Origin of the sequence: Pseudomonas sp. AS2.8 (assembly GCF_014190935.1) — a bacterium.
Lineage (GTDB): Bacteria > Pseudomonadota > Gammaproteobacteria > Pseudomonadales > Pseudomonadaceae > Chryseomonas.
Genome location: NZ_JACHVV010000003.1, coordinates 1 through 57,203 on the forward strand (window position 1 = coordinate 1; position 57,203 = coordinate 57,203).

Genomic DNA, 57,203 nt, shown 5'->3' on the forward strand with positions numbered 1-57,203 from the left:
CCGCCCCAGGTATCGGCACAGACTTTGGTCAGCGCAGCGGTCAGAGTGGTCTTGCCATGGTCGACGTGACCAATGGTGCCCACGTTCAGGTGCGGCTTGTTACGTTCAAACTTTTCTTTAGCCATCGACACTCTCTCCCTTCACGAATTGAGCAAAGCAATGCCGCCATTAAAACAAAGGCAGATATTTTCATATCTGCCTTTTTAAGATGGAGCTCATGAGCGGATTCGAACCGCTGACCTCACCCTTACCAAGGGTGTGCTCTACCAACTGAGCTACATGAGCAAAACATTTGCCAGTCAAACTGGAGCGGGTAGCGGGAATCGAACCCGCATCATCAGCTTGGAAGGCTGAGGTTCTACCACTGAACTATACCCGCAGAGCCTAAGCGCTCTAGCAATCTGGTGGAGGGGGAAGGATTCGAACCTTCGAAGTCTGCGACGTCAGATTTACAGTCTGATCCCTTTGGCCACTCGGGAACCCCTCCAAAGTGAGGCGGCATTTTCTTCATCTGCCCTCCTCTTGTCAAGGATCTTTTTAAAATCTCCTTAACAATCAATGCTTTCGCCTCGCTCACTAGCGTTATCAGCGAAAGCGGGCGCAGTTTATGCAATCGCAGCGAACCACGCAACCCCAAGACGCAAAAAAAGCTTAAAAAACAAAGGCCGCCCTGGTGGCGGCCTTTGCTTGCAGACAACCGCCCCGCTTACAGCTGGGGACCGGCGGCCAGGATGCCTTCGGATACGCCGGAGAACTTCTTGAAGTTCTCGACGAACTTGCCGGCCAGCTCGCGCGCCGCCGCATCATAGGCAGCACCATCCTGCCAGGTGTCGCGCGGATTGAGCAGGACGCTATCCACGCCGGGAACGGCGACCGGGACGTCGAGATTGATGACCGGCACATGGCGGGTCTCGGTACCGATGAGGGCACCGCTCTGGATGGCCGCGATGACCGCACGGGTAGTCGGGATGTTGAAGCGCTTGCCGACACCGTAACCGCCACCGGTCCAGCCGGTGTTGACCAGGTACACCTTGGAGCCGAAGCCCTGGATGCGTTTGATCAGCAGATCGGCGTACTCGGCCGCCGGACGCGGGAAGAAGGGTGCGCCGAAGCAGGTGGAGAAGGTCGACTTGATACCGGGACCAGACCCCATCTCGGTCGAGCCGACCAGGGCGGTGTAGCCGGACAGGAAGTGGTAGGCCGCCTGCTCGTTATTAAGGATGGATACCGGGGGCAGCACGCCGGTGAGGTCGCAGGTCAGGAAGATGACCGCGTTGGGCTCGCCACCCAGGTTGTGCTCGGCGCGCTTGTCGATCAGTTCGCGCGGATAGGCCGCACGGCTGTTCTGGGTCAGGCTGTCGTTGGCATAGTCGGGATGACGGGTCTGGGGATCCAGGACCACGTTCTCCAGGACGGCGCCGAACTGGATAGCCTTCCAGATGACCGGCTCGTTCTTCTCAGACAGGTCGATGCACTTGGCGTAGCAGCCACCTTCCATGTTGAAGACGGTGCCCACGCCCCAGCCGTGCTCGTCGTCACCGATGAGGTAGCGGCTCTGGTCGGCGGACAGGGTGGTCTTGCCGGTACCGGACAGACCGAAGAACAGGGTGACATCGCCCTCCTCGCCCACGTTGGCCGCGCAGTGCATCGGCAGCACGTCCTTTTCCGGCAGCAGGAAGTTCTGCACCGAGAACATGGCCTTCTTCATCTCGCCGGCGTAGCGCATGCCGGCGATCAGCACCTTGCGGGCGGCAAAGTTGATGATGACGGTGCCGTCGGAGTTGGTGCCGTCACGCGCGGGCTCGCAGACGAACTCGGGCGCGTTGATGATCTCCCAGGCCGGCTTGGACTGGGGATTGTATTCGGCCGGATTGATGAACAGGCAGCGGCCGAACAGGTTGTGCCAGGCGGTCTCGGTACGCATGACGACGGGCAGGTAGTGCTCTACGTCAGCGCCTACATGCACGTGGGAGACGAATTGATCACGCTCGTCCAGGTAGGCGCTAACGCGCTCCCACAGCGGCGCGAACTTCTCCTCCGGGAAGGCACGGTTGATCGGCCCCCAGTGGATGGCATCGCGCGTGGAGGCTTCCTCGACGATAAAGCGATCTACCGGCGAACGCCCCGTGCGATGCCCCGTCTTGACGACCAGCGAGCCATTGGCGGCCAGCTCTCCTTCGCCACGTCGCAGGGACTCTTCCACTAACTGCGCGACGCTGATATCGGTATACACGTTGGCTTTCGTCATTTCGTTCCCCATGGCCCTGGGCCGTTCCTCATGCTTGTAGCTCTTACACGGCAGAACTACACGTTGCGGGATTATGCCAGAAAGCCTTCGGGCTTTTGCAACGGCTAGTGCCGGGTATTTCCCGGGGTTTGCGTGCCGCCGCCCGCAAAAATCTGCGCGATATCGGCAGCGTCGAATACCTGCTGTTCATTGCAAAACTGACAATCGACCCGAATTTGTCCGTCCTGTTCATCGAGCAGACTCTCGACGTCCGGCTGGCCCATGCTGATCAGGGCATTGGCCGCGCGGTCACGGGAACAGCTGCAGCTGAAGGCCACCGGTTGCTCGTCGAACAGGCGTACCTTTTCCTCGTGGAACAGGCGATGCAGGATCACCTCGTTGTCGAGGCCCAGCAGTTCTTCGGCGGTGAGGGTATCGGCCAGGGTGACCACGTGCTCCCAGCTATCCTGCCGGGCCTGCGCATCCTTGATCCGCGACGGCGGCAGCTGCTGGAGCAGCAGACCGCGGGCGCGGCGGCCATCGGCGTTCAGCCAGAAGCGGGTGGGCAACTGTTCGGAGGTGGCGAAATAGCCGGACAGGCACTCAGCCAGATTCGCCCCCTCCAGCGGGACGATACCCTGGTAACGCTGACCATGGCGCGGGTCAATGGTGAGGGCCAGGACGCCGTCGGGCATGAGCTCGCTCAAGGAGGCGGATGCGGTGATCTCGGCCTCTTCGTAGCGCGCAATGCCGCGCACCTCGCGCTCACTGGAGCACTCGACCATGAGCAGCGGGATGGGACCGCTGGACCGCGCCTGCAGCACCAGCAATCCTTCGAACTTGAGGGTTCCGCACAGCAGCGCGGCCGCCGCGAGCATCTCGCCCAGCAGCTGGGCCACGGGCTCCGGATAGGCATGCTTGGCGAGGACCTCGACATAGCTGCGATCCAGGGTGGCCAGTTCGCCGCGGACATCGGTTTCGTCGAACAGGAAACGTTGGGTGAAATCGTGGGAAGTCATGAACTACCTATATAAGGAAGGAGGCCGCGAAGCGTGGCGTTCACGGCGCACGCCAGGACCGGCGAACGGACCTGGCCGTTGAGGGGCTCCGGCGAGCCGCGACGAACTCAGTCGTCGAACGGATGGACGTACTCGCGGAACTGATGGATCTGGCGCCGCTGCTTCTTGGTGGGACGGCCATCGGTCTGCATGCCGAGGTTGCCGGCCTTGCGAGCGGCCGCGGCCTGCTCGCGCGCCTTGAGGCTTTCCGGCGTCTCGGTATAGAGCTGCTGAGCTTCGGGCGCACCCCGGCGGTTCTGCGACAGGGCGACGATCACTACCGTCTTTTCTTCATAGCCCTGACGGATGGTGAGGACGTCACCGATGCGCGGCTCCTTGCTGGGCTTGCAGCGCTCGCCTCGGCACTGGATCTTGCCGCCTTCCAGAGCCGCCTTGGCCAGCGCGCGGGTCTTGAAAAAACGTGCCGCCCATAGCCATTTATCGAGGCGCATCCGTTCTTCAGTGTGATCTACTGCATACATCGAATAAAAGGTCCCCTGTTGGGTCTTAGACTCTTCTCAAGAACTCTAAACCATCGGACCGACGCTGCAAGCGCGCCCCTGGAGAGCCATGACCACATTCTTCCCTTCCGACCTGACCGGCCAGACCCGCTGCACGGGGTGCCAGCAGTCGGAACCCCTGGGCTTCGACTTCGACTTCGCCTATCAGCCCATCGTGGATCTGGGCAAAGGCGCGGTCTTCGCCCGGGAAGCGCTGGTGCGCGGACCGGGCGGCGAAGGCGCGCTGTCGGTGCTCAACCAGGTGACCGACAGCAACCGCTATCGTTTCGACCAGCTTTGCCGGACCAAGGCCATTGCCACCGCTGCGGCCCTAGGCATGCAGGAAAGTCTGTCGATCAACTTCCTGCCCAACGCGGTCTACCGCCCGGAACTGTGCATTCGCAGCACCCTGGCCGCTGCCCGCGAGCATCATTTTCCGCTGGAACGGCTGATCTTCGAGACCGTGGAAACCGAGCACGTGGCCAGCAACCACCTGACGCACATCCTGCGTGAGTATCAGCAATTCGGCTTCAAGACCGCCATCGACGACTTCGGTGCCGGTCATTCCGGCCTGACGCTGCTGGCCGAATTCCAGCCGGACCTGGTCAAGCTCGACATGGCGCTCATCCGCGACATCGACCGCGACCAGGTGCGACGGACCATCGTGCGCAACCTGATCGTCATGTGCCGCGAACTGGGCACCCAGGTGATCGCCGAAGGGGTGGAGACCGTGGCCGAGCGCGATTGCCTGCGTGACCTCGGCATCGAGCTGATGCAGGGGTATCTGTTCGCCAAACCCGCTTTCAAGCAGCTCGTTGATCCGCAACATTTAGGCGGAGGCCACTGATTTCAAGGAGCAGCGATGAGCAATTCCGCCGAACCGGTCATTATCGGCCTGAGTGAGTGGGTGGCCTTGCCCGATCTGGGCGTGGTGGGCCTGAGAGCCAAGATCGATACCGGCGCCAGCACCTCGGCGCTGCATGCGACGGAAGTCCAGCCGTTCATGCGCGGCAAGGAACGCTGGGTGAGGTTCACCGTGCACCTGGGGACGCTGGTTCAGTCCCGTCATCGCCATTGCGAAGCCCCTCTGGTAGCGAAAAAGACCATTCGCAGCTCCAACGGCATCGCCCAGACCCGTTATGTCATCCGTACCCTGCTGGCCCTGGGCGAATGCCAGTGGCCGGTGGAATTCACCCTGGCCTGCCGCAAGAGCATGCGCTATCGCATGCTGCTCGGGTCCAAGGCATTGATCGATGGTGGCCTGCTGGTGAATCCGGCCGTCTCCTATGCGCAAGACAAACCCCAGTTGTCCCTATCTCCGGCCTCCGGTGCCCCATGAAAATCGCCGTTCTCTCGCGTAACCCCAATCTGTATTCCACCCGGCGTCTGGTCGAAGCCGGCGTCAGCCGCGGCCATGAGGTGGTCGTGGTCGACACCCTGCGCGCGTACATGAACATCGCCAGCCACAAGCCGCAGATCCATTACCGTGGCAAACCGCTGGAAGGCTTCGATGCGGTCATCCCGCGCATCGGCGCCTCGGTGACCTTCTATGGCTGTGCGGTGCTGCGCCAATTCGAGATGCAGGGCGTCTTTCCGCTCAACGAGAGCGTGGCCATCAGCCGTTCGCGCGACAAGCTGCGCTCCCTGCAGTTGCTCTCGCGCAAGGGCATCGGCCTGCCGGTGACCGGCTTCGCCCACTCGCCGGACGACGTGCCGGACCTGATCCAGATGGTCAACGGCGCCCCGCTGGTGATCAAGGTGCTGGAAGGCACCCAGGGTATCGGCGTGGTGCTGTGCGAGACCGAGAAGGCGGCCGAATCGGTGATCGAGGCCTTCATGGGTCTCAAGCAGAACATCATGGTGCAGGAATACATCCGCGAGGCGGGCGGCGCGGACATCCGCTGCTTCGTGGTCGGCGACAAGGTGATCGCCGCGATGAAGCGCCAGGCGGCGCCCGGGGAATTCCGTTCGAACCTGCATCGCGGCGGCACCGCCAGCCTGATCAAGATCACTCCCGAGGAGCGCATGACCGCCTTGCGCGCGGCCCGGGCCATGGGCCTGAGCGTCGCGGGGGTGGACATCCTCAGATCCAACCACGGCCCGCTGGTGATGGAGGTCAATTCCTCGCCTGGTCTGGAAGGCATCGAGCAGACCACCGGCAAGGACGTGGCCGGGATCATCATCGAATACCTGGAAAAGAACGCTGAGCCGGGGCTGACGCGGACCAAGGGCAAGGGATGACGGAGTCTGGGCGTAGGTTGGGCTTCGCCAGCGCTCAGCCCAACCTACGCCGCGATAACGCTCCCTGTCAGCTGGCGCTACGCGGTAGCAGCAGGCCCAGGGGGAGCAGTACCCGGGCTTCCACCCCGCCACCTTCGCGATTGCGCAGCTCGGCGCTGCCGCCGTGCTGGGCGGCGATGCGCTTGACGATCGCCAGGCCCAGCCCCGAGCCGCTAACGGTGCGGGCGCGATTGCCGCGGGTGAAGGGATTGAAGATGTCCTGCAGGTCCTTGGGATCGATGCCGGGGCCGCGATCCATGACACTTAGGGCAACGTAGGGCGCCGTGGCTGAACCTGCGACCTGCCCGACCACTTCGATACCGCCACCGCCACCATGGCGCAGGGCGTTTTCCACCAGGTTGGTCAGCAGCCGCTTGAAGGAGATGCGTCGCACCGGCAGCGGCGGCAGGACGTCCAGCATCAGTCGTACCCGCTCCGTCTCCTGGTTGTAGGGCGCCACCACCTGGCGGGCCAGTTCGTTGATATTGGTGAGCTCCTGGGGTTCGTCGCGACCGTCACGGACGAAGGCGAGGAACTGATCGAGGATGGCGTTCATGTCCTCGATGTCGCGGATCATGTCCTCCGCCTCTTCGCGTTCGGCCGGCGGCATCAACTCCACCGCCAGACGCAGGCGGGTCAGCGGCGTGCGCAGGTCATGGGAGACCCCGGCCAGCATCAGTTCGCGTTCGCGACCGGCCTGCTCGACGTCTTCGGCCATCTGGTTGAAGGCGTGGTAGACATCCTGGATCTCGCTCGGGGCATCGGTCTCCGGCAGCCGCACACTGCGGCCCTTGCCCAGCTCGCGGGCGGCATTCACCAGACGCCGCAAGGGCTGGTTGAGTTGCCGGACGAAGACCCAGGCGGCGCCGGTGGACAACAGGCCGATGGCGAAAAACCAGCCAAGTACGCTCCAGATGTGCTGCCCGCGCAGGGGATGGGCCATCAGAGGGATCTTGATCCAGTCCGGTCCCAGGCTTGGCGCCAGGACCCACATAGCCGGTCCATGCTGGACCCGCACCCGCACCTCGGTTTCCTCGCCCAGCTCCTGCTTCATCTGGCGCTCGAAGATCTCGCTGTAGGGCCAGTGGTACTCCCCGGCCGGCACGGTCTCGGGTGATTCGTAGCGCAGACCGGCGGCCTGGGCGATGCGCGGGCGCTCGGATTCGGGAGTGGCCCAGTAGGCACGGAGCGTCAGGGCCGCGCCATGACTGTACTGGCGATCGACCAGGACATCCTCGTTGAGCAGCAGGTAGACCAGGGTCAGCGCCTTGGAAAACAGCACCGCGAGCAGGACCATCCACAGCGAGCGTGCGAAGAAACTCTGGGGAAACCAGCCGGGCGCCTTCATCGATCAGGATTTCCGCGCAAAACGGCGCGAAAGCCATCACAACCTCTGGGATTGCAGGGTCCAGATAGGCAACCCGACGCGGACACATTCGGATACATTTGCTCGTCCATTTCTTCCCTTCAACCTGGAGTTCTCTCGTGTCCGACATCTGCCAGACCGGCCTGGACATCGGCTTCGCCTCGCTCAACTACGCGCAGATCGCCTTTCTTGGCGTGGTGCAGGGTATCACCGAGCTGCTTCCCATTTCGTCCACGGCGCACATGCGGGTGGTTCCCGCCCTGCTCGGCTGGCGCGATCCCGGCTCGGCCTTTTCCGCCGCCATGCAGATGGCGGCCCTGGCCGCGGTGATCAGCTACTTCTGGCGCGATGTCAGCGGCGTGACCCGCGGCAGCCTCGCCGCGGTGCGCCAGCGTAACTTCGACAGCCCGGACTTCCTGCTGGCGATGATGATCGTGCTGGCGACCATTCCCATCTGCATCGCCGGCCTGCTGCTGGCGCCCCTGCTCAATGCCTGCGACTCGCCACTGCGGGGCCTCAGCGTCATCGGCTACGCCTGCCTGGCCATGGCCGCCCTGCTGGCCCTGGCGGAGCGGATCTGCCGGCACAACAGAGACATCTCGCAGATGCGTCTGCGCGATGCGCTGATCGTGGGGATCGCCCAGGTGGGTGCATTGATTCCGGGCGTGTCCCGTTCGGGCTCGACCCTGACCGCCGCCATGTTCCTCAATCTGCGGCGCGAGGAAGCCGCGCGCTTCTCCTTCCTGCTCGGCCTGCCGGCCATCGCCCTGGCCGGACTCAAGGAGCTGGTGGTGCTCTGGCACGCGCACATCCCGGCCGAAGCCTGGTCGCTGCTGCTGGTGGGATTGCTGGTGGCGAGCCTGTCGGCCTTCGCGGCGATCTGGGGCCTGATGCGCTTTCTGGAGCGTTTCTCGACCTGGCCCTTCATCATCTATCGCGCGCTGCTGGGGATCTTCCTGCTGGTCGGCGTGCATCAGGGGCTGTTTGCCTGAGCCACTGCCTAGCCGGGGCGCGATGCCCCGGCTACCTGCCCTATTTGCCGGCGCCGTCCGGCACGAAAACGTAGCCCACGCCCCAGACGGTCTGGATATAGCGCGGCTTGGACGGATCGGGTTCGATCATCCGGCGCAGGCGCGAGATCTGCACGTCGATGGAGCGTTCCAGGGCATCCCACTCGCGACCGCGGGCCAGGTTCATCAGCTTGTCGCGGGTCAGCGGCTCGCGGGCGTGGTCGACCAGTGCCTTGAGCACGGCGAATTCGCCGGTGGTGAGCATGTGGGTCTCTTCGCCACGCTTGAGTTCGCGGGTGGCCAGGTGCAGGGCGTAGTCGCCAAAGGTCACCACCTCGTCGGTACCGGCAGGGGCACCGGGTACCACCGGGGCCTGACGGCGCAGCACTGCCTTGATGCGGGCTACCAGCTCCAGCGGGTTGAAGGGCTTGGCCAGGTAGTCGTCGGCGCCCTGGTCGAGGCCCTGGATGCGACTGCCTTCGTCGCCCTTGGCGGTCAGCATGATGATGGGGATGCGGTTGCCGCTCTCGCGCAGTCGGCCGCAGGCGGACAGGCCGTCTTCGCCGGGCATCATCAGGTCCAGCACGACCAGGTTGAAGACCTCGCGGGCCAGCAGGCGGTCCATCTGCTCGGCACTTTCGACCGTGCGTACGCGATAACCCTGCTCGGCCAGAAAACGCTCCAAGAGGCGGCGCAGCCGGGCGTCGTCGTCGACGACCAGGATCTTTTCACCTTCCGGGGCAACGGGGGTGCTCATAATATCTCCTTGTGATCTAGCACTGGATTATGCCGTAGGCCATCCGACCGCGGCATTGGGCCATTGTTAGCAGATTTTGCCCGCGCTGGGGCGGCGGCGCTGGCACGGGAGGCGGGGCTCCGGCGGGCTCGGGTATACTGCGGCCCGCTTTTTCTCGTGCAAGCCAGGTAGCCCGATGGATATCAATAGCCGCATCGCCGAAGAGCTCGGCGCCCGCCCGCAACAGGTCGCCGCCGCCGTGGCCCTGCTCGACGAAGGGTCGACCGTGCCCTTCATCGCCCGTTACCGCAAGGAAGTCACCGGCAGCCTGGACGACACCCAGCTGCGTCATCTCGAAGAGCGGCTGCGCTATCTGCGCGAGCTGGAAGAGCGCCGCGGCGCGGTGCTGGCCGCCATCGAGGAGCAGGGCAAGCTGACCCCCGAGCTGGCCCGCGAGATCAATCTGGCCGACACCAAGACGCGCCTGGAAGACCTCTACCTGCCCTACAAGCAGAAGCGCCGCACTAAGGGCCAGATCGCCCTGGAAGCCGGTCTCGGCCCGCTGGCCGACGCCCTGCTGCAGGATCCGACCCTGACCCCGGAGACCGAGGCGGCCGCCTATGTCGATGCGGACAAGGGCGTGGCGGACACCAAGGCCGCCCTGGAAGGCGCCAAGTACATCCTCATGGAACGCTTCGCCGAGGACGCCAACCTGCTGGCGCGGCTGCGCGGCGTCCTGCAGCAGGACGCCATCCTCAGCGCGCGCCTGGTGCCGGGCAAGGAGACCGAAGGCGCCAAGTTCAGCGACTACTTCGAGCATGACGAAGCCTTCAAGGCGGTGCCGTCGCACCGCGCCCTGGCGATCTTCCGTGGCCGCAACGAAGGCATCCTCAGTGCCGCGCTCAAGCTGGGCGAAGAAGGCCCGGGCATCGCCCATCCCTGCGAAGGCCTGATCGCCGCGCACTTCGGCCTGAAGAACCAGGGCCGCGCCGCGGACAGGTGGCTGGCCGAGGTGGTGCGCTGGACCTGGAAGGTCAAGCTCTATACCTCCCTGGAAACCGACCTGCTCGGCGAGTTGCGCGAAAAGGCCGAGGAAGAGGCCATCGCGGTCTTCGCCCGCAACCTGCACGACCTGCTGCTCGCCGCGCCGGCCGGGCCGCGCACCACCCTGGCGCTGGACCCGGGTCTGCGCACCGGCTGCAAGGTCGCCGTGGTGGATGCCACCGGCAAGCTGCTGGCCACCGACACCGTCTATCCCCATGCGCCGCGCAATCAGTGGGACCAGACCCTGGCCACCCTTGGCGTGCTCTGCACCAAGCATGGCGTGGACCTGATCGCCATCGGCAACGGCACCGCCAGCCGCGAGAGCGACAAGCTGGCCGGCGAGCTGATCAGCAAGTACCCGGGCCTGGGCCTGACCAAGGTGATGGTCAGCGAAGCCGGCGCCTCGGTGTATTCCGCCTCGGAACTGGCCGCCCGGGAATTCCCCGACCTGGACGTCTCCCTGCGTGGCGCCGTGTCCATCGCGCGCCGCCTGCAGGATCCGCTGGCCGAGCTGGTGAAGATCGAGCCCAAGTCCATCGGGGTCGGCCAGTACCAGCACGACGTCTCCCAGCTCAAGCTGGCGCGCAGCCTGGACGCCGTGGTGGAAGACTGCGTGAACGCCGTGGGCGTGGACGTGAACACCGCTTCCGCTGCCCTGCTGGCGCGGATCTCCGGTCTCAACGCCACCCTGGCGCAGAACATCGTGCAGTTCCGCGACGCCAATGGCGCCTTCGCCACCCGCGAGGCACTGAAGAAGGTGCCGCGTCTGGGCGAGAAGACCTTCGAGCAGGCCGCCGGCTTCCTGCGCGTCATGAGCGGCGCCAATCCGCTGGACGCCTCGGCGGTGCACCCGGAGACCTATCCGCTGGTGCAGCGCATCGCCGCCGACACCGGCCGCGACATCCGCTCGCTGATCGGCGATTCGGCCTTTCTCAAACGCCTGGATCCGAAGAAATTCACCGACGAGAGCTTCGGCCTGCCGACGGTGACCGACATCCTCCAGGAACTGGACAAGCCTGGTCGCGACCCGCGTCCGGAATTCAAGACCGCGGTGTTCCAGGACGGCGTGGAGAAGCTCTCCGACCTCAAGCCCGGCATGGTGCTGGAGGGCGTCATCACCAACGTCACCAACTTCGGCGCCTTCGTCGACATCGGCGTGCACCAGGACGGCCTGGTGCACATCAGCGCCCTGTCGGAGAAATTCGTCAAGGACCCCTATGAGGTGGTCAAGGCGGGTGACATCGTCAAGGTCAAGGTGATGGAGGTGGACGTGCCGCGCAATCGCGTGGGCCTGTCCATGCGCATGGGCGACACCCCCGGCGAGAAGGTCGACGGCAAGCCCGGCGGCCAGGCCCGCGGAAACGGTGGCAAGCCCCGCGCCGACAAGGGCGCCCCGCGCCAGAATCAACCGGCTCCGGCCAACCAGGCCATGGCGTCCTTGTTCGCCAACGCCAAGCAACTGAGGAAATGAGCATGAGCGGTTCTCTCGCAGGCAAGGACAGCGCCTTCAGCACCCTGCTGGGCATGACCATCCACAAGGCCGAGGGTGGCGAGTCCGAGGTGCGCATGAGCGTGCAGGACAGCCTCATCAACCTGCACGGCAAGCTGCACGGCGGCGCCATCTTCTCGCTGATCGACACCGCCCTGGGCCAGGCCAGCCACAGCCTGTTCGACGGCCAGGCCGGCAGCGTGACCCTGGAGTGCAAGGTCAACTACGTGCGTGGCGTCAGCGACGGCGAACTGGTCTGCCGCGCCCGGGTGATCCACCCGGGTCGCAAGACCCATGTGCTGGAAGCCCAGGTGCATCAGGGCGACAAGCTGATCGCCCTGGCCCAGGCGACCTTCGCCTGCCTGTGACCGGCCCGGCCGGGTGACGGCGAAGCGGCGCATATCGCCCTTTGCCGTCGCCTGAGCTACGCTGGGAGCCAACTGAGCGGGTTGCGGTCTGAGGCTTGAACCCGGACCGCAGCAGTGACTGCTGCCCCCGCGTCGGCCCTGGCCGGCAACCCTCATTTCAGTCGGTTTCTTCTACCCTGCCCGGGGCGAGTACCGCCAAAGGAAGTCAACTTGAGCGATATCCTGTCCCGCCGCCTGGCCCTGCTCGGCGCTGATCCCTCCCTCCTGACCGAATGCCTGCACGGCATCGAGCGCGAGACCCTGCGGGTGGACGCCCGTGGCGAGTTGTCCCGGCGTCCCCATCCCCAGGCGCTGGGTTCGGCCCTGACCCATCCGCAGATCACCACGGACTACTCCGAGGCGCTGCTGGAATTCATCACCCCCACCGGCACCCGCACGCCCGAGGTGCTGGACGCCCTGGATCGGGTGCACCGCGCCGCGGTCGCCGAACTCGACGGCGAGCGCCTCTGGAGCGGCTCCATGCCCTGCGCGCTGCCGGCCGAGGACGAGATCCCCATCGCCGACTATGGCAGCTCCAACATCGGCCGGCTCAAGCACGTCTATCGCCGCGGCCTGGCCCTGCGCTACAGCCGCACCATGCAGTGCATCGCCGGCATCCACTACAACTTCTCGTTGCCGGAAGCGGCCTGGGAACGCCTGCGCCAGCAGGAAGGTGACGCCCGCGATGCCCGCGACTACCAGTCGGCGCGCTACATCGCCCTGATCCGCAATTTCCGTCGCTACAGCTGGCTGCTGATGTACCTGTTCGGCGCCTCGCCGGCGCTGGACGCGGGCTTTCTGCGGGGTCGGCCACATCGGTTGCAGACCCTCGACGAGCGGACCCTGTACCTGCCCCATGCCACCAGCCTGCGCATGAGCGACCTGGGTTACCAGAGCAACGCCCAGGCCAGCCTGACGCCGGACTACAACGACCTGACCACCTACACCGAGAGCCTGAGACGCGCGGTGGGCACGCCCTACCCGCCCTATGCGGAGATCGGCACGCACCAGAACGGCGAGTGGGTACAGCTCAACACCAACATCCTGCAGATCGAGAACGAGTACTACGCCACCATCCGCCCGAAGCGCGTCACCCGTAGCGGCGAGCGGCCGGTACAGGCACTGATGGCGCGTGGCGTGCAGTACATCGAGGTGCGCTGCCTGGACATCGACCCCTTCCTGCCGCTGGGCATCGATACCACCGCCGCGCTGTTCCTCGACGCCTTCCTGCTCTATTGCGCCCTGGAAGGCAGCCCGCCGCTCAATGGCGAGTGCAGCGAATGCACCGACAACTTCGCCAGCGTGGTGCGCGAAGGCCGCAAGCCGGGTCTGCGCCTGCAGCGCCATGGCGCCTCGGTGACCATGATCGACTGGGCGGCGGAGATGCTCGACCAGATCGAGCGCTGCGCCGAGACCCTGGACGCCAGCCTGGGCGGCGACGCCCATCGCCAGGCGGTGGCGGTGCAACGGCAGAAGGTCGCCGATGTCCGCCTCACCCCCTCGGCGCGGGTGCTGCAGGAGTTGCGCGAGCGTGGCGAGAGCTTCGCCGAATTCGGCCTGCGCCAGAGCGAGGCCCACGCGGCCTATTTCGCCAGCCACCCGCTGAACGATGGCGAGCGCGAAGGTTATGCGCAGATGGCGCGCCAGTCGCTGGACGAGCAGGCGGAGATCGAGGCGGCACCCCAGGGGGATTTCGATACCTTCGTGGCGGCGTATCAGGCAAGTATTCTGGCGACGATCGGGGTGTAGATGCGTAGGTTGGGTTGAGACGGCTCCATCGTCGAAGCCCAACGTTGTGATGCCAAAGAGCCAAAGAGCTTGTTGGTGCCCTAGCTGATTATCGTGTTCTGCTGGTGGATCTTGTTTCGCCCACCCGGGCGACTCACTTTTTTCAAACGCGAAAAAAGTAAGCAAAAACGCTTGCCTCACGTTTCGGCCCTCCGCTGCGCTGCGGGTCCCCTCGCTCCGGCGCCGCTCCGGGGGCACGGCACGAAGGGGCCTCCTGCCCCTCGCGCCTTGCTCGGCGTCCTGCCTCGCATCCCCCTCCGCGACACCTGCCCTCGGCCTCACTGACGGGCGGGGCGCCAGCCTGAGGCTTGGGTGTTCACAGGTTGTAGCGTGGAAAACCGCGCAGCGTTTTCCACTGGCAGGTACCGACGCTATCAGTGGACAAGGCTTCGCCGCTGTCCACGCTACGGACGGTTATGGCTTTTCAACCAACACTTTCAGGCTAGCGAATCGCCCCGTTCAGGAGGGCGAACGCCAGTGTCGTGGAGTGGTTCGAGCCGCATGGATGCGGCGAGAGGCCTAACGGGCCAGGGACGGCCCGTGTAGGCCGACCCCGAAGCGGCGCTGGCGTGAGCGGACCCGCAGCGAAGCGTAGGGCCGGATGGTCGCGGCAAGCGTTTTTGGTTACTTTTGTCCGGGGCGCGCAGCCGCGACTGGCAAAAGTGACTCGCCCGAGGGGGCGAAACAAAAACCATCCGAAAGCTCGGTAATCAGCCAGACGCCAGCCATAACGTTGGGCTTCGACGATAGAGCCGTCTCAGCCCAACCTACGTCAGTTGCCCCCTACAACCCCTTCTCGAAGATCTTCGAATTGCGCTGGAAGTTGTACAGCGACGCCCGTGCTGCCGGCAGTCGTTCCACGCCGCTCGGTTCGAAGCCGCGTTCGCGGAACCAGTGGGCGGTCTTGGTGGTGAGCACGAACAGGGTGCTCAGGCCGCGCTCGCGGGCACGTTGCTCGATGCGCGCCAGCAGGGCGTCGCCGCGGCCGCCGTGGCGGTAGTCGGGATTGACCGCGAGGCACGCCAGCTCGCCCGCCGCCGAGTCGGCGATGGGATAGAGCGCCGCGCAGGCGATGATCAGGCCTTCGCGTTCGACGATGCTGAATTGCTCGATCTCGCGCTCCAGCACCTCGCGGGAACGGCGCACCAGGATGCCCTGCTCTTCCAGCGGGCGGATCAGCTCCATCAGGCCGCCGACGTCGGCGATGGTCGCCTCGCGCAGGGTCTCGAAGGGTTCCTGGGCCACCAGGGTGCCGCTGCCGGCGCGGGTGAAGAGTTCGGTGAGCAGGGCGCCGTCCTCGGCGTAGCCGACGATGTGGCAGCGGCGTACGCCGCCGCGGGTGGCCTGGGCGGCGGCGTCGAGCAGTTCGGCCTGGTAGGAGCTGCCCAGGCGCGCCAGGTGGGTGGGGATCTGCTGCGGGCCGATCTCGCGGATCAGGGCGCCGTGTTCGTCCAGCAGGCCCGGCTCGGCACCGTAGAGCACCAGCTTGTCGGCGCCCAGGTCGATGGCGGCGCGCATGGCGACGTCTTCGCAGGCCAGGTTGAAAGTCTCGCCGGTGGGGGAATAGCCCAGTGGCGAGAGCAGCACGATGGTGCGCTCGTCGAGCAGGCGGCCGATGCCGCGGCGGTCGATGCGGCGGACTTCGCCGGTGTGGTGGAAGTCGACGCCGTCCTGCACCCCGACCGGGCGCGCGGTGACCAGGTTGCCGCTGGCGACCCTCAGCCGCGAGCCCTGCATGGGCGAGGCGGCCATGTCCATGGACAGGCGCGCCTCGATGGCGCTGCGCAGGCTGCCGACGGCGTCGATCACCGCTTCCAGGGTCGGACCGTCGGTGATGCGCAGGTCGTTGTAGAAGCGTGGCTCGATGCCGCGGGCGGCCAGGCGCGATTCGATCTGCGGACGGGAGCCGTGCACCAGTACCAGGCGCACGCCCAGGCTGTGCAGCAGCACCAGGTCGTGGACGATGTTGCCGAAGTTGGGATGGGCGACGCCGTCACCGGGCAGCATGACGACGAAGGTGGCGTCGCGGTGGGCATTGATATAGGGCGAGGCGTGGCGGAGCCAGTTGACGTAATCGTGCATCGAGACGAAGACCCTTGGAGGATAGGCGGGAGGGTGAACGAGGGCAGGCAGGGCGTTCAGCGTCGTCGCAGCACGGGGGTTCCTCGACAGGGGGCGGATGGGCAGACAGCCTCAGTAGACCGCCTGGAGTTTACAAAAAGTCACGCCGGACGCGCGGGTCTGTTCATCGGACCGCGGCGGCCTCGCCCAGGCAGTAGTGGCCGATCAGCTGCTGCAGCAGCTTGACGGTAGGCGCGATCCGCGCCAGCGCCAGGTGCTCCTCGGGCTGGTGCGCGCAGCTGATGTCGCCCGGGCCGAGTACCAGCACCTCCTGGGTGATCGCCTGCAGATAGGGCGCCTCGGTAGCGAAGGCCACGGCGTCGGCGCTATGGCCGGTCAGGCGCTCGGCCAGGCGCACCAGTTCGGCCTCGGCCGGCTGCTCGAAGGGCGGCACGGCGGGAAACAGCGGCTGGTAGTCGATCCGCACGCCGAAGCGTTCAGCGACCGGCAGCAGCCGTCCGCGGATGGCCTGGCGCAGGGCTTCGGGCTGCATGCCCGGCAGCGGGCGCAGGTCGAATTCCAGGGCGCACTGGCCGCAGATGCGGTTGGGGTTGTCGCCGCCATGGATGCAGCCCAGGTTGAGCGTCGGCTGGGGCACCAGGAACAGCGGATTGCGGTATTCGCGCTGCCACTGGGCGCGCAGGTCGAGCAGTTCGCCCATCACCGCCTGCATGGCGTCCAGGGCGCTGTGGCCCAGGCTCGGATCGGAGGAATGGCCGCTCTGGCCGAGGATGTCGATGCGCTCCATGAGGATGCCCTTGTGCAGGCGGATCGGCCGCAGTCCGGTCGGTTCGCCGATCACCGCGGCGCGGCCCAGGGGGCGGCCGGCTTCGGCCAGCACCCGGGCGCCATCCATGGAAGATTCCTCGTCGCAGGTGGCGAGCACGATCAGCGGCTGGCGCAACTGCCGCGGATCCAGTTCGCGCACCGCCTCGAGGATCAGCGCGAAGAAGCCCTTCATGTCGCAACTGCCCAGGCCGTACCAGCGATCGTCGGCTTCGCGCAGACGCAGCGGATCGGCCTGCCAGAGCGCGGCGTCATAGGGCACGGTATCGGTATGGCCGGCCAGCACCAGGCCGCCCGGCCCGCTGCCCAGGGTGGCGATCAGGTTGAACTTGCCCGGCGTCACCTCCTGGGTCTCGCAGGCGAAGCCCAGGGCGCCGAACCAGTCGCTCAGGCGGGCGATGACGCCGGCGTTGGACTGGTCCAGCGCCGGCTGGGTGCAGCTCACCGAGCTTTCGGCGATGAGGGTGGAGAACAGAGCTTTCAGCGCGGGCAGGGTCATGCGGGGTCTCCTGGTCACGCCTCCATCATGGCGCCATCCGCCGCGCGATGAAACCTTCATGCGCCAGGGGGGCGGGACGGGCTAAACTAGCGCCCACGTTCTCGCCGTCCGTCGTCATGACGCGCTCGGCACGGAGCCGGACCGTTCTCTTCCGGCGCCAGGATCCTCCAATGGCCAAAGAAACCGAAATCAAGCTGCGCGCCAGTGCGGCCACCCTCGACGCCCTGCGCGCGCATCCGCTGCTGAAGAAGCGTTGCAAGGAGGGCTGGCAGCGCCACGAACTCTCCAACTGCTATTACGACACCGACACCCGCGACCTGGCCCATGCCAAGGTGGCCCTGCGCGTGCGGCGTGATGGCGAGCGCTTCATCCAGACGCTCAAGAGCCGCGGCCAGAGCCTGGCCGGGCTGTCCGAGCGCAACGAATGGGAATGGCCGCTGGCCGATGCCACCCTGGACACCGCGCTGTTCGACGACAGCTGCTGGCCGGCGGAACTGGCCGACCTGGACCTGCGCCGCCTGCAGCCGGTGTTCGACACCGACTTCGTCCGCGACGCCGCGGAAATCGCCTGGGGCCGGGGCAAGGCCCGGACCATCATCGAAGTCGCCCTCGACCAGGGCGAGGTGCGTGCCGGCGACCAGCGCGAGGCCATCGCCGAGGTCGAGCTGGAATTGCGCCAGGGTGAACCGGCCGCGCTGCTGGAACTGGCCGAGCAGCTGGCCGCCGAATTCCCGCTGATGCCCTGCGACATCAGCAAGGCCGAGCGCGGCTATCGCCTGCACGATGCCTCGAGCTACACCCTCTATCTGTCCGCGCCGGAACTGGACGCCGAGACGCCGCTGGACGAGGCCGTCGCCCGCCTCGGCTGGCACCTGCTGGCCGGCAGCCAACGCCTGGCCGAACAGTATCGCTGGAACGGCCACTGGCGCCTGCTGGTGGACTGGGTGCACCAGCTGATCGACCTGCGCGCCCTGCTCGGCAGCCTCGGCCAGGCCGCCCCGCGGGCCACCAGCCGCGACCTGCGCCAGGCCCTCGACGAGTTGCTCGCCGACTGGCGACCGCTGGCCGCCATCGGCCAGGACGACGAGGAGGCCCGCCGTCAGGCACCGCAGCGCTTCGCCGCCGAGCTGGAACAGCCGCGCTGGGGCCTGTTCTCCCTGCGCGCCGCGCGCTGGCTGCACGAACGCGCCTGGATCCAGGGCCGTACCGGCCGTGGCGAACGCCAGGGCGTGACCCCCCTCGGCCAATGGCTGCCGCGCTTCCTGGCCCAGGAAGCGGCCGAATTGCCGCTGCTGCGCGCCATCACCGAACCCGAGCTGATCCAGCAGCAGCTGCCGCGCCTGGAGCGGATGCAGGTCTGGCTGCACCTGGCGCGTGGCGCCCTGGACCTGCCCGAAGCCGATCGGCTCTATGGCGAGCTGGGCAAGCTGGCGCCGCTGAGCGCCCATGGCGATCTCGCCGGGGTCGCCGAGCAGGCGCGCCTGGTCCATGGCCTGGCCCCCTGGAAAGCCCTGGCCTGAGCCGCCGGACGGCGGGAACGCCTGGCGCATCCGGCCGTCCATCCTGATGGCACAAGGCCGCGAGCGATTCCTTAATACAAAATCGCTATGCTGGAGGAGGCGACCAACCTGGCGGGTACGACAGGCGGGTCGTCCCCGGTCAGGCGCCGGGTGTCACCCCGGTGCGACCACCTTTCCAAGGAGTCCAGATGTCCGCCATAGCTTCCCCTTCCGCTGACCGTTGGCTCGACCTGGGCGACATCCTGCGCGAGCTGGTCAGCCAGCAGCGGATCGATCAGCAGACCGCCGAGCAGTGCCTGCTCTTGCGCCGTGGCTCGGCCAATCCGCAGCAGCATCCGCTGGAATTCCTCGCGGCGCAGAGCGTGGACGACCTCAGTCGCCCGGGGCGCAAGCTGGATCTGGACAGCCTTACCCGCTGGCTCGCCGAGTATTCCGGCCAGCCCTTCTACCGCATCGATCCGCTCAAGGTGGACGTGGCCTCGGTCACCCCGCTGATGTCCTATGCCTTCGCCCAGCGCAACAAGATCCTCGCTGTGGCGGTGAGCCCGGACGAGGTGACGGTGGCCAGTGCCCAGCCCTTCGTGCACAGCTGGGAGAGCAACCTCACCCATGTGCTGCAGCGGCCGATCAAGCGCGTGGTGGCCAGCCCCGCGGACATCACCCGCTACACCCAGGAATTCTTTCGCCTGGCGCGTTCGGTCACCGGCGCCTCGGCGGTGGAGCAGAAGACCAGCGGCGTCGGCAACTTCGAGCAGCTGGTCAATCTCGGCGCCGCCGATGGCGAGCCGGATGCCAACGACGCCCACATCGTCAACATCGTCGACTGGCTGTTCCAGTACGCCTTCCAGCAGCGCGCCAGCGATATCCATGTCGAGCCGCGCCGCGAACAGGGCGCGGTGCGCTTTCGCATCGACGGGGTGCTGCACACCGTCTACCAGTTCCCGGCCCAGGTCACCCTGGCGGTGGTCAGCCGGATCAAGAACCTCGGCCGGATGAACGTCGCCGAGAAGCGCAAGCCCCAAGACGGCCGGATCAAGACGCGCATGGCCGGCGAGAAGGAGGTCGAACTGCGCCTGTCGACCATGCCCACCGCCTTCGGCGAAAAGCTGGTGATGCGGATCTTCGACCCGGACGTGCTGCTCAAGAGCTTCGACCAGCTCGGTTTCTCCGCCGACGACCTGCGCCGCTGGGCCGGCATGACCGGGCAGCCCAACGGCATCATCCTGGTCACCGGCCCCACCGGTTCGGGCAAGACCACCACGCTGTACACCACCCTCAAGCAGCTGGCCACGCCCGAGGTGAACGTCTGCACCATCGAAGACCCCATCGAGATGGTGGAAGACGCCTTCAACCAGATGCAGGTGCAGCACAACATCGAGGTGACCTTCGCCAGCGGCGTCAGGGCGCTGATGCGGCAGGACCCGGACATCATCATGATCGGCGAGATCCGCGACCTGGAGACCGCCGAGATGGCCATCCAGGCGGCGCTGACCGGGCACCTGGTGCTTTCCACCCTGCACACCAACGACGCCCCCAGCTCGGTGAGCCGGCTGATCGAACTGGGCGTGCCCTACTACCTGATCCGCGCCACGGTGCTGGGCGTCATGGCCCAGCGCCTGGTGCGCACCCTCTGCCCGGCCTGCAAGACGCCCACCGAGCTGGACCCGGCCACCTGGCAGGAGCTGACCAAGCCCTGGAACGCCCCGCTGCCCACTGGCGCCATGCAGCCGGTGGGTTGTCCGGAGTGTCGCGACACCGGTTATCGCGGTCGTGCCGGGGTATACGAAATCCTCACCCTCTCCGATAGTCTGCGCGAACTGGTGACGGCGGATACCGACATCACCGCGCTGCGGCGGCAGGCGTTCAAGGAAGGCATGCGCAGCCTGCGGCTGTCCGGTGCGCAAAAGATCGCCGCCGGCTTCACCACCGTGGAAGAAGTCCTGCGCGTCACGCCCCAGAGCGAACGTTAGCGCCCCAGCAGCCCGCGAGCGGAACAAGGATAGCCAGCCGTGCAGACAACCGTCGTGAACCCTGCCGTGGGTGCCGAGGACGCCGAGCAGCGACGTCGCCGCCAGGAAATCCTGGTGGCCCATGGCCTGCTCGACGGCCAGCCGGAGCCGGCGCTCGACGACCTGGTGGAACTGGCCGCCACCCTCTGCGAAACCCCTATCGCCGCGGTCAACCTGCTCGGCGAACAGCAACAGCTGTTCATCGCTGAACGCGGCCTGGGCGTGGCGGAAATCCCCCTGGCGCTGTCCTTCTGCCAGCACCTGCACGCCGCCCGGGAAGCGCGGCAGATCGAAGACCTGAGCCAGGATGCGCGCTTCACCGACAATCCCCTGGTGACCGATCCGGCCGGGCTGAGATTCTATGCCGGGGCCCCGCTGCGGACGGCGGATGGCGTCTTTCTCGGTACCCTCTGCGTGCTCGACTGGCAACCGCGCGAACTGAGCGCCGCGCGCCTGAGCGGACTCGAGCGGCTGGCGCGCCAGGTGCTGCGCCTGTTCGAGGCCCGGCTGCAGGCGGCGGCGCCGGCGCAGCACAGCACCCTCGACGAAACCCACTACCGCGCCCTGATGGATGTCAATCCGCAGATCATCTGGTTCGCGCGGCCCGATGGCAGCTTCGAATACGCCAATCGCTACTGGTACGAATACAGCGGCCTGAGTCCGGCCAACGTGGTCGCCGATCCCGATCTCTGGACCGATGCCATCCATCCCCAGCAGCGTCCACAGCTGTTGCGGCGCTGGCGCGAGGTGCGCGAGCAGAGAGTCGCCGGCAGCCTGGAATTGCAGCTGCGCGATGCCGAGGGCCACTACCGCTGGTTCGAAACCCGCACCATGCCCTTCACCAACGCCAGCGGCGAGATCGAGCACTGGGTCGGCGTGGCCCAGGACATCGACAGCCGCAAGCGGGCGGAAACGGCGCTGCGGGAAAGCGAGGCCTTCGCCCACCTGCTGCTCGAATCGACCCACGAAGGCTTCTGCGCCCTGGATCGCGAAGGGCGCGCCACCCTCTGCAATCGCGCCTTCCGGCAGATGCTCGGGCTGCCCGAGGAGCGCGACATCCTCGGCGAGCGCCTGGACACCCGCCTCAGCTCCGCGCGCAGCGAGGAGGGTGCCCGGGCCCTGCAGCGCGCCGCCAGCGAAGGCGCCACCCTGCACCTGTCCGCCGACGCCCTGCTGCGCGAGGACGGCAGTCTGCTGCCGGTGGAGTGGCGCGCCCAGCCGCTCTGGCGCGACGGCGAGGTCCAGGGCGCCATCTGCACCTTCGTCGATCTCAGCGAACGCATCCGCAGCCATGACCGCCAGCGCTTCCTGCTCGAACTGGGCGACCTGCTGCATGGCGTGACTCACACCGGCGAAGTCGCCTCGGTACTGGGCGACAGCCTCGGCCATCTGCTGGCCGTGCAGCGCATCGGCTATGCCCGGGTCGGTCGCGACGGCAGCCTGACCATCGACAGCGACTGGCTCGAACAGGGGCGAACCCATCGTCTCAACCTGCCCAGCCTGGGTCACTGGCACACCTCGGCGGTGGAGGAATTGCGCCGCGGCATCATCGTCAGCGTGGAAGACAGCACCCAGGACAGCCGCCTGGGCGAGATGCGCGCCCAGCTGGTGGACCACGGCGTGCGCGCCGGCCTGGTGGTGCCCCTGCTCGCCGAGGAACAGCTGGTCGGCCTGCTGTTCCTCTATGCCGACACACCCCGCCACTGGACCATCGGCGACGTGGCCCTGGTGCGCGAGGTGGCCGAGCGCATCCGCATCGTCATCGAGCGCACCGCCGCGGCCGACGCCCTGCGCCTGGCCGAGCAGCGCATCGCCCTGGCCATGGACGTCGCCGACCTCGGCGTCTGGGACTATGACATCGACCGCGACCTGATCAGCTGGGATACCCGCCTCGCCCATCTGGTCGGGGCGGGCGAACGCCGCTGCACGATGCGCGGCGCTGCCCTGCTGCACGCCCTGCATCCGGCCGATGCGCCGCGGGTACGGGCCTATGTGACGGCCGCCATCCAGGGCGGCGGCAATGCCTATGACCTGCGGCTGACCTTTCGGGTGCGTGGTTCGCGCCAGGGCGAGCCGGTATGGCTGAGCATCCGCGGGCGTGAACGCCTGGAGCCCGGTGGCCGCCGCCGACTGGTGGGTATCGCGCGCGACATCACCCGCGAACGCCACGACGCCGATCGCATCAGCGAGACCAATCGCCAGCTGCGCCGGCAGATCGAGGAGCGCCGCGAAGCCGAGGCCCGCCAGCATGCCCTGATCGAGCTGGGCGATCGCCTGCGCGAAGGCGATCCGGAAAGCGCCGGGGTCGCCGCCGCCCTGGAACTGGTCGGCACGCGACTGGGCCTGCGCCGGGTCGGCTATGCCCGCCTGGACGAGAGCAGCGGCGCCTTCGTCCCGCACCAGATGTGGACGCCCAACGGCAGCTTCGACCGGGCCCTGGCCTATCCGCTGCTCGCCCCCGACAGCCTGGGCAACCAGGACGGCGAAGCGCCCCTGGTCATCGACGACGTCAGCCAGGATCCGCGCGCCCAGGCCAATGCCCAGCGCCTGCTCGATCTGGAGATCGCGGCGCTGGTCGACATCCCGCTCTACGAGGATGGCCGCCTGCGTGCGCTCTTCGTCGCCCATGACCAGCGCGCCCGGCTGTGGACGGAAGGTGAGGTGCAATTCCTGCGCGACGTCACCGACCGACTCTGGTCGGCCATCTGCCGGCAGCGCTCCCAGGACGCCCAGCGCGAGAGCGAGGGCCGCTTCCGGCTCATGGCCGACAGCGCTCCGGTGCTGATCTGGGCCTGCGATGCCGACGGCCAGCTGCAATTCGTCAACCAGCGCTTCGCCAGCGAATTCGATCTGCACGACGCCGATCTGCACGACCAGGGCTGGAGCGCCCTGCTCCCGGACAGCGAATGTCCGGCCTTCGAGGGCGCCTTCAAGCAGGCCGTCGCCACCCACAGCGCCTTGCGCGCCGAGGTGCGGGTGCGCAACGCCCAGGGCGAATGGCGCTGGCTACGCCTGGAGGGCACTCCACGCCTGGAGCTCGACGGCGAATTCCATGGCCTGGTGGGCTGTGGCGTGGACGTCACCGAGGCGCGCCAGACCACCGATCAGCTGGAACAGCGCATCGCCGAACGCACCCAGGAGCTGGGGCGCAGCCATGCGCGGCTGATCGCCGAGATCTACGAACGCGAGCGCACCGAGGAAGCCCTGCGCCAGTCGCAGAAGATGGAAGCCATCGGCCAGCTCACCGGCGGCATCGCCCACGACTTCAACAACATGCTCACCGGCATCGTCGGCGCCCTCGACCTGATCCGCCTGCGCATCGCCAACGGCCGCACCCAGGACCTGGATCGCTACATCAATGCCGCGGTCAATTCGGCCGACCGCGCCGCCGCCCTCACCCATCGGCTGCTGGCCTTTGCCCGCCGCCAGACCCTGGATCCGCAGCCGGTGGACGTGCATCAGCTGGTGGGCTCGCTGCAGGACCTGCTGGTGCGCACCGTGGGCGAAAACGTCGCCCTGCGCCTGGATCTGGCACCGGTCGCCTGGCTCGCCCACAGCGATACCCACCAACTGGAAAACGCCCTGCTCAATCTGGTCATCAATGGCCGCGACGCCATGCCCGCCGGTGGCGAGCTGTGCATCGCCACCGCCAACCTCAGCCTGGACGCCGAGGCGGCCGCGCGCGAATCCCTGACCCCGGGCGACTATGTCCGCCTGAGCGTGGCCGACACCGGCACCGGCATGCCGCCGGAGGTCAAGGCCAAGGCCTTCGAGCCCTTCTTCACCACCAAGCCGGCCGGCCAGGGCACGGGGCTCGGCCTGTCGATGATCTACGGCTTCGTCAAGCAGTCCGGCGGCACCGCGCGCATCGACACCGAACAGGGCCAGGGCACCACCATCAGTCTCTATCTGCCGCGCCATCCCGAGGTGGCGGCAGCCAGCACCGATCAGCCGACGCTCAAGGTCGCGCCCCGCGCCGAGGCCGGCCAGACCGTGCTGGTGGTGGAAGACGAATACGCCGTACGCATGATCGTGCTGGAGGTGCTCGCCGAGCTGGGCTACACCGCCCTGGAGGCGAGCGATGCCGACGGCGCCCTGCCGATCATCGAGAGCGATCAGCGCCTGGACCTGCTCATCAGCGATGTCGGCCTGCCCGGCATGAACGGTCGCCAGCTCGCCGAGATCGCCCGTGGCCGGCGCCCCGAGCTCAAGGTGCTGTTCATCACCGGCTATGCCAAGAACGCCAAGGTACGCGGCGAATTCCTCGGCGAGAACATGGACATGCTGATCAAGCCCTTCGACATCGATGCCCTGGCCGAACGCATCCACAGCATGATCCAGCGCTAGGCGCCGGCGCAGATGCCGGCGCACGGCGCTGGAACTCGAAGGACGTCTGAGCTCTCTATAGGAAACCTCAAGAAGGAGATCTCATCCATGCGCCTGAAGAAGCTTGCTCTGGTTTCCCTGATCGGCCTGCCATTGCTGGCCGCGACCACCGCTGCCAATGCGGATGCCCGGTTCTGGCGGCATGCCGCGACCCTGGGGGCGACCTCCGGCTCGTTCTATACCACCAGCCGTGACGACCACAAGATCGTCGCCGCCACCCAAGACGACGCCAGCTCCTACCTGGCCAGCAACGGTCAGATCCGCGGCCCGTACCTGGAAGCCGCCCTGCGCGACATGCGCGCCGCCGAGCCGGGCCTCCAGGCCAGCGACAGCGATCTCGCCATGCGTATCCTGACCCAGTAAGGGCCAGGCAAAAAAAGAACCCCGCCGGTCATACCGCGCGGGGTTCTTTTTTATCCGGGCTCAGGACGGCGAGCGGCGCCTCAGCTTTCGCTGGCGGCGCGATAGCCGTCGGCGTCGAGCAGCTTGTCCAGCTCGGCCGCATCCTGCGGCTTGAGCTTGAAGAACCAGGCGCCATAGGGCTCGCCATTGACCTGCTCGGGCGCGTCGGCCAGCGCCTCGTTGACGGCGATCACCTCGCCGCCCACCGGGGCATAGATGTCCGAGGCCGCCTTGACCGACTCCACCACCCCGGCCTGGTCACCGGCGGCGAGGGTCTTGCCGACTTCCGGCAGTTCGATGAAGACCACATCGCCCAGGGCTTCCTGGGCGTGGTCGGAAATGCCGACGGTCACGCTACCGTCGGCCTCCAGGCGGGCCCATTCGTGGCTGGCGGCATAACGCAGGTCGGCGGGAATCTGGCTCATGAGAGGTCCTCGGGGCTGGCACGGTTAAAAGGCAAGGGTAGCCTGCCGACCCCGAGGACCGCCATCGTCGGCCGGGCTTATTTGGGTCCGATGCTCGCGCAGCTGCTGTTGTCGACGTACTTCTTCAGCGTCGCCCACTGGGGTCGATCCACGCCGTTGACGGGTTCCACCGCCAGGTTGTAATTGCCCCAGCCAGGGCCGGCGGCCCAGTAGCTGGCCGGAATGCAGTGCTGCTTGAGATAGGCGAGCATGTTGTCCATGGCCACCAGCCAGCGCGGATCGTCGTCCGGCACGCCGAATTCGCCGATGTAGCCCTGCTTGCCGTTCTTCTTCAGCCAGTCGACGAAGGGCTTGACGCGATTCACCCCGACCATGGGATCGAAGCCGCTCATGTCCTTGCTGGCGTACTGGCCGCCGCCGTCATTGTCGAAGTAGACGTGGGCGGAAAAGATCAGCTTGTTGGCCGGGTCCTTGAGCGCTAGCAACGGATCGTTCCACTGCGGCCAGCGGGCGGCGCTGGACCAGCCATTGCCCTCGACGATGATGGGATGGACGCTGTCCACGGTACGGATGCCGTTGATGCCGTGCTGAGCGGCGGTCGGCCAGAAGGCCACGGCGTCGTGGGGCTCGTTCATGATGTCGTAGCCAAAGAGCGCCGGATGCTTGCCGAAGCGGAAAGCCAGGCGATAGGTCACGTCCCAGTAGTTGAAATAGGTGACCTTGCCGGCACCGATGACCTCGCCGCGATAGCGCGCATAGTTGTGCAGGTCGAGGATCACCTTCACGCCGTACTTCTGGGCGTAGTTGAGCGTCTGGGTGATCAGGGCGCCATAGTCCGGATCCAGCATCGAATTCAGGGTCGGCTGGATGCGCTCCCAGATGATCGGAAAGCGCACCAGCTTGATGCCCTTGGCGCTCCAGTCCTTGAAGTGCTGTTCGCTGGGGAAGATGTAGTTGCGGTTGTTGAGACCGGGCAGCACCTGGCTGGCGAAGCCGGCACCGGAAAAGTTGAGACCGACCAGTTCGACCGCCTGGGCCGAGCCGAAGAGCGCGCTGCTCAAGGCCAGGGTACCGGCCAGACGCAGGGAAAACTGGCGCAAGCGCCGGGTAAGGGATTGCATGACTGCACCTGTGAAAAGAAAGACTCCCCGCCCCCGCAAGCTAGTGGGTTCTGGCGTAGGCGAGCTCAGGCGACCGCGTCCTGTTGCGGCGCCACTGGGTGCGACTTCGTCGTCATTGTTGGGGCAGCTATCGGCGTCTCCGCTGCCAGCTTTAGTGAATTTTTTCCTGATAAAACAGCCAGTTACGTTTTGTTTCGCGTCAGATAGCCGACGTTTTCCCGCATGCCACGACGCTGACCCGCTAACGCCTTGAATCGACAGGACTTTCCGTATCCCGGAAAGAACGAGCGAAGCATCTAGGTACCCAGAGAGACCGGCAAGAGAAAAGGAGTCATTTTCAAAACCGGATCTCGACGGACCTTCAGCGCGGCTCAGGGACCAGGTCCGGAACGTTCACCGGCAGCCGGGTTCTATCCTGCGAGCCCTTCGCGAGAGCCCTGCCATGCCCCTGAGCGCGCCCTATCCCTTGCGTACCCTGGCCCTGACCCTGGCCGCCGCGACCCTGCTCGGCTGCGGCGAGACTGCACGACTGCAGCGCGAAGCCGGGTATGGTCCGACCCCGACCTTGCCGGAGCCCCACAAGACCCTGCTGCCGACCATCAACGTGGCGCCAGCGATCGGTTGGCCCGAGGGCGGCAAGCCCACCGCCGCACCCGGCACCCAGGTCCAGGCCTTCGCCCGCGGCCTGGACCATCCGCGTTGGCTCTATGTGCTGCCCAATGGCGATGTGCTGGTGGCGGAAAGCAATGCGCCCAAGCGCGATGATTTTCCCGGCATCAAGAACTGGATCGCCGGCCTGTTCATGAAGAAGGCCGGTGCCGGGGTGCCCAGCGCCGACCGCATCACCCTGCTGCGCGATGCCGACGGCGATGGCGTCGCCGAGACCCGCAGCGTCTTCGCCGAGCAGTTGCATTCGCCCTTTGGCATGGCGCTGGTGGGCGAGGACTTCTATGTCGCCAACGCCGACGCCCTGGTGCGCTTCACCTATCGTTCCGGCGCCACCCGCCTGGAAGGCCCGGGCACCCGGATCACCGACCTGCCGGCCGGCATCAATCACCACTGGACCAAGAACGTCATCGCCAGTCGCGACGGCAAGAAGCTCTATCTCACCGTGGGCTCCAACAGCAACGTCGGCGAAAACGGCCTGGACATCGAGGAAGGCCGCGCCGCCATCTGGGAGCTGGACCGCGCCAGTGGCCAGAAGCGCCTGTTCGCCACCGGCCTGCGCAATCCCAATGGGCTGGACTGGGAGCCCAGCACCGGCAAACTGTGGACGGTGGTCAACGAGCGCGACGAGATCGGCAGCGACCTGGTGCCCGACTACGCCACCTCGGTGCAGGACGGCGGCTTCTATGGCTGGCCCTACAGCTACTGGGGCAAGACCGTGGATAGCCGGGTGCAATCACCCCGTCCGGATCTGGTGGCCAGGGCCCTGACCCCCGACTACGCCCTGGGCACCCATACCGCCTCTCTGGGCCTCGCCTTCGCGAGCGCCGACAGCCAGTTGCCGACGGCTTTCCGCCAGGGGCTGTTCGTCGGCCAGCACGGCTCCTGGAATCGCGATCCCAAGAGCGGCTACAAGGTCATCTTCGTGCCCTTCCAGGACGGCAAGCCCAGCGGCCCGCCGCGGGACCTGCTGACCGGTTTCCTCAATGGCAAGGAAGAGGCCCAGGGACGGCCGGTCGGGGTGGTCAACGATGGCCGCGGCGGCCTGCTGGTGGCCGACGATGTCGGCAACACCGTCTGGCGGGTCAGCGCCCAGCGCCCCTAGAGGTTGTTAATCCGCCCTTAAGCGCCTTCGCCTAGGCTGAAGGCTGACCATCCCGGGGGATGGTCACCGCTCTTGCCGAGGCCGGCCCGGAGCGGTACAACCGCTCCACCGCCTGGGAAAATCCGATGAGAATACTGCTGGCCGAAGACGACATGCTGCTGGGCGACGGCATCCGCGCCGGCCTGGCCCTGGAAGGCGACACCGTCGACTGGGTGACCGATGGCCAGGCCGCCCAGGCTGCGCTGGAAACCGATCCCTTCGATCTGGTGGTGCTCGACATCGGCCTGCCCCGCCGCTCGGGACTCGAGGTCCTGGCCGCCCTGCGCAAGCGCGGCGACGCCACCCCGGTGCTGATCCTCACCGCCCGCGACAAGGTCACCGACCGGGTCACCGGCCTCGACACCGGCGCCGACGACTACCTGACCAAGCCCTTCGATCTGGACGAACTGCTCGCCCGGGTGCGCGCCCTCACCCGGCGCAGCGCCGGCCGGGCGCTGCCGCAACTGGAACACAACGAGCTGCGGGTCGATCCGGCCACCCACCGGGTGACCCTGGCCGGTCAGCCGGTCGAACTGGCACCGCGCGAATACGCCCTGCTGCGCCTGCTGCTGGAAAACATGGGCAAGGTGCTCTCGCGCAACCGCCTGGAACAGGCGCTCTATGGCTGGGACGGCGACGTCGAGAGCAATGCCATCGAGGTCCATATCCATCACCTCAGACGCAAGCTCGGCAGCAGCCTGATCCGCACCGTGCGCGGCATCGGCTATGGCATCGACCAGCCCGAGCGGCCGGCCCCATGACCGACGGCCCGGCCGTCTCGCTGCGGCGGCGTCTGCTGACGCTGCTGCTGTGTGGCATCTTCGCCTGCTGGCTGATCGCCGCGCTGGTGACCTACCAGCTGGTGCTGCGCCAGGTGAATCGCCTGGCGGACGAAGACATGCTCGACTTCGGCTCGGCCGCCCTGCACCTGGCCACCCTCAGCGAGGGCGGCGACCACAGCCTGCCGCCCGCGGCGCGCGCCCTGGAGCGCAGCCGCACGGCCATCGCCGACCTGCCGCTGTTCAAGCGCCGCAACGCCCTGGGCTATCTGCTGCAGGCCGGTGACCAGCGCCTCGGCACCCCCGCGCCACCCGCTGGCCTTGCCGACCAGCCGCCCGGCTTCAGCAGTCTGCTGGCCGAGGGGCAGCACTGGCGCGTGCTGCGCCTGAGCAGCGGCGAAGGGCGCATCTGGATCTACGAGAACCTGGCCGATCGCCGCGGCGCCACCAACCTGCTGCTGCTCGGCTCGCTGTTTCCCCTGGCGCTGGCCCTGCCGGTGCTGGCCGCACTCATCTGGTTCGGCGTCACCCGCGGTCTCGAACCCCTGCGCCAGCTGGCCGCGCAGATCAAGCAGCGCTCCGCCCAGCGCCTGGAGCCCCTGGCGCTGAATCGGGTGCCCCTGGAAGCCGCGGTCCTGGTCGAGGAGATCAACGCCCTGCTGCAACGCCTGGACGGCGCCCTGGAAGCCGAGCGGCGCCTGACCAGCGACGCCGCCCACGAGATCCGCACGCCCCTCGCCAGCCTGCTGACCCACACCCAGGTCGCCCTGAGATCCAGCGATCCCCAGGCCCACGCCCGCGGCCTGGTGCAGGTGCGCCGCAGTGCCGAACGCATCAGCCAGCTGATGGAGCAGATCCTGCTCCTGGCCCGGCTGGACAGTGGTGCCCTGCAGGAGCAGTTCGTCCCGGTTCATCTGGGCCGGTTGGCGGCGGATACCCTGTCGGAACTCGCGCCCCTGGCCATCGAGAAGAACATCGACCTGGTGCTGGAGGATCAGGAGGTCAAGTTGTCCGGCATTCCCACCTGGCTGAGCGTGCTGCTCACCAACCTGGTGGGCAACGCCATCCGCTACACCCCCAACGGTGGCCAGGTCCTGGTGCGGGTCGTCGAGGACGTGCCCGGCCGGGTACGCATCGATGTCTGCGACAGCGGCCCCGGGGTCAGTCCGGAAGAGCGGGCGGTGATCTTCACCCGTTTCTACCGCAGCGAGAGTGCCGGCCAGAACGTCGGCAGCGGCCTGGGTCTGCCCATCGTCAAACGTATCGTCGAAATCCATGGCGGCAGCCTGCACCTGGGCGAAGGCCTGCAAGGACGCGGGCTGGGGGTGTACGTCGAGCTGCCCGGACTGGCCTGATCCGGCCGGCTACGACCAAGGCCATCTTTTATCCGGGCCGGCCTAGGGCTTACAGTGCAGGGATTCGCCACAGGCGAATGCAGTCCTGCATTCTGGAGAGCCCGGCCCATGTCCATGATCCTGTACCACACTCCCGCCTCGCCCTTCGGTCGCAAAGTCGTGGTGATGCTCCACGAGACGGACCTGATCGAGCAGGTGGAAGTGGAAATCGTCCAGCAGACGCCGCTCAATCCCAACCGCGATGTCCTCGATACCAATCCGGCCGGCAAGATTCCCGCCCTGCGCCTGGCCGATGGCACCTGCCTGCACGACAGTCGCGTCATCCTCGACTACCTGGACACCCTGCACGAGCGCACCCCGCTGATCCCGCGCCAGGGTCCGGAGCGCTGGCGCCGCCTGACCCTGGCCTCGCTGTGCGACGCCATGATGGAAGCCGCGGTGCAGATCCGCTACGAGAGCTTCATGCGCCCGCCGGGCATGCAGTGGAAGCTCTGGCTGGACAACCAGCAGGAAAAGATCGCCCGGGCGCTGGACTACTTCGAGCGCGAGGCCATCGCCGAGCTGGACGGCGAATTCGACGTGGCCTGCCTGGGCATGGCCTGCCTGCTGGGCTATCTGGACTTCCGCATCCCCACCTTCGCCTGGCGCAGCGACTGCCCGCGCATCGCCGCCTGGTACGCCCGTACCGGCGAGCGTCCCTCGCTGCAGACGACCCGCCCCTGAGCCGGCGCTAGGCCTGCTGCCAGAGCCGCTCCAGATTGCGGAAACCCCACTCCTCCGGATCCTCCCGCCGCACGATGCGCTCATCGGCGGGCGGCCGGGCGAGATCCAGCAGCCGCTGCGGCAGCGGCGTACGCGATCGGGCGGAAAAGAACACCCGCACCTGCGGGGTCAGCAGGCTGTCCGGGTGCTGCTCGACCACCACCGCCAGCTGCTCGTTGCTCAGCCGCACCAGGGAGCCGATCGGATAGATGCCCAGCGTCTTGACGAAGGCCTGGAACACCCGGGGATCGAAATGCCCCTTCCACTCCGTCATGCGCCGGATCGCTTCGGCGGGACTCCAGGCGGTCTTGTAGGGCCGGGTCGAGGAGATGGCGTCGTAGACGTCGCAGACCGCGGCGATGCGCGACAGCAGACTGATCCGGGTACCGGCCAGGCCATGGGGATAGCCGCTGCCATCGAATTTCTCGTGATGGTGCAGGCAGACGTCGATGACCTCCGCGGTCGCGCCCCACTGCCGCAGCAGGGCGACGCCCTCCGCGGGGTGCCGCTGCATCACGGCGAACTCCGCCTCGGTCAGCTTGCCCGGTTTGTTGAGCACCTCGAGCGGGGTGCGCATCTTGCCCACGTCGTGCAGCAGGCCAGCCTGGCCGGCCAGTTGCACCTGGTCCGCCGACAGCTCCATCTGCCGTGCCACCGCCGTCATCAGGGCGCAGACCGACACGGAATGGATGTAGGTATACTCGTCGGCCGTGCGCAGTCGCGTCAGGCTGATCAGCGCCGTGGGATGCCGCAGCACCGACGCCGAGATCTGCTCGACCACGGTCGCCACCTCGCTCAGCTCGATGGCCTGGCCCAGGCGCACGTCCTGGAACAGCCGCGCCACCTCCTGCTTGGCGTGGGCGCTCACCGCGGAAGCCTGAGCCATTTCCTGCGGACAGCTCAAGGCGGCGCCCGGCGCGGTGCCGGCAGCTGGAGCTGGAGCTGGAACCGGGACCGCGACCGGGGGCACCTCGGCGGCAATGGCCGGCGCGGCGACGGACTCGGGAAGCAGCACCGGATCCACCGCGGGCGAGCACGCGGCCTGTGGCGGACAATCCAGGCCCTTGGCGATATCGATCCACACCGCGGTCACGGCGCTGTCCTGGATCTTCTGCAGGTCGCGCGATTCCTGGAGCAGGAAGCGCGCCTTCCAGAACGGATGGTCGATCCAGCTGCCTTCGAATCTGTGGATGTACATGCCGAGGCAGACCTCGGCACTGGTAACCTTCTTGAGCATGGCGTTCACTTCGCAACTGATCGGCAGCAGCCATCCAGAGCGGATGATCGCAAAATGCCATGTCACGCTAAAGACTATCGCCCCAAGTTCTAGACGAGAGAATCCATGCACCTCCTGACCGGTATCACCGTCTCCGCGCTGCTCCTGCTGAACACCCTGGTCATGATCGGTCCGCTGCTGGCATTCGCCCTGATCAAGCTGCTGCCCAGCGTCGCCCTGCGCGACGTCTGCTCCCGGGTGGTCACCGCCATCGCCGAGACCTGGGCCGAGATCAACAAGGTCATCTTCGCCCGCCTCACCCCCACCGTCTGGGACATCCGCGGCTCCGAGGTGCTCAACCGTGACAGCTCCTACCTGGTCATCTGCAACCACCAGTCCTGGGTCGATATCCCCGCGCTCATCGAGACCTTCAACGGCAATGTGCCCTACTTCAAGTTCTTCCTGAAGAAGGAGCTCATCTGGGTGCCCTTCCTGGGGCTCGCCTGGTGGGCGCTGGACTACCCCTTCATGAAGAGATACACCCGCGCCCAGCTGGCCCGTCGCCCGGAGCTCAAGGGCGCGGACCTGGCCATCACCCGCCGCGCCTGCGAGAAATTCCGCCGCCAGCCAGTGACCATCGTCAATTACCTGGAAGGCACGCGCTTCACCGCCGCCAAGCATGCCGAGCAGCACTCGCCCTATCGCCACCTGCTCAAGCCCAAGGCCGGCGGCATGGCCTTCGTCCTCGCCGCCATGGGCGAGCAGCTGGATACCCTGCTGGATGTCACCCTAGTCTATCCGGACGGTCGCGTGCCCGGCTTCTGGGACCTGCTCTGCGGACGCGTCAAACGCGTTATCATCGATATTCGCGCGCGACCTCTGGATCCGGCGCGCTGGGCGGGTGACTACAGCGAAGACGCGGAATTTCGCGCAGGCTTCCAGCAGTGGGTCAGCACGCTCTGGGCGGAGAAGGACCAGCGGATCGAGGCGCTGCTAGATTCCCGCTCGCGCTGATCGAGCGGGGCACCCTGCCGCGTGCAGACAGTCAGAGAGCGGGTAGTCGGCTGTCTCGACAAGGATCTCTCATGCCCACCCCGACGCTGGATACCACCACGACCCGCTGGCTTCCCTGGCTGATCGCCGTCGCCTTCTTCATGCAGTCGCTGGACGCGACCATCGTCAACACCGCCCTGCCGCGCATGGCCGCCGACCTCGGCGAGAATCCGCTGCGCATGCAGGGGGTGGTGATCGCCTACCTGCTCACCGTCGCGCTGCTGATTCCAGCCTCGGGCTGGATCTCCGATCGCTTCGGCAGTCGTCGCGTCTTCTTCACCGCCATCGCCCTCTTCACCTTTGGCTCGCTGCTCTGCGCCCTGGCGCCCAGCCTCAACCTGCTGATCGCCGCCCGGGTCATCCAGGGACTCGGGGGTTCGCTGATGCTGCCGGTGGGGCGCCTGGTGATCCTGCGCGTCTATCCGCGCAGCGAACTGGTGCGCATCCTCAGCTTCATCACCATTCCCGGCCTGATCGGTCCCCTGGCAGGCCCGGCACTGGGCGGCTGGCTGGTGGAAGCCGTGTCCTGGCACTGGATCTTCCTGATCAACCTGCCGGTGGGCATCCTCGGCTGCCTGGCCACCCGCCGCCTGCTGCCGGATCTGCGCAGTCCCCTCCCGCAACGCTTCGACGGCCTGGGCTTCCTGCTCTTCGGTACCTCCATGATCCTCATCAGCATCGCCCTGGAAGGCCTCGGCGAACTGCACCTGCCCCATGTGCGGGTGGTGCTGCTGCTGATGGGCGGCATGGCCTGCATGGTCGCCTACTGGCTGCGCGCCCTGCACCACGACCAGCCGCTGTTTTCCGCCGAGCTGTTTCGCATCCGCAGCTTCGCGGTGGGCATCTTCGGCAATCTCTTCGCCCGCCTCGGCAGCGGCGCCCTGCCCTTTCTCATCCCGCTGCTGTTCCAGGTGGGCCTCGGCTATTCGCCGACCCAGGCCGGGCTGCTGATGATGCCCCTGGCGCTATCGGCGATGCTGGCCAAGCCCATCGCCGGTCCGCTGATCGGGCGGCTCGGCTATCGACGGCTGCTGGTGGGCAACACCCTGCTGCTGGGTTGCCTGATCGCCAGTCTCGCCCTGATCGGCCCCGCTACGCCCTTCGTCTGGCTGCTGATCCACCTGGGGATCCTGGGCGCGGTGAATTCCATGCAGTTCACCGCCATGAACACCATCACCCTCATCGACCTGCACGACCAGCAGGCGGCCAGCGGCAACAGCCTGCTGTCGGTGGTGATGCAACTGGCCATGAGCTTTGGCGTCGCCTGCGCCGCCGCCTTGCTGGGCGGTTTCCAGGACGACTATGGGGACACCGAGGTGCTGTCCGCCTTTCGCGCGACCTTTCTCAGCGTCGGCGCCCTGTCGATGCTGGCGGCGGCGATCTTCCTGCAGGCCTCGCGGGAAACCGGCCGGCGGATCAAGCCGCTGGCGGCCGAGCCGGAAAAGAGCGCGCAGAACGTGGAGTGAGGCGGCCGGCCGCGCCGCTCAAACCGGCAGAAACGAAAAACCCCGGCCTGGCCGGGGTTTTTCGTGAGCTTCGGGCGACGTCAGGTGTCAGACAACCTGTACGCGCTCTGCCTGCATGCCCTTCTGGCCTTGCACGACTTCGAAGCTGACCTTCTGGCCTTCAGCCAGGGTCTTGAAACCAGTGCCTTCGATGGCGCGGAAGTGCACGAACACGTCCGGACCGCTCTCGGGAGTGATGAAGCCATAGCCTTTGGTTTCGTTGAACCACTTGACGGTACCGTTCTGACGATTCGACATGACGGGTGTTGCTCCTTGGAATAACGAGTTTGTTATTGACACTGGCTGGCGCGGTAATGCGTTGCATTGACCAGACGCCCGGTACTGAGTTGCAAGGAGTAACAAGAATCGAGCAGCAAGGGGTGGACGAAGAGCCTACCGCCTCAGGTCACGATCGACGGCGACCCAAGCAAACACAGTTCTCGAACTCTACGCCATATTTTTCTGGAAAGCGATTACCCTCCGGAGGGCGAAATCCTTTTTGACAAGGGCTGTTTTGTCACGCCGTGCAAGGTACTGTCGAGGCGGTTTTCGACTACCCGGACAGCCCTGCAAAACCGCAGCCAGACTGCTTCGCCGCCGTCTGCCGCCTCTGTCGAAGGGCCTCTGGCCCGTGGCTCCACCCTGAAATCCCCCTGCAAGGAATACCGATGAACGTCACCCCTGTGGAACTGCTGATCAGCGATTGCGACGGCGTGCTGGTCGACAGTGAAATCCTCGCCGAACGGGTCGTCCTCGACGGCCTGGCCGCCCATGCACCGCGCGCCGAACTCGAGGCCCTGCTGCACGGCACCTTCGGCCTGACCACCCGGGATATCTTCGCCCTGGTCGAACAGCGCTTCGGCATCACCCTGCCGCCAGCGCTGTTCAGCGACCTGCGCGCCCAGGCGGAAACGCTGATCGCCACCAGCGTCGAGCCCATTCCCGGGGTGAAGCGTGCCCTGGAAAGCATCGACCTGCCGCTGGCGGTCGCCTCCAACAGCCTCAGGCACAGCGTCGAATCCTCGGTCCGCCGGGCCGATCTGGTGGCGCGGGTAGCGGGCCACATCTTCAGCGCCGACATGGTGGCCCGGCCCAAGCCGGCCCCCGATGTCTATCTGCTCGCAGCCAGGACCCTGGGCGTCGCGCCGGAGCGCTGCCTGGTGATCGAAGACAGCGCCACCGGCGCGCGCGCGGCGCTGGCCGCCGGCATGCGCGTCATCGGCTTCACCGGTGCCAGCCATATTCCGCCGAGCCATGGCGAGACCCTGAGCGCCCTGGGCGTGACCGCGCTGATCGCCCATATGGACGAACTGCCCGCGACCGTCGCCCGTCTCCGCGCCGCCGCCAGCGGCGGGCAATAAAAAAGGGGCCCTCAGGGCCCCTTCGCGTTCCGCGTCAGCGGAATCAGGACAGGACCGCCCCCACCGCCTTGGGCAGCGCCACCGGTGCCAGGTCGGCAGTCGCGCTCCAGGCCGCCTCGCTCAGCTGGGTTTCCAGCAGTTGGCGATGGATCGCCTCGCGGTGCTGTTGCAGGACGATGTCCAGGGCGCGGCTGGGGTTCAGTTCGACGTCGTCGAAGGTAACGATCTGACCCGGTTCCATGGCCCGCTTCAGCACGCTGTGCTTGAGCAGGCCGATCGGCAGGTGATCCGGGCACTCGGCGATCTTCACCGCTTCGCCGCGCACGCTGTAGCCGCCGATGCCGCGCTCGATGACGTCACCGGCCGCCATGGGCTTCTTCATGATGGCGGCCACGCTCAGGGTCGGCGTGGTGGAGTTGTTGAGCAGGATCTTGCCGCCGGCGATCACGCGTCTCAGGGTCTTGCCGACTTCCAGGGAGCACAGGTGGAAGGGGCGTACCAGCACATAGTACGGACCCTTGCCCAGCTTGAAGTATTCGATGGCGCCGGCCTGGTCTTCGTCGTGGCGACCGACGACGAAGACGCCACCCGCGGAGTAGCCGCTCGGGATCACGTAGTCGACGATGGGCTGGCCCAGCTGCTCGGCCATCTGCGCCAGGATGTTCGCGCTGTCCTGCAGGTTGGTCGAGTTGAGGCCTTCCAGACCCTGGCGGGTGATGGTGGCGCCATAGTTGTTGCCCACCACCACCTGCTCGATCTGCACCTTGGTGCCATCGGTGAAGGAGGTGGTCTGGTCGACGCTGGTGCCCTGGCGCGCGGACCAGTAGGCCATGTCTTCCGGCGTCGGGTTATGGTTCAGATAGCCCTTCATGTTGCCGTAGACCAGCGGCTTGAAGCCCATCTGCACGGCTTCTTCGTGCAGCGCCGCCAGCGAACCTGGCTGGTCGCCCTCGGCCTCGGTCAGGAAACCCTTGCCGGCCAGGTAGGAACCGGTCGTCACCTGCAGCTCGGCATTGATGGTAACCACCTTGATGCCGGCCTCGAAGGCGCGCTCGATGATCTCGGTACCGTGGTAGGGGTCGCCACTGCATTCCACCAGCAGATCGCAATGATCGATGAGATCCGCCACCGACTGGGTGAGCGCCTCGGTCAGCGGATAGTCGGTAACCGTGGCGATGGGCCGGCGGGTCAGGACGCGGGTCACGGTCATGTCGTCATAGTGACGGCTGATGAGCCGGGCCAGGCAGCGCGAGATCATGCCGGTACCGACGATGCCGATACGGGTGACAGGGGATTGGGAGGACATAGGATCGATTCCTTTCAAAGAGAATGTCGGTGGCGAGCAAAGCCACCATGCGAAGTGCCGACCCCAACTACGTGTCCGATCTCTTGCAAATGGAAAAACCGCTTCCATCAGAAATTCTTTGACTGGGATCAATCTTTCCGTGCGACTCGAAGCCAAATCAAAAATTCATGACTTCGTAACAGATAGCGACCAATGGCTGCAGATCGCCACCTTTTTCCTTGCCGTCCAGTGACGGCGGTTCAACTCGTCGGTTCTGCGCGTGCCGTGCCGTTATCACCGCGCGCCCAATAGCCGCGGCGGAACAGGTCACGTTCGCCCAGCGCCAGCAACAGCACCAGGAAGCCCAGCATCGCCACGCTGACGCTGACGATCAGCTCCAGCAGACCGACCGGCTTGGGCAACAGGAAAGCCAGCAGGGCCACCGCACTGCCGGCGCTGAACCAGCGCAGCAGCAGCGACAGGTGCAGCCCGGCCAGGGAGTGGCGATAGAGCGCCAGCGCCATGAACACGGCCTGCAGGAAAGCCCCGGTGGTAAAGGAATAGGCCAGCCCCTGGGCACCGAACGGCTGGTACACGGCAGCGTCCAGCGCCACGGTGATGAAGGAGCTGGCCAGGGTGGTGTAGAGGAAGGTGCGGGCGCGCTGCTGCGACAGCAGGGCACGCCCCCACAGCAGGGCCAGGCCCATCCAGGGCAGGCCCAGGGCATAGGCCACCACCAGGGTCGCGGTCGCCGCGCTCTGCTCGGCGCCGAAGGCTCCGCGCTCCAGCAGCACCTTGACCACCGGCTCCGAATAGCTGAACAGCACCACGGCGGCCGGCACCAGGAACAGCAGGGTTCCGAGCAGCGCCTTGCGCATCAGCGCGCTGTACTTGTCGGCATTGCCCTCGTTCCAGCTGCGGGTCAGCTCGGGAAAGATCATCGCCAGGATGGACAGCGCATAGAGCGTCAGCGGAATGGTCACGATGCGGTAGGAAAAGGACAGCATGGTGATATTGCCTTCGGCCAGCAGCGAGGCAAAGAAGCGCTCCGCCAGCATGCAGCCCTGCTGGGCGCCGGCGGCGAGCAGCACCGGGGCGAAGGTCACGGCGAAGGGACTGCCCTCGGGCTTCTCGAAGGCTACCGAGCGCTGGCCGAGATAGCCCAGTCGCCGGTGCTGGATGACGATCAGCAGCACCTGGGGCAGCAGCATGCCGGTGAACAGCGCGATGCCACTCGGCTGCAGGATGACGATGGCCAGGATGGCGCCCAGATTGAGCATCAGGGTGCGGGTCATCGGCAGGATGAAGATGCGATCCAGGTTGAGCAGCGCGCCCTGGCAATAGAGGATGGCCTGCACGCAGATCAGCAGGGTGCCGACGGCGAAGACCAGCTTGCCGGTCTCGACCTGCTCGTCGCTCCAGCCCGGGGCGAGGGCATGCATCAGCCAGGGACTGGCGAGGACACCGATCACCGACAGCAGCAGGCCAAACAGGCCGATGCGCCAGTACAGCCAGCGACCGACCTGCTCGTACTGGGCGTTGCAGCGATCACGGATGCGTTGCAGATAGGGAATCATGGCATCGCGCAGGGCGAGGCCGAAGAAGCTCTCGAAGAACACCGGCAGGATGAGCGCGACAAAGATCAGGTCGGCTTCCCAGCTCACGCCGAATTGGCGGGCGATCAGCAGGTCGCGCAGGAACCCCAGCAGGAAGCTGGCGACGGTGATGGCCAGGATGATGAGGGTCGAACTCACGCCCGCACCTCGGTCGGCCAAGAGAGGCCAAGCGCGGCAATAAGCGGACGGATAAAGATGGCAGGCATTGGCGGTCTCGTTCCGTGAGCCGGAGGTGATCCGGATAAAGGCGGGCAGCGATGCCCGTTTGGTCCAGACTCAGAGACCAGCTTCCGCGCTTAAGTTTCCCGAGGCAAATTCGGAGACACGCAGAAATGTCGAACGATTGGCAAATTGCCATGACTGGCTGGAGCCTGACCGCCGAGCGGTAGTCCTTGCAATCGCCGCACAGGCCGACTACTGTATATATAACCAGATACAGAATACGAGGTGACGCATGGCCGTCGAAGTGTTGTATCGCAGCAGCCGAGATCCGGAGCGCCTGTTCATGGATAAAGCCGAAGCCGATCGTCACGACAAGATGTTGGAGCTGGCCGAGTCGCTCGCCAGCGTGCTGGACAAGGCCGTACCCGGTCTTGCCGAAAAGCAGTGCGAAGACCTGGGGCTGTTCATGGCCCGCAATCGCGAGGTCTTCGCCCGGGCGTTTCGCAATCAGCCGGATGCGCTGGGCGAGTTGGACCTCCCCAGCTAGCAAGGGGCGCTGCCCCTCGGGTAGCCTGGGAAGAGATCCGAGCCGGAGAAAGCCTCTTGTCCCTTCCCATCATCTTCGATACCGATCCTGGCGTGGACGACGCCCAGGCCATCGCCCTGCTGTTTGCCGATCCCGCCTTCGAGGTGATCGGCCTGACCACCACCTTTGGCAATGTGCCGGTCACCACGGCGACCCGTAACGCCCTGCTGCTCACCGAGCTGGCCGGCCGGGACACGCCCGTCGCCGCGGGTGTCGCCGAACCCCTGGTCAAGCCGGCCGGCAACCATGCCCTGCACGTGCATGGCCAGGATGGCCTGGGCAACCAGCAGCTGCCCGCGCCGAGCCAGACGCCCCACGCCCTGGATGCGGCGCGCTTCATCGTCGAGCAGACCCGCCTGCGACCGGGTGAAATCACCCTGGTGGCGGTCGGCCCGCTGGGCAACCTGGCCCTCGCCCTGGCGCTGGATCCCACGGTCGCCGAGCGCGTCCGCAAGGTGGTGGTGATGGGCGGCGCCATCGTCGAGCCGGGCAACGTCACACCGGTGGCCGAAGCCAACATCTTTTCCGATCCCCATGCCGCGGCGCGGGTCTTCGCCGCCCCCTGGCCGTTGACCCTGGTCGGCCTCGACGCCACCCACCGCGCGGTGCTCGATCCGCCCCGCCTGCAGCGCATCGCGGCGCGCCAGGGCGCCCTCGGTGAGGTGCTCGCCCGCAGCTATGATTTCTATGCGGATTTCTACCGCAGCGTGAAGGACATCGACGGCTGCCATCCCCATGACAGCTGCGCCCTCGCCTACCTGCGTCGCCCCGAACTGTTCCACACCGCGCGTGGCCACCTCAGCGTCGGTACCGAAGGTCTGGCGGAAGGCCAGACCTTCTTCGCGCCCGAGGGTCGCGCCTACCTGGACGGACGCTGGTCCGGCAACCCGCTGGTAACGGTCTGCCTGGGCATGGACGGCGCCGCCATGGTCGCCTGGATGGAAGAGGTCCTGACCGCAACCGAGCGATAAGGAGCGGCGCGCCGCCGTTCAGGCTCCATTCGATCGACAGACGAAAAAAAGGCCCCTTATGGGGCCTTTTCTGCAACTCGGGATCAGTTGACCTTGGGATCCAGTTCGCCGCGGGCATAACGCTCGAACATGGCATCCAGGGAGATCGGCTTGATCTTGGAGGCCTGGCCGGCGGTGCCGAAGGCTTCATAACGGGCGATGCAGACTTCGCGCATGGCGGTCACGGTCTTGGCCAGGTACTTGCGCGGATCGAATTCGCTACGGTTCTTGGCCATGAACTCGCGGATGGCACCGGTGGACGCCAGACGCAGGTCGGTGTCGATGTTGACCTTGCGGACCCCGTACTTGATGCCTTCGACGATCTCTTCGACCGGCACGCCGTAGGTTTCCTTGATGTCGCCACCGTACTCGTTGATGATCTTCAGCCACTCCTGGGGCACCGAGCTGGAGCCGTGCATGACCAGGTGAGTGTCCGGGATGCGCGCGTGGATTTCCTTGATGCGCTGGATCGACAGGGTGTCCCCGGTCGGCGGCTTGGTGAACTTGTAGGCGCCATGGCTGGTACCGATGGCGATGGCCAGGGCATCGACCTTGGTGGCCTTGACGAACTGGGCGGCTTCTTCCGGATCGGTCAGCAGCTGGCTGTGATCCAGGGTGCCTTCGGCGCCCACGCCGTCTTCTTCACCGGCCATGCCGGTCTCCAGGCTGCCCAGGCAACCCAGCTCGCCTTCCACGGACACGCCGCAGGCATGGGCGAAGGCCACGGTCTGCTGGGTGACGCGCACGTTGTAGTCGTAGTCGGACGGCGTCTTGCCGTCGGCCATCAGCGAGCCGTCCATCATCACCGAGGAGAAGCCCAGCTGGATGGAGCGCTGGCAGATATCGGGGGTGGTGCCGTGATCCTGGTGCATGACCACCGGGATGTGCGGGAATTCTTCCACCGCGGCCAGGATCAGGTGACGCAGGAAGGGAGCGCCGGCGTACTTGCGGGCACCGGCGGAGGCCTGAACGATGACCGGCGAATCGGTCTTGTCGGCGGCTTCCATGATGGCGCGCATCTGCTCGAGGTTGTTGACGTTGAAGGCCGGGACGCCGTAGCCGAATTCGGCGGCGTGATCCAGCAGCTGACGCATGCTGACGAGTGCCATTGGTGATTATCTCCCTAACAAAGGCGGTGGTGGCGCCAGCCTGCATGAGCGGCTGGCAGGGTTCAAGCGGCCGACCCCTGGCCGCCCTGGATTAATCGGTTCAGCTGACATTCGCCCGTTCAAGGCGTGCGGCAGCCGCGGCCGATGAGGTCGTTGTTGGCGATCCAGTAGACGAGTCCCTGGTCGCCGCGGATATGCAAAGCCACCAGCCCGTCGGTATAGGACTGGCCGTCGGTGGCCGGTTCGCGGTTGAGATGGCGGATCAGGCCATCACCTTCCAGCTTGAGGTCGACGATGGACTGGCTGCGATCCACATAGCGCCAGTCGAAGGCCGCCTTGGAATCGCAGACCCAGTGGGTCCAGCCGCCGGTCTGCTGCGCGCCGCGGCCGGCGCAACCGGCCAGCAGGACGAGACCCAGCAGCCCGAAGGCGAGCGTGCGCCCCTTCACTGGGCGCAACCGCTGGCAGGACGGCTGGCGTTGCCGGTGAGCGTATCGACGCGCTCGCCGTTCTGCGCCGTGGGCGTGGCGGCCGCGGCGGGCGGCGGCGCGAACACCGCGCAGGCCTTGTCGGCATTGCCACCGGCGCAACCGGCCAGCAGCAGGACAGCGGAACAGACGAGCAGCGGCGTACGCATGGCGATTACTCCTGGGCGCGTTGCTGGAGGACTTCGACGGCCGGCAGAACCTTACCCTCGACGAATTCGAGGAAGGCGCCACCCCCGGTGGAGATATAGGAGACCTTCTCGCCGATGCCGTATTTGTCGATGGCGGCCAGGGTGTCGCCACCGCCGGCAATGGAGAAGGCGTCGCTGTCGGCGATGGCCTGGGCCAGGGTGCGGGTGCCTTCGCCGAACTGGTCGAATTCGAAGACGCCGACCGGACCGTTCCAGAGGATGGTCTTGGCCGATTTGAGCAGATCGGCGAATTGCTGGGCGCTGACCGGGCCGATGTCGAGGATCATGTCGTCGTCGGCCACGTCGTTGATCGACTTGGTGACGGCTTCGGCGGTCTCGGCGAATTCCTTGGCGACCACCACGTCCACCGGCAGCGGCACGCTGACCTTGGCGGCGATGGCCTTGGCGGTGTCCACCAGATCGGCTTCGTACAGCGACTTGCCGACCTTGTAGCCGGCTGCGGCGAGGAAGGTGTTGGCGATGCCGCCGCCGACGATCAGCTGGTCACAGATCTGCGCCAGGGAATTGAGCACGTCCAGCTTGGTGGACACCTTGGAGCCGGCGACGATGGCGGCCATCGGCCGGGCCGGATTGCCCAGCGCCTTGCCCAGGGCGTCCAGCTCGCCGGCCAGCAGCGGACCGGCCGCGGCGACCTTGGCGAACTTGGCCACGCCGTGGGTCGAACCCTCGGCGCGGTGGGCGGTGCCGAAGGCGTCCATGACGAAGACGTCGCACAGGGCGGCATATTGCTTCGCCAGGTCATCGGCGTTCTTTTTCTCGCCCACGTTGAAGCGCACGTTCTCCAGCAGTACCAGCTGACCCGGCTCGACCTGGACGCCGTTCAGGTAGTCCTTCACCAGCGGCACGTCGCGGCCCAGGGCCTTGCCCAGGTAGGCGGCGACCGGTGCCAGGCTGTTTTCCTCGCTGAATTCGCCCTCGGTGGGACGGCCCAGGTGCGAGCAGACGATCACCGCGGCCCCCTTTTCCAGGGCCAGCTTGAGGGTCGGCAGGGCGGCGACCAGACGGGCATCGCTCTTGATCTGGCCTTCCTTCACCGGAACGTTGAGGTCTTCGCGGATCAGGACGCGCTTACCCTTCAGATCGAGGTCGCTCATTTTCAACACGGACATACAGGCAATCCCTTAGTTGTGCTTGTTTCAGGTGGGCTTGGCGATGCGCAGCCAATGGCCGGCGACGTCGAGCATGCGGTTGGCGAAGCCCCATTCGTTGTCGAACCACACCAGCAGGTTGACCAGCCGGGGGCCGGAAACGCGGGTCTGGCTGCCATCGACGATAGCGGAATGGGGATCGTGGTTGAAATCGCAGGAGGCGTGGGGCAACTCGGTGTAGTCGATCAGCCCGGCCAGGGGACCGCTCCGGGCGGCGTCCTGCAACAGGGTGTTAAGGGCGGGCACCGTGGTGTCACGGCCGACGATGCAGGTGATGTCCAGGCAGGAGACGTTGACCGTGGGTACGCGCACGGCACGGGCCTGGATGCGCCCGCCGAGCTCGGGCAGTAGGCGTTCGATGCCCCGCGCCAGGCCGGTCGCCACCGGGATGATCGACTGGAACGCCGAGCGCGTCCGCCGCAGATCTTCGGCATGGTAGGCGTCGATCACGGGCTGGTCGTTCATGGCCGAGTGGATCGTGGTGATGGAGACGTACTCCAGACCCAGGGTCTCGTGCAAAAGTTTCAGCACCGGGACGCTGCAGTTAGTGGTGCAGGAGGCATTCGAGACCAGCGTCTCGTCACCGCGCAGGGCCTGCTGATTGACCCCGTAGACCACGGTGGCGTCCACGTCGGTCTCGCTGACCATGGGCTGGGAGAACAGCACCCGTGGCGCACCGCCGGCGAGAAAGCGCCCGGCCTCGGCGCGGGTGCTGAAGGCACCGGAGCATTCCAGCACCAGATCGACGTCCAGTGCCCGCCAGTCGACCCGCTCGGGTTTGGCTTCGCGACGGATCTCCAGGGCCTGGTCGCCGATACGCAGCCGCTCGCCTTCCAGCGCCACCCGCCCGGGAAAGCGGCCATGGGTGGAATCGAAGCGGGTGAGGTATTCGAGGCTGGGCCGGTCGGCCAGATCGTTGAGGGCGACGATGGCGAGCTCGGTCGCCGCGCCGCGCTCGTGCAGCGCACGCAACACGCAACGACCGATGCGACCGTAGCCGTTGAGAGCGAGGCGATAGCGAGCGGAACTCATGCGTGAACGGACTCGGGCGCAAGCGAAAGGCCGATTATGCGGCGGTTCGACGACGAATGGGAGTCGCCAGCGTAGTCCGGTCGACTTTCGCACTACAAAAAGGCGCTCTCCTTGGCAGACATGAAAGAAATCCGCCCTCTGGCCAGACGCCCCTGCCGCAGTCACGGCGTCTGGCGGTCTGCAGGGGGAAGTCCGCAGGTAGCCCCAGGGGCTGCGGGACTACCTGGCTCAGCGTCCATGGCCTGACGGAAATCGTCATCCTGGCGTGATAGAGCAGAGCCATGACCCAGATCAAAATCCCTACTGATTGTGGTGTAGAAACTCGAAAACACTATATGTAGTATCTGGACCGAACTCGAGGCCCAAGCCGAACTCAAAGGAAAGGACCCGCGCCGCCGCGGCAAACGCCCGCTGGCGACAGGCTTTTTCCTTTGAGTTCGCCCCACTACGGACAGGAGTCAGCCATGACCATCACCATCTACAGCAAGCCCGCCTGCGTGCAATGCAACGCCACCTATCGCGCCCTGGATCGCCAGGGCATCGCCTACCAGGTGGTGGACATCGAGCAGGACGCCAATGCACGCCAGACCGTGGAATCCCTGGGCTATCGCCAGGTGCCGGTGGTGGTGGCCGGTGACGACCACTGGGCCGGCTTCCGCCCGGACAAGCTCGGCCAGCTGGTGGCCTGAGGCCAGGACCATGGGCGAGCTGCTGTATTTCTCCAGCACCTCGGAGAACACCCACAGATTCGTCGAGAAACTCGGGCTGCCGGCGCGGCGCATCCCCCAGGATCCCACCGCCGAACCGCTCAAGGCCCGCGAGCCCTACATCCTGGTCTTGCCCACCTATGGCGGCGGTGGCAGCAAGGGCGCGGTGCCCAAGCCGGTGATCCACTTTCTCAACGATCCGCACAATCGCGCCCTGATCCGCGGCGTCATCGCTGCCGGCAACACCAACTTCGGCGAGGGCTACTGCCTGGGCGGACGCATCGTCGCCCAGAAATGCGCGGTGCCCCTGCTCTACCAATTCGAATTGCTCGGCACGACGGAAGACGTCGACCGGGTGCGCACGGGAGTGAACGACTTTTGGCAACGTCAGGCCTGACCCCGACCGGCAGCGAGGCGGACTACCACGCGCTCAACGCCATGCTCAATCTCTACGGCCCCAACGGCGAGTTGCAGCTGGACAAGGACCGCCAGGCGGCGCGCCAGTACTTCCTGCAGCACGTCAACCAGAACACCGTGTTCTTCCACAACCTGGACGAGAAGCTCGACTACCTGGTGGACAAGGGCTACTACGAGGCGGCGGTGCTGGAGCAATACGCCCCGGCCTTCGTCAAGGCGCTGTTCGAGCGCGCCTATGCCTACAAGTTTCGCTTCCAGAGCTTTCTCGGCGCCTTCAAGTACTACACCAGCTACACCCTCAAGACCTTCGACGGCCAGCGCTACCTGGAACGCTACGAGGACCGGGTGTGCCTGGTCGCCCTGAGTCTGGCCCGTGGTGACGAGCGCCTGGCCGAGTCCCTGGTCGACGAGATGATCAGCGGGCGCTTCCAGCCAGCCACGCCGACCTTTCTCAACGCCGGCAAGCGCCAGCGCGGCGAGCTGGTGTCCTGCTTCCTGCTGCGTATCGAAGACAACATGGAGTCCATCGGTCGCGCGGTGAATTCGGCGCTGCAACTCTCCAAGCGTGGCGGTGGCGTGGCCTTCCTGCTGAGCAACGTGCGCGAGGTCGGGGCGCCGATCAAGCGCATCGAGAATCAGTCCTCCGGCATCATCCCGATCATGAAGCTGCTGGAAGACGCCTTCTCCTATGCCAACCAGCTGGGTTCGCGCCAGGGCGCCGGGGCCGTCTACCTCAATGCCCACCACCCGGACATCCTGAGGTTCCTCGACACCAAGCGCGAGAACGCCGACGAGAAGATCCGCATCAAGACCCTGTCCCTCGGCGTGGTCATCCCGGACATCACCTTCGAGCTGGCCAAGCGCAACGCCGACATGTACCTGTTCTCGCCCTACGACGTGGAGCGGGTCTATGGCGTGCCCTTCGCCGATATCAGCGTCAGCGACAAGTACGCCGAGATGGTCGCCGATGCGCGCATCCGCAAGCGCAAGATCAACGCCCGCGAATTCTTCCAGACCCTGGCGGAGATCCAGTTCGAATCCGGCTATCCGTACCTGATGTTCGAAGACACGGTGAATCGCGCCAACCCCATCGCCGGGCGCATCAACATGAGCAACCTCTGCTCGGAGATCCTCCAGGTCAACACCCCCAGCCGCTTCGACGAAGACCTGGGTTACCAGCACGTCGGCCAGGACATCTCCTGCAACCTGGGCTCGCTGAACATCGCCCGCACCATGGATTCACCGGACCTGGGCCGTACCGTGGAAACCGCCATCCGCGGCCTCACCGCGGTCTCAGAGATGAGCGACATCCGCTGCGTACCCTCGGTGGCCGCCGGCAACGCCGCCTCCCACGCCATCGGCCTGGGCCAGATGAATCTGCACGGCTACCTGGCCCGCGAGCACATCCACTACGGCTCGGCGGAAGGCCTAGATTTCACCAACCTGTACTTCTACACCGTCACCTACCACGCGGTGCGCGCCTCCAATCGCCTGGCCATCGAACGCGGCCAGAGCTTCCAGGGCTTCGCCGATTCCAAGTACGCCAGCGGCGACTACTTCGATCAGTACACCGAGGGCGACTTCACCCCCCGTACCCCGCGGGTCGCCGAACTGTTCGAAGTGGCCGGCATCCGCCTGCCGACCCGCGCCGACTGGCAGGAGCTCAAAGCCTCGGTGATGGCCCATGGGCTGTTCAATCGCAACCTCCAGGCCATCCCGCCCACCGGCTCGATCTCCTACATCAACCACTCCACCTCGAGCATCCACCCCATCGTCGCCAAGGTGGAGATCCGCAAGGAAGGCAAGCTGGGCCGCGTCTACTACCCGGCGCCCTACCTGGCCGACGACAACCAGGAGTATTACCAGGACGCCTACGAGATCGGCCCGGAAAAGATCATCGACACCTATGCCGAGGCCACTCGCCATGTCGACCAGGGGCTGTCGCTGACGCTGTTCTTCCGCGACACCGCCACCACCCGCGACATCAATCGGGCGCAGATCTATGCCTGGAAGAAGGGCATCAAGACGCTCTATTACATCCGCCTGCGCCAGGCCGCCCTGGAAGGCACCGAGGTGCAGGGCTGCGTGTCCTGCAGCCTGTGAGGAAATCGCCATGAACGCATCCGTCAACGCGCCGCGCCTGAACCGTATCAACGCCATCAACTGGAACCGGATCCAGGACGACAAGGACCTGGAGGTGTGGAATCGCCTGACCGGCAACTTCTGGCTGCCGGAAAAGATCCCGCTGTCCAACGACATCCCCTCCTGGGCGACCCTGACGCCCAGGGAACAGCAGCTGACCATCCGCGTATTCACCGGCCTGACCCTGCTGGACACCATCCAGAACGCCGTGGGCGCCCCGACCCTGCTGGCCGATGCCGTCACCCCCCACGAGGAAGCGGTGATCGCCAACATCGGCTTCATGGAAGCCGTGCATGCGCGCTCCTACAGCTCGATCTTTTCCACCCTCTGCTCCACGCCGGACGTAGACGAGGCCTATCGCTGGAGCGAGGAGAATCCCTATCTGCAGACCAAGGCTGACCTGATCCTCGCGCGCTACCACGCCGAGGATCCGCTGCTGCGCAAGGTCGCCAGCGTCTTCCTGGAATCCTTCCTGTTCTACTCGGGCTTCTACCTGCCGATGTACTGGTCCAGCCGCGCCAAGCTGACCAATACCGCCGACCTGATCCGCCTGATCATTCGCGACGAAGCGGTGCACGGTTACTACATCGGCTACAAATTCCAGCAGGCCCTGGCCAAGGAAAGCCCGGAGCGCCGCCAGCAGGTCAAGGACTTCGCCTACGAGTTGCTGCAGGACCTCTATGACAACGAGGTGGCCTACACCGAGGACCTCTACGACAGCGTAGGCTGGAGCGAGGACGTGAAGAAATTCCTCCACTACAACGCCAACAAGGCGCTGATGAATCTGGGCTTCGAGGCCTTGTTCCCCAGCAGCATGACCGACGTCAGCCCGGCGATCCTCGCCGCCCTGTCGCCCAGCGCCGACGAGAACCACGACTTCTTTTCCGGCTCGGGTTCGTCCTATGTCATTGGCAAGGCGGTCAGTACCGAAGACGACGATTGGGATTTCTGAGCCAACCTCCTGCTCCGGCAAGCTCCCGCTTCCTCTGAGAGCGGGTTGGGGTGAGGGCCCACTTTGCGACGAAGCCCTCAGTGGAAAAGGCTGCGCCGTTTTCCACGCTACGGCGCTGAGCCGGCCCTCTGCTCCGACAAGCCTCCTCTCCCCCCGGGAGAGGGTTGGGGTGAGGGTGCCCCGGGCGACGAAGCCCTCAGTGGAAAAGGCTGCGCCGTTTTCCATGCTACGGCGCTGAGCTGGCCCTCTGCTCCAACAAGCCCCCTCTCCCCCCGGGAGAGGGTTGGGGTGAGGGCAGCCCGGGCGATGAAGTCCCCGGCGGAAAAGGCTGCGCCGTTTTCTACGCTACGGTGCTGATTCCTGATCGCAGCTGCGGTAGGTTGGGTTGAGCACAGCGAAGCCCAACGGATCTTGCCTCGCCGTCCGCACTGTTGGGCTTCGACGATGGAACCGTCTCAGCCCAACCTACGGTTCATCGTAGCCATGGCCGCGATAGCTCTCTACCTCGGCGGCTCCGTCCGAAAACGGCCAGTCGCCCCTACCCGGCGGTGCTAACCTGCCGCCATGAACGCCTTCCCCGATATTCCTGTCTTCGAACGCGCCCGCCTGGCGCGGGACCCGCGTTTCGACGGCCTGTTCTACACCGCGGTGCTCACCACCGGCATCTATTGCCGGCCGGTGTGCCCAGCGCAACCGCCACGCCCGGAAAACGTCAGCTACTACCCCAGCGCCGCGGCTGCCGAAGCGGCCGGCTATCGTCCCTGCCTGAGGTGTCGCCCGGAGCTCTCCCCCGCCGGCGGCCATTGGCAACGCGGCGATGCCACCCTGGCGCGCGCCCTGCGGCTGATGGACGAGGGCCTGGAGGAAGGCGGCCTGCCCGCCCTCGCCGCCCGCCTCGACCTCAGCGAGCGCCAGTTGCGGCGACTGTTCGTCGAGCGCCTGGGCGCCGCGCCCCTGGCGGTGCTCACCACCCGCCGCCTGCTGTTCGCCAAGCAATTGCTCAGCGAGACCCGGCTGCCCATCACCGAAGTGGCCCTGGCCGCCGGCTTCGGCAGTCTGAGACGCTTCAACACCGCCTTTCGCGACGCCTACGGCCTGGCCCCCAGCCAGGTACGCAAGGGGCAGGCCGCGGCTTCGCCGGTGCTGGTCCTGCGCCTGGCCTATCGACCGCCCTACGACTTCACCGCCCAGCTGGATTTCCTCCGCGGCCACGCCCTGCCCGGTGTCGAGGTGCTGGACGACACCAGCTACGCCCGGGTAATCGGCACCCCCGAACAACCCGGCTGGCTGCGCGTCTCGGCCTGGGACGCCGATACGCCGGCGCTGCGCCTGGAATTGCATGGCGCCGCCCCTGGAGAGCTGCAAGCGGCAGTGGCGCGTATCCGCCGCATGTTCGATCTGGACGCCGATCCTGAAGCCATCGCCCAGGGCCTGGCGGTCGATCCGACCCTGGCCGAACTGGTGGCGCGCCGGCCCGGCCTGCGCCTGCCCAGTGGCTGGGACGGCTTCGAGATCGCCGTGCGCGCCGTCATCGGCCAGCAGGTCAGCGTGGTGGCGGCCACCACCATGACCGCGCGGGTGGTGCAGCGCTTCGGTCGTCCCTGGGGCGAGCCCGGTCACGAGGCCGGTCGACCACCCGCCGGTCTGCACCACTTCTTTCCCACGGTGGACGCCCTGGCCGATGCCGCCCTGGAAGACCTCACCGGTCTCGGCCTGATCCGAGCCCGCGCCGGCACCCTCGGCACCGTGGCCCGCGCATTGCGCGCCGGCGAGGTGGACTTCGACACCGGGCGCACCCTGGACGATTTCGCCCGGCGCTGGATCGCGCTCAAGGGCATAGGTCCCTGGACCGCCCAGTACATCGCCCTGCGCGCCCTCGCCCATCCCGATGCCTGCCCGGTGGAAGACCTGGTGCTGCAGAAGCGCCTGGCGCCCGCGGGCGAACGCCTCACCGCCAAGGCCCTGTACGCCCGCGCCGAAGCCTGGCGACCCTGGCGCGCCTACGGGGTGATGCAGGTCTGGCGCGAAGCCACCTGGAAGGCGCCCGCCGACGCCCCCGCCGAACCCGTTCCCACCCGTCTCGCCAAGGAGTCGCCCCGATGATCGCCTACTGCCTGCTGGACAGCCCCATAGGAACGCTCACCCTGGCCGCCGACGACAGTGGCCTGCGCGTGGTGGAATTTCCCGAGAATCGCTACCTGGCCAAGCGCGACGCCAGCTGGAGCGCCGCCGACCATCCGATCCTCGACCTGGCCCGCGCGCAACTCGGCGAGTACTTCGCCGGCCAGCGCCAGACGTTCGAGCTGCCGCTGGCACCGCGCGGCACCCCCTTCCAGCTGGCGGTCTGGCAGGCCCTGGCGGAGATCCCCCACGGCCAGACCTGGAGCTATGGTCAGCTCGCCAACCATCTCGGTCGACCCCAGGCGATGCGCGCGGTGGGCGCCGCCAACGGACGCAATCCGCTGCCCATCGTGCTGCCCTGCCACCGGGTGATAGGGGCGTCCGGCGCCTTGACCGGCTTTGGTGGGGGCCTGCCGACCAAGCAATTCCTGCTGGAGCTGGAAGGCGCGCTGCCGCCTCCGCGGGATCTCTTCGCCGCGCCTCAGCCCGGCACTGCGCCAGAATCCGCCTGCTAAAATGCTCTAGAATGCACCTTTCAACGCTTGAGCCACTGCCGTGCTCTAGCGCAAACTGGAACTTTCGATTCGCAAGGACGCGATGCGATGTTCAGCTCAGCCAATGCCCCGACCTTCACCCTGACGCTGGACGGCGTCGCCCATGATTTCCAGGTACTCGCCTTCGACGGCCACGAAGCCATCGGCCAGCCCTATCGCTTCCAGCTCGAGCTGGTCAGCGAGCGCCCGGACTGGCCGCTGGAGTCACTGTTGCAGCGACCGGCCTTTCTCGCCCTGGGTGCGGGTGACCAGGGCATCCACGGCCTGCTCGCCGCCGTGGCCCAGGGCGATTCCGGCCGGCGCCTGACCCGCTATCGCGCCGAGCTGGTGCCGCGCCTGGCGCACCTGGCTCACCGCGTCAATTCCCGCATCTTCCAGGGGCGCAGCGTCCCCGAGATCCTGGCGCAGCTCCTCGAGGAGCACGGCATCCTCGACGGCGACTATCGTTTCGCCCTGGGCCCGACGCGCTATCCGCCACGCGACTACTGCGTCCAGTACGGCGAAAGCGATCTGGCCTTTCTGACCCGCCTCTGTGAGGAAGAGGGCTTGCACTTCCACCACCAGCATCGCCGCGACGGCCATGTGCTGGTGTTTGGTGATGACGCCACCGGCTTTGCGCGGCTGGATGCCACCCGCTATCGACCCGGCAGCGGCCTGGTGGCGGACGAACCCGTGATCAGCCACCTGGCGGTCGGCCTGCAGATCCGTAGCAGCGCCAGCAGCTTGCGCGATCACGACCCGCTGCAACCCCGGCTGCGCCTGCAGAGCAGTGCCGACGCCGCGGCCCGGCCCGCGCTGGAAGACTATGGCTTTCCCGGTCGCTTCACCGATCGCGTGACCGGCCAGCGCCTGGGCAGCCGGCGCCTGGAACGCCTGCGAGGCGATGCCCTCCAGGCCCAGGGCGCGAGCGACCAGCCCAGCCTGGTGAGCGGGCATTTCCTGCCGCTGGAACGGCATCCGCGCGCCGACTGGAATCAGCTCTGGCTGTTGACCGAGGTCCGGCACCAGGGCCGCCAGCCGCAGGTCCTGGAAGAAGACGTTGCCGACCGGATCCCGGCCGACGGCTTCGGCCAGGGCTATCGCAACAGCTTTGTCGCGCGGCCCTGGACGCTGCCCTTCCGCCTGCCCCTGCGCCATCCCAAACCCCGGCTGCTGGGCGCCCAGAGCGCCGTGGTCACCGGCCCGCCTGGCGAGGACATCCATTGCGATGCCCTGGGCCGGATCAAGGTGCAATTCCACTGGGATCGCCAGGGCCAGGCGGATGAGCGCAGCAGTTGCTGGCTGCGGGTCGTCAGCGGCTGGGCCGGTAACGGCCACGGCGCCCTGAGCCTGCCGCGGATCGGCATGGAGGTAGTGGTCGGCTTTCTCGAAGGCGATCCCGATCAGCCGCTGGTGATCGGCTGCCTGTACCACGCCGAGCAGCGGCCGCCGCTGGAGCTGCCCAGGGACAGGACCCGCAGCACCTTCAAGACGCTGAGCAGCCCCGGCGGCCACGGCTACAACGAAATCCGCAGCGAGGATCGCCAGGGCGAGGAGGAAATCCACGTCCATGCCCAGCGCGACTGGGACGCACGCGTCGGCCATGACCACCGCAGCGAGATCGGCCACGAGCGCCATCAGCGCATCCGCGGCAACAGCTACAGCACCTTCCACGCCGAGGAACACCGCATCACCCGGGGCGAGCGCCGCAGCGAGGTGCGCGCCGACGACCACCTGGACATCGACGCGAGTCAGCACCTGCGACTGGACGGCAGCCTGCTGGTCGAGGCGGGTAGCGAGATCCGGCTGCACAGTGGCCAGAAGATCGTCCTGGAAGCCGGCGCCCGCCTGACCCTCAAGGTTGGCGGCAGCTTCGTGCAGCTGGATGCCGGCGGCGTCACCCTGGCAGAGCCGAGCATCCGGGTGAATCCCTGAGCGCGTGCTATCTCCCGGACATAAAAAAGCCACGCTTCAGCGTGGCTTTCGGTATCACCGCAGCGGGATTCAGTCTTCCAGCAATTCGCCGGCCACCGCCAGGACGTTGTCCAGGGTGAAGCCGAAGTGCTCGAACAGCGCTGCCGCCGGGGCGGATTCGCCGTAGGTGTGCATGCCGATGATGCGGCCGTCGAGACCGACGTACTTGTACCAGAAGTCGGCGATGCCGGCTTCGATGGCAATGCGGGCGCCGACTTCCACCGGCAGGACCTGCTGGCGGTACTCGGGGCTCTGGCGGTCGAAGACGCTGGTGCTGGGCATGGAGACCACGCGCACCTGGCGCCCTTCGGCGGTCAGGCGGTCATAGGCCTGCACGGCCAGGCCGACTTCGGAGCCGGTGGCGATGAGGATCAGCTCGGGTTCGCCGTTGCAGTCCTTGAGCACGTAGCCGCCGCGCGCGGCGTTGCCCAGGGTGGCTTCGTTACGCACGCTGTGAGCGAGGTTCTGGCGCGAGAAGATCAGCGCGCTGGGACCGTCGCGACGCTCCAGGGCCGACGTCCAGGCGATGGCGGATTCCACCGCATCGGCCGGACGCCAGGTGTCCAGGTTGGGGGTGTAGCGCAGCGAGGCCAGTTGCTCCACCGGCTGGTGGGTGGGGCCGTCTTCGCCGAGACCGATGGAGTCGTGGGTGAAGACATAGAGCACCCGCTGCTTCATCAGCGCCGACATGCGCACCGCGTTGCGGGCGTATTCCATGAACATCAGGAAGGTGGCGCCGTAGGGCACCAGGCCGCCGTGCAGGGCGACGCCGTTCATGATGGCGCTCATGCCGAATTCACGCACGCCGTAGTGGACGTAGTTGCCGCTGGCGTCCTCGGCGGTGACGCCCTTGGCGCCCTTCCACAGGGTCAGGTTGGAACCGGCCAGGTCGGCGGAGCCGCCGAGCAGCTCGGGCAGCAGCGGACCAAGGAACTGCAGGGCGTTCTGGCTGGCCTTGCGGCTGGCGATGGTCTCGCCCTTGATGGTGACGTCCTGGATGAAGGCGGCGGCGCGCTCGGCGAAATCGGCCGGCAGGTCACCGGCCATGCGGCGCTTGAACTCGGCGGCCAGCTGCGGATGGGCCTGGGCATAGGCGGCGAAGCGCTCGTTCCACTCGGCCTCGGCGGCGGCGCCGCGCTCCCGGGCGCTCCACTCGGCATAGATGTCGGCGGGGATCTCGAAGGGCGCATGGGACCAGCCCAGCAGCTCGCGGGCGGCCTGGATCTCGTCGTTGCCCAGCGGAGCGCCGTGGCACTCTTCCTTGCCCTGCTTGTGCGGCGCGCCGTAGCCGATCACGGTCTTGCAGCAGATCAGGGTGGGCTTGTCGCTCTTGCGCGCGGTGTCCAGGGCGGTCCTGATCTCGTCGGCGTCATGGCCGTCGACGTTGCGGATCACCTGCCAGCCGTAGCTCTCGAAGCGCTTGGGGGTGTCGTCGGTGAACCAGCCTTCGACCTCGCCATCGATGGAGATGCCGTTGTCGTCATAGAAGGCGATCAGCTTGGACAGGCCCAGGGTGCCGGCCAGGGAGCAGACCTCGTGGGAGATGCCTTCCATCATGCAGCCATCGCCGAGGAAGGCGTAGGTGTGGTGGTCGACGATCCGGTGGCCGTCGCGGTTGAACTGGGCGGCCATGACCTTTTCCGCCAGGGCGAAGCCCACGGCGTTGGCGATGCCCTGGCCCAGGGGGCCGGTGGTGGTCTCGATGCCCGGGGCGTAGCCGTATTCGGGGTGGCCCGGGGTCTTGCTGTGCAGCTGCCGGAAATTCTTCAGGTCGTCGATGGACAGGTCGTAGCCGGACAGGTGCAGCAGCGAATAGATGAGCATGGAGCCGTGGCCGTTGGACAGCACGAAGCGGTCGCGGTCGGCCCACAGGGGATTGCCAGGGTTGTGCTTGAGCTGATCGTGCCAGAGCACCTCGGCGATGTCGGCCATGCCCATGGGGGCGCCGGGGTGGCCACTGTTGGCCTTTTGCACGGCATCCATGCTGAGGGCGCGGATGGCGTTGGCTCGATCACGACGGCTGGGCATTGCGGTGTCTCCTGGCAGAGGCAGAGCGAAGGGGCCGTTATTCTGGCCCAGCCAGGGCACTTCCAGCAATCGGCGCGGTCGCCTCAGCCCGCCGGGCAGACCGTGGCGCTGTCGGCCACGAAGGCGCGCGCCACCGGTTCGATGCGCCTGGCCAGGGTCGCCAGGGCCTGGCGATGCGCCGCCACGACCTCGGCATAGGAGGCGCCGGCGGGCTGGCTGATCCGGCTGCCACAGGTGAGCACCCGCTCCCCGCCCGGTTCGGCCAGGCGCAGGGTCCAGAGCGCGTCCTGCTGGACGCCACGCCCGGGTTGCGAATCGAAACGCTGCAGATCCACCTTGATGCGCAGCACCGGGGCGCCAGTGCCGCGCGGAGCATCGCCCAAGTCCAGGGTGCCAAGGTCCCGAGACAGGTCGGCGGACAAGGCGCTGCGCACCTCGTCGGCCAGGGGCGCGATCCAGCGTTCGTTTTCCAGCAGGGCGATGCCGTCGCCCTGACGGACCACCAGTTGCGGCTGATCCACCTGCGGCGGTACCGAGACGCCCTGCAGGGCGAAGCGGAAGTCCGCGGTGCGCGCCTGAGTGGCGGGTTCCGCGGCACTGGTCAGGGTGTGGTAGTTGAGCGGCGCCTTGGACGAACAGGCGGCCAGCAGCAGGGGCAGAGCCAGGCAG

At 66.6% G+C, this 57,203-nt stretch carries 48 protein-coding genes and 3 tRNA genes (1 of these 51 running past the window's edge); 27 read left to right on the top strand and 24 right to left on the bottom strand.

Features of this window, described 5'->3' with window-relative positions:
• The 7 genes from FHR73_RS12450 to FHR73_RS12480 all read right to left on the bottom strand — a co-directional run.
• A partial coding sequence (locus FHR73_RS12450) for a GTP-binding protein (RefSeq protein ID WP_260175716.1) occupies positions 1–125 on the bottom strand: 125 nt, incomplete at its 3' end.
• Positions 126–209: 84 nt separating this feature from the next.
• A tRNA-Thr gene (locus FHR73_RS12455) sits at positions 210–285 on the bottom strand.
• A gap of 20 nt (positions 286–305) precedes the next feature.
• Positions 306–379, bottom strand: a tRNA-Gly gene (locus FHR73_RS12460).
• Between the two features lie 23 nt (positions 380–402).
• Positions 403–487: transfer RNA gene (locus tag FHR73_RS12465), tRNA-Tyr, on the bottom strand.
• A 219-nt stretch (positions 488–706) separates the two neighbouring features.
• Positions 707–2,248 (bottom strand): phosphoenolpyruvate carboxykinase, encoded by a 1,542-nt coding sequence (locus FHR73_RS12470; RefSeq protein WP_133860551.1) that lies wholly within the window; start codon positions 2,246–2,248, stop codon positions 707–709.
• Positions 2,249–2,352: 104 nt separating this feature from the next.
• Positions 2,353–3,246: an Hsp33 family molecular chaperone HslO gene (hslO, locus tag FHR73_RS12475; protein ID WP_183631591.1), complete on the bottom strand. Its 894-nt coding sequence runs from the start codon at positions 3,244–3,246 to the stop codon at positions 2,353–2,355.
• 107 nt (positions 3,247–3,353) lie between these two features.
• The gene (locus tag FHR73_RS12480) at positions 3,354–3,737 is read right to left on the bottom strand and encodes an RNA-binding S4 domain-containing protein (protein ID WP_183631593.1); all 384 of its coding nucleotides are present in this window, start codon (positions 3,735–3,737) and stop codon (positions 3,354–3,356) included.
• A 118-nt stretch (positions 3,738–3,855) separates the two neighbouring features.
• On the opposite strand from FHR73_RS12480, the gene FHR73_RS12485 reads away from it, so the two are divergent.
• From FHR73_RS12485 to rimK, 3 genes are read left to right on the top strand one after another with little or no spacing between them, the layout of a single operon-like run.
• Entirely contained in the window at positions 3,856–4,632 is a 777-nt protein-coding gene (locus tag FHR73_RS12485; protein ID WP_183631595.1) for an EAL domain-containing protein, read from the top strand.
• Between the two features lie 15 nt (positions 4,633–4,647).
• Positions 4,648–5,124: an ATP-dependent zinc protease gene (locus FHR73_RS12490; protein ID WP_145151788.1), complete on the top strand. Its 477-nt coding sequence runs from the start codon at positions 4,648–4,650 to the stop codon at positions 5,122–5,124.
• Positions 5,121–6,026 (top strand): 30S ribosomal protein S6--L-glutamate ligase, encoded by a 906-nt coding sequence (gene rimK / locus FHR73_RS12495; RefSeq protein ID WP_027598254.1) that lies wholly within the window; start codon positions 5,121–5,123, stop codon positions 6,024–6,026. Before FHR73_RS12490 ends, rimK begins: the two co-directional genes overlap by 4 nt.
• A 67-nt stretch (positions 6,027–6,093) precedes the next feature.
• Here the strand turns inward: rimK and FHR73_RS12500 are convergent, their stop codons facing one another.
• Positions 6,094–7,413 carry an ATP-binding protein gene (locus FHR73_RS12500; protein WP_183631597.1) on the bottom strand — a complete coding sequence of 440 codons (1,320 nt, stop codon included), beginning with the start codon at positions 7,411–7,413 and terminating at the stop codon, positions 6,094–6,096.
• A 137-nt stretch (positions 7,414–7,550) separates the two neighbouring features.
• Here FHR73_RS12500 and FHR73_RS12505 point away from each other — a divergent pair, with 137 nt between their 5' ends.
• On the top strand, positions 7,551–8,423 hold the full coding sequence (locus FHR73_RS12505) for an undecaprenyl-diphosphate phosphatase (RefSeq protein WP_183631599.1): 873 nt from the start codon (positions 7,551–7,553) through the stop codon (positions 8,421–8,423).
• Between the two features lie 40 nt (positions 8,424–8,463).
• Here FHR73_RS12505 and ompR read toward each other — a convergent pair whose 3' ends face one another.
• Positions 8,464–9,198, bottom strand: coding sequence for a two-component system response regulator OmpR (gene ompR, locus FHR73_RS12510; protein WP_027598251.1), 735 nt, complete (start codon positions 9,196–9,198; stop codon positions 8,464–8,466).
• Between the two features lie 175 nt (positions 9,199–9,373).
• On the opposite strand from ompR, the gene FHR73_RS12515 reads away from it, so the two are divergent.
• The 3 genes from FHR73_RS12515 to gshA all read left to right on the top strand — a co-directional run bounded on the left by FHR73_RS12515 (position 9,374) and on the right by gshA (position 13,866).
• Positions 9,374–11,692 (top strand): Tex family protein, encoded by a 2,319-nt coding sequence (locus FHR73_RS12515; protein WP_183631601.1) that lies wholly within the window; start codon positions 9,374–9,376, stop codon positions 11,690–11,692.
• Complete coding sequence (locus FHR73_RS12520; RefSeq protein ID WP_409258681.1) at positions 11,689–12,078, top strand: PaaI family thioesterase; 390 nt, start codon at positions 11,689–11,691, stop codon at positions 12,076–12,078. Before FHR73_RS12515 ends, FHR73_RS12520 begins: the two co-directional genes overlap by 4 nt.
• Before the next feature lie 210 nt (positions 12,079–12,288).
• Positions 12,289–13,866 carry a glutamate--cysteine ligase gene (gene gshA / locus FHR73_RS12525; protein ID WP_183631605.1) on the top strand — a complete coding sequence of 526 codons (1,578 nt, stop codon included), beginning with the start codon at positions 12,289–12,291 and terminating at the stop codon, positions 13,864–13,866.
• An 822-nt stretch (positions 13,867–14,688) separates the two neighbouring features.
• Here the strand turns inward: gshA and argA are convergent.
• Together argA and argE are read right to left on the bottom strand one after the other, a co-directional pair.
• A complete protein-coding gene (argA, locus tag FHR73_RS12530) occupies positions 14,689–15,987 on the bottom strand; it encodes an amino-acid N-acetyltransferase (protein ID WP_183631607.1) in 1,299 nt (432 codons plus the stop codon).
• A 163-nt stretch (positions 15,988–16,150) separates the two neighbouring features.
• On the bottom strand, positions 16,151–17,311 hold the full coding sequence (argE, locus tag FHR73_RS12535) for an acetylornithine deacetylase (RefSeq protein WP_183631609.1): 1,161 nt from the start codon (positions 17,309–17,311) through the stop codon (positions 16,151–16,153).
• A 170-nt stretch (positions 17,312–17,481) separates the two neighbouring features.
• Between argE and FHR73_RS12540 the strand changes: the two genes are divergently transcribed.
• The 4 genes from FHR73_RS12540 to FHR73_RS12555 all read left to right on the top strand — a co-directional run bounded on the left by FHR73_RS12540 (position 17,482) and on the right by FHR73_RS12555 (position 25,589).
• Complete coding sequence (locus FHR73_RS12540) at positions 17,482–18,831, top strand: inorganic triphosphatase (protein ID WP_183631611.1); 1,350 nt, start codon at positions 17,482–17,484, stop codon at positions 18,829–18,831.
• Between the two features lie 188 nt (positions 18,832–19,019).
• On the top strand, positions 19,020–20,801 hold the full coding sequence (locus tag FHR73_RS12545) for a GspE/PulE family protein (protein ID WP_158895185.1): 1,782 nt from the start codon (positions 19,020–19,022) through the stop codon (positions 20,799–20,801).
• 39 nt (positions 20,802–20,840) lie between these two features.
• Complete coding sequence (locus FHR73_RS12550) at positions 20,841–25,187, top strand: PAS domain S-box protein (protein ID WP_183631613.1); 4,347 nt, start codon at positions 20,841–20,843, stop codon at positions 25,185–25,187.
• Between the two features lie 87 nt (positions 25,188–25,274).
• Entirely contained in the window at positions 25,275–25,589 is a 315-nt protein-coding gene (locus FHR73_RS12555) for a DUF2388 domain-containing protein (protein WP_183631615.1), read from the top strand.
• Between the two features lie 80 nt (positions 25,590–25,669).
• On the opposite strand, the gene gcvH is transcribed toward FHR73_RS12555, so the two are convergent.
• Both gcvH and FHR73_RS12565 read right to left on the bottom strand, forming a co-directional pair.
• Positions 25,670–26,053, bottom strand: coding sequence for a glycine cleavage system protein GcvH (gene gcvH / locus FHR73_RS12560; RefSeq protein ID WP_007161270.1), 384 nt, complete (start codon positions 26,051–26,053; stop codon positions 25,670–25,672).
• Positions 26,054–26,130: 77 nt separating this feature from the next.
• Positions 26,131–27,174 carry a glycoside hydrolase family 5 protein gene (locus tag FHR73_RS12565; RefSeq protein ID WP_183631617.1) on the bottom strand — a complete coding sequence of 348 codons (1,044 nt, stop codon included), beginning with the start codon at positions 27,172–27,174 and terminating at the stop codon, positions 26,131–26,133.
• A gap of 442 nt (positions 27,175–27,616) precedes the next feature.
• Between FHR73_RS12565 and FHR73_RS12570 the strand changes: the two genes are divergently transcribed.
• From FHR73_RS12570 to FHR73_RS12585, 4 genes are all read left to right on the top strand, one after another.
• Positions 27,617–28,945: a sorbosone dehydrogenase family protein gene (locus FHR73_RS12570; protein ID WP_183631618.1), complete on the top strand. Its 1,329-nt coding sequence runs from the start codon at positions 27,617–27,619 to the stop codon at positions 28,943–28,945.
• Between the two features lie 125 nt (positions 28,946–29,070).
• Positions 29,071–29,745, top strand: a complete 675-nt coding sequence (locus tag FHR73_RS12575; protein WP_017639486.1) for a response regulator — start codon at positions 29,071–29,073, stop codon at positions 29,743–29,745.
• Entirely contained in the window at positions 29,742–31,118 is a 1,377-nt protein-coding gene (locus tag FHR73_RS12580; RefSeq protein ID WP_183631620.1) for a HAMP domain-containing sensor histidine kinase, read from the top strand. The genes FHR73_RS12575 and FHR73_RS12580 overlap by 4 nt, the downstream gene beginning before the upstream one ends.
• 108 nt (positions 31,119–31,226) lie before the next feature.
• Positions 31,227–31,841, top strand: coding sequence for a glutathione S-transferase family protein (locus tag FHR73_RS12585; RefSeq protein WP_133860534.1), 615 nt, complete (start codon positions 31,227–31,229; stop codon positions 31,839–31,841).
• Between the two features lie 7 nt (positions 31,842–31,848).
• Here FHR73_RS12585 and FHR73_RS12590 read toward each other — a convergent pair whose 3' ends face one another.
• Positions 31,849–33,117 carry an HD-GYP domain-containing protein gene (locus FHR73_RS12590; protein ID WP_183631622.1) on the bottom strand — a complete coding sequence of 423 codons (1,269 nt, stop codon included), beginning with the start codon at positions 33,115–33,117 and terminating at the stop codon, positions 31,849–31,851.
• 105 nt (positions 33,118–33,222) lie between these two features.
• On the opposite strand from FHR73_RS12590, the gene FHR73_RS12595 reads away from it, so the two are divergent.
• The gene (locus tag FHR73_RS12595) at positions 33,223–34,110 is read left to right on the top strand and encodes an acyltransferase (RefSeq protein WP_183631624.1); all 888 of its coding nucleotides are present in this window, start codon (positions 33,223–33,225) and stop codon (positions 34,108–34,110) included.
• 71 nt (positions 34,111–34,181) lie between these two features.
• Complete coding sequence (gene mdtD / locus FHR73_RS12600) at positions 34,182–35,615, top strand: multidrug transporter subunit MdtD (RefSeq protein WP_183631626.1); 1,434 nt, start codon at positions 34,182–34,184, stop codon at positions 35,613–35,615.
• A gap of 87 nt (positions 35,616–35,702) precedes the next feature.
• Here the strand turns inward: mdtD and FHR73_RS12605 are convergent, their stop codons facing one another.
• Complete coding sequence (locus FHR73_RS12605; RefSeq protein ID WP_133860530.1) at positions 35,703–35,912, bottom strand: cold-shock protein; 210 nt, start codon at positions 35,910–35,912, stop codon at positions 35,703–35,705.
• Between the two features lie 410 nt (positions 35,913–36,322).
• On the opposite strand from FHR73_RS12605, the gene FHR73_RS12610 reads away from it, so the two are divergent.
• Positions 36,323–37,015, top strand: a complete 693-nt coding sequence (locus FHR73_RS12610; RefSeq protein ID WP_183631628.1) for an HAD-IA family hydrolase — start codon at positions 36,323–36,325, stop codon at positions 37,013–37,015.
• A 43-nt stretch (positions 37,016–37,058) separates the two neighbouring features.
• Here FHR73_RS12610 and FHR73_RS12615 read toward each other — a convergent pair whose 3' ends face one another.
• Both FHR73_RS12615 and FHR73_RS12620 read right to left on the bottom strand, forming a co-directional pair.
• Complete coding sequence (locus FHR73_RS12615; RefSeq protein WP_183632736.1) at positions 37,059–38,273, bottom strand: NAD(P)-dependent oxidoreductase; 1,215 nt, start codon at positions 38,271–38,273, stop codon at positions 37,059–37,061.
• A gap of 287 nt (positions 38,274–38,560) precedes the next feature.
• Positions 38,561–40,054, bottom strand: a complete 1,494-nt coding sequence (locus FHR73_RS12620; protein WP_183631630.1) for a lipid II flippase MurJ — start codon at positions 40,052–40,054, stop codon at positions 38,561–38,563.
• A 316-nt stretch (positions 40,055–40,370) separates the two neighbouring features.
• Between FHR73_RS12620 and FHR73_RS12625 the strand changes: the two genes are divergently transcribed.
• Positions 40,371–40,625, top strand: coding sequence for a YebG family protein (locus tag FHR73_RS12625; RefSeq protein ID WP_007161283.1), 255 nt, complete (start codon positions 40,371–40,373; stop codon positions 40,623–40,625).
• Positions 40,626–40,681: 56 nt separating this feature from the next.
• Positions 40,682–41,635, top strand: a complete 954-nt coding sequence (locus tag FHR73_RS12630; protein ID WP_183631632.1) for a nucleoside hydrolase — start codon at positions 40,682–40,684, stop codon at positions 41,633–41,635.
• Between the two features lie 83 nt (positions 41,636–41,718).
• Here FHR73_RS12630 and fba read toward each other — a convergent pair whose 3' ends face one another.
• The 5 genes from fba to epd form a co-directional block, all read right to left on the bottom strand.
• Complete coding sequence (fba, locus tag FHR73_RS12635) at positions 41,719–42,783, bottom strand: class II fructose-bisphosphate aldolase (RefSeq protein WP_059316498.1); 1,065 nt, start codon at positions 42,781–42,783, stop codon at positions 41,719–41,721.
• 119 nt (positions 42,784–42,902) lie between these two features.
• Positions 42,903–43,232 carry an MliC family protein gene (locus FHR73_RS12640; RefSeq protein ID WP_183631634.1) on the bottom strand — a complete coding sequence of 110 codons (330 nt, stop codon included), beginning with the start codon at positions 43,230–43,232 and terminating at the stop codon, positions 42,903–42,905.
• On the bottom strand, positions 43,229–43,420 hold the full coding sequence (locus FHR73_RS12645; RefSeq protein ID WP_183631636.1) for a hypothetical protein: 192 nt from the start codon (positions 43,418–43,420) through the stop codon (positions 43,229–43,231). The genes FHR73_RS12640 and FHR73_RS12645 overlap by 4 nt, the downstream gene beginning before the upstream one ends.
• 5 nt (positions 43,421–43,425) lie before the next feature.
• Positions 43,426–44,589, bottom strand: coding sequence for a phosphoglycerate kinase (locus tag FHR73_RS12650; RefSeq protein ID WP_183631638.1), 1,164 nt, complete (start codon positions 44,587–44,589; stop codon positions 43,426–43,428).
• A gap of 27 nt (positions 44,590–44,616) precedes the next feature.
• Positions 44,617–45,660: an erythrose-4-phosphate dehydrogenase gene (gene epd, locus FHR73_RS12655; RefSeq protein WP_183631640.1), complete on the bottom strand. Its 1,044-nt coding sequence runs from the start codon at positions 45,658–45,660 to the stop codon at positions 44,617–44,619.
• A gap of 464 nt (positions 45,661–46,124) precedes the next feature.
• Here epd and nrdH point away from each other — a divergent pair, with 464 nt between their 5' ends.
• From nrdH to FHR73_RS12690, 7 genes are all read left to right on the top strand, one after another.
• Positions 46,125–46,349 (top strand): glutaredoxin-like protein NrdH, encoded by a 225-nt coding sequence (gene nrdH, locus FHR73_RS12660; protein WP_145011627.1) that lies wholly within the window; start codon positions 46,125–46,127, stop codon positions 46,347–46,349.
• Positions 46,350–46,359: 10 nt separating this feature from the next.
• Positions 46,360–46,764 (top strand): class Ib ribonucleoside-diphosphate reductase assembly flavoprotein NrdI, encoded by a 405-nt coding sequence (gene nrdI, locus FHR73_RS12665; RefSeq protein WP_183631641.1) that lies wholly within the window; start codon positions 46,360–46,362, stop codon positions 46,762–46,764.
• Positions 46,746–48,887 carry a class 1b ribonucleoside-diphosphate reductase subunit alpha gene (nrdE, locus tag FHR73_RS12670; protein ID WP_260175698.1) on the top strand — a complete coding sequence of 714 codons (2,142 nt, stop codon included), beginning with the start codon at positions 46,746–46,748 and terminating at the stop codon, positions 48,885–48,887. The genes nrdI and nrdE overlap by 19 nt, the downstream gene beginning before the upstream one ends.
• 10 nt (positions 48,888–48,897) lie before the next feature.
• Complete coding sequence (gene nrdF / locus FHR73_RS12675; protein ID WP_183631645.1) at positions 48,898–49,878, top strand: class 1b ribonucleoside-diphosphate reductase subunit beta; 981 nt, start codon at positions 48,898–48,900, stop codon at positions 49,876–49,878.
• A 564-nt stretch (positions 49,879–50,442) separates the two neighbouring features.
• Entirely contained in the window at positions 50,443–51,981 is a 1,539-nt protein-coding gene (locus FHR73_RS12680) for a DNA-3-methyladenine glycosylase 2 (protein WP_183631647.1), read from the top strand.
• Entirely contained in the window at positions 51,978–52,514 is a 537-nt protein-coding gene (locus FHR73_RS12685; protein WP_183631649.1) for a methylated-DNA--[protein]-cysteine S-methyltransferase, read from the top strand. Before FHR73_RS12680 ends, FHR73_RS12685 begins: the two co-directional genes overlap by 4 nt.
• 87 nt (positions 52,515–52,601) lie before the next feature.
• Positions 52,602–54,467 carry a type VI secretion system tip protein VgrG gene (locus tag FHR73_RS12690; protein ID WP_183631652.1) on the top strand — a complete coding sequence of 622 codons (1,866 nt, stop codon included), beginning with the start codon at positions 52,602–52,604 and terminating at the stop codon, positions 54,465–54,467.
• Positions 54,468–54,536: 69 nt separating this feature from the next.
• Here FHR73_RS12690 and tkt read toward each other — a convergent pair whose 3' ends face one another.
• Together tkt and FHR73_RS12700 are read right to left on the bottom strand one after the other, a co-directional pair.
• Positions 54,537–56,534, bottom strand: coding sequence for a transketolase (gene tkt, locus FHR73_RS12695; protein WP_183631654.1), 1,998 nt, complete (start codon positions 56,532–56,534; stop codon positions 54,537–54,539).
• A gap of 83 nt (positions 56,535–56,617) precedes the next feature.
• On the bottom strand, positions 56,618–57,203 hold the 3' portion of the coding sequence (locus FHR73_RS12700) for a membrane integrity-associated transporter subunit PqiC (RefSeq protein ID WP_183631656.1). The gene runs 14 nt beyond the window's last position; 586 of the gene's 600 nt are visible here — the last part of the coding sequence; its start codon lies beyond the right edge, outside the window — the gene reads right to left on this strand; the stop codon is at positions 56,618–56,620.

What these genes read in the sequence shown, in the direction of transcription:
- FHR73_RS12585 (WP_133860534.1), top strand. Translation starts at nt 31,227, where the DNA reads ATGTCCATGATCCTGTACCACACTCCCGCCTCGCCCTTCGGTCGCAAA.
- FHR73_RS12690 (WP_183631652.1), top strand. Translation starts at nt 52,602, where the DNA reads ATGTTCAGCTCAGCCAATGCCCCGACCTTCACCCTGACGCTGGACGGC.
- FHR73_RS12645 (WP_183631636.1), bottom strand. Translation starts at nt 43,420, where the DNA reads ATGCGTACGCCGCTGCTCGTCTGTTCCGCTGTCCTGCTGCTGGCCGGT.
- FHR73_RS12685 (WP_183631649.1), top strand. Translation starts at nt 51,978, where the DNA reads ATGATCGCCTACTGCCTGCTGGACAGCCCCATAGGAACGCTCACCCTG.
- FHR73_RS12610 (WP_183631628.1), top strand. Translation starts at nt 36,323, where the DNA reads ATGAACGTCACCCCTGTGGAACTGCTGATCAGCGATTGCGACGGCGTG.
- FHR73_RS12545 (WP_158895185.1), top strand. Translation starts at nt 19,020, where the DNA reads ATGTCCGCCATAGCTTCCCCTTCCGCTGACCGTTGGCTCGACCTGGGC.
- FHR73_RS12605 (WP_133860530.1), bottom strand. Translation starts at nt 35,912, where the DNA reads ATGTCGAATCGTCAGAACGGTACCGTCAAGTGGTTCAACGAAACCAAA.
- FHR73_RS12615 (WP_183632736.1), bottom strand. Translation starts at nt 38,273, where the DNA reads ATGATCTCGCGCTGCCTGGCCCGGCTCATCAGCCGTCACTATGACGAC.
- FHR73_RS12490 (WP_145151788.1), top strand. Translation starts at nt 4,648, where the DNA reads ATGAGCAATTCCGCCGAACCGGTCATTATCGGCCTGAGTGAGTGGGTG.
- FHR73_RS12625 (WP_007161283.1), top strand. Translation starts at nt 40,371, where the DNA reads ATGGCCGTCGAAGTGTTGTATCGCAGCAGCCGAGATCCGGAGCGCCTG.
- tkt (WP_183631654.1), bottom strand. Translation starts at nt 56,534, where the DNA reads ATGCCCAGCCGTCGTGATCGAGCCAACGCCATCCGCGCCCTCAGCATG.
- ompR (WP_027598251.1), bottom strand. Translation starts at nt 9,198, where the DNA reads ATGAGCACCCCCGTTGCCCCGGAAGGTGAAAAGATCCTGGTCGTCGAC.
- nrdF (WP_183631645.1), top strand. Translation starts at nt 48,898, where the DNA reads ATGAACGCATCCGTCAACGCGCCGCGCCTGAACCGTATCAACGCCATC.
- FHR73_RS12595 (WP_183631624.1), top strand. Translation starts at nt 33,223, where the DNA reads ATGCACCTCCTGACCGGTATCACCGTCTCCGCGCTGCTCCTGCTGAAC.
- FHR73_RS12500 (WP_183631597.1), bottom strand. Translation starts at nt 7,413, where the DNA reads ATGAAGGCGCCCGGCTGGTTTCCCCAGAGTTTCTTCGCACGCTCGCTG.
- FHR73_RS12515 (WP_183631601.1), top strand. Translation starts at nt 9,374, where the DNA reads ATGGATATCAATAGCCGCATCGCCGAAGAGCTCGGCGCCCGCCCGCAA.
- nrdI (WP_183631641.1), top strand. Translation starts at nt 46,360, where the DNA reads ATGGGCGAGCTGCTGTATTTCTCCAGCACCTCGGAGAACACCCACAGA.
- gcvH (WP_007161270.1), bottom strand. Translation starts at nt 26,053, where the DNA reads ATGAGCCAGATTCCCGCCGACCTGCGTTATGCCGCCAGCCACGAATGG.
- FHR73_RS12565 (WP_183631617.1), bottom strand. Translation starts at nt 27,174, where the DNA reads ATGCAATCCCTTACCCGGCGCTTGCGCCAGTTTTCCCTGCGTCTGGCC.
- argA (WP_183631607.1), bottom strand. Translation starts at nt 15,987, where the DNA reads ATGCACGATTACGTCAACTGGCTCCGCCACGCCTCGCCCTATATCAAT.
- FHR73_RS12555 (WP_183631615.1), top strand. Translation starts at nt 25,275, where the DNA reads ATGCGCCTGAAGAAGCTTGCTCTGGTTTCCCTGATCGGCCTGCCATTG.
- rimK (WP_027598254.1), top strand. Translation starts at nt 5,121, where the DNA reads ATGAAAATCGCCGTTCTCTCGCGTAACCCCAATCTGTATTCCACCCGG.
- mdtD (WP_183631626.1), top strand. Translation starts at nt 34,182, where the DNA reads ATGCCCACCCCGACGCTGGATACCACCACGACCCGCTGGCTTCCCTGG.
- FHR73_RS12520 (WP_409258681.1), top strand. Translation starts at nt 11,689, where the DNA reads ATGAGCATGAGCGGTTCTCTCGCAGGCAAGGACAGCGCCTTCAGCACC.
- FHR73_RS12680 (WP_183631647.1), top strand. Translation starts at nt 50,443, where the DNA reads ATGAACGCCTTCCCCGATATTCCTGTCTTCGAACGCGCCCGCCTGGCG.
- hslO (WP_183631591.1), bottom strand. Translation starts at nt 3,246, where the DNA reads ATGACTTCCCACGATTTCACCCAACGTTTCCTGTTCGACGAAACCGAT.
- FHR73_RS12570 (WP_183631618.1), top strand. Translation starts at nt 27,617, where the DNA reads ATGCCCCTGAGCGCGCCCTATCCCTTGCGTACCCTGGCCCTGACCCTG.
- FHR73_RS12540 (WP_183631611.1), top strand. Translation starts at nt 17,482, where the DNA reads ATGGCCAAAGAAACCGAAATCAAGCTGCGCGCCAGTGCGGCCACCCTC.
- FHR73_RS12650 (WP_183631638.1), bottom strand. Translation starts at nt 44,589, where the DNA reads ATGTCCGTGTTGAAAATGAGCGACCTCGATCTGAAGGGTAAGCGCGTC.
- nrdH (WP_145011627.1), top strand. Translation starts at nt 46,125, where the DNA reads ATGACCATCACCATCTACAGCAAGCCCGCCTGCGTGCAATGCAACGCC.
- FHR73_RS12580 (WP_183631620.1), top strand. Translation starts at nt 29,742, where the DNA reads ATGACCGACGGCCCGGCCGTCTCGCTGCGGCGGCGTCTGCTGACGCTG.
- FHR73_RS12485 (WP_183631595.1), top strand. Translation starts at nt 3,856, where the DNA reads ATGACCACATTCTTCCCTTCCGACCTGACCGGCCAGACCCGCTGCACG.
- FHR73_RS12470 (WP_133860551.1), bottom strand. Translation starts at nt 2,248, where the DNA reads ATGACGAAAGCCAACGTGTATACCGATATCAGCGTCGCGCAGTTAGTG.
- FHR73_RS12480 (WP_183631593.1), bottom strand. Translation starts at nt 3,737, where the DNA reads ATGCGCCTCGATAAATGGCTATGGGCGGCACGTTTTTTCAAGACCCGC.
- FHR73_RS12590 (WP_183631622.1), bottom strand. Translation starts at nt 33,117, where the DNA reads ATGCTCAAGAAGGTTACCAGTGCCGAGGTCTGCCTCGGCATGTACATC.
- argE (WP_183631609.1), bottom strand. Translation starts at nt 17,311, where the DNA reads ATGACCCTGCCCGCGCTGAAAGCTCTGTTCTCCACCCTCATCGCCGAA.
- epd (WP_183631640.1), bottom strand. Translation starts at nt 45,660, where the DNA reads ATGAGTTCCGCTCGCTATCGCCTCGCTCTCAACGGCTACGGTCGCATC.
- FHR73_RS12575 (WP_017639486.1), top strand. Translation starts at nt 29,071, where the DNA reads ATGAGAATACTGCTGGCCGAAGACGACATGCTGCTGGGCGACGGCATC.
- fba (WP_059316498.1), bottom strand. Translation starts at nt 42,783, where the DNA reads ATGGCACTCGTCAGCATGCGTCAGCTGCTGGATCACGCCGCCGAATTC.